Here is a 57,671-nt window from a genome sequence, read left to right on the forward strand (position 1 = left end):
TTTCATGGCGGACTACATCCCAAGTAGGTTCCAGCGGCAGCCCACAGAAGGCGCCCAAAAGCGGTTGAAACGAGCCATTATGACCGTGCCGACCGCCTGTTGCACGCCTTGGCGGCCTCCATGTTTCCTCCATCATTTGTGCAAGCTTGCGCAAGCTTGCCAGGGTTGAATGGTTCGCTTAATTGCCCGGCCTTCGCGGTCTGGCCTCCACGGTCAACACCGGCCAAGAACCGACTCCATTGCACGTGAAACCCTTGTTCTGCAAAACACTGCTGGCACTGGCACCTGCCGCTTTGCTGGCCGGTTGCATGACACCGCCGCAACCCCAGCTCCAACCCGACACCCCGGCCCAGTGGCGCCAGGCGGGCGGCAGCGCGCCCAATGCGCGCGCCGTCAAGGCCGCCGACCTGGCCGCCTGGTGGAAGTTGCTGGGCGACCCGGCCCTGGACAAGCTGGTGGAGCAGGCGCTGGCCCAGAACCTGGATCTGGCACAGGCGCAAGGGCGTCTCCAGGCCCAGCGCATTCTGCTGGGCACCGCCACCGCCGCCTACAAGCCCGAATTCACCGCCGGCGTGCGCACCCTGCAGGATGTGGCCGCACTTGACTCCTACTTCCATGCCAGCTTGGACATGAGCTGGAACCTGGGCCTGTTTGGCGCCTACGAATCCACCGAGCTCGATGGCCAGGGCCAGTTGCTCGATGCCCAGGCGCAGCTGCAGGCCGCCAGGATCCAGCTGGTCGCCAACGTGGTGCAGCGCTATCTGGATATCTGCGTGGCGCAGCAGCAACGCTTTGGGCTGGACCAGCAACTGCAGCTGGATACGCGCCGCCTGCAACTGCAGCAGGTGCGTGTGCAGCAGCGCATGGGCAGCGCCGAGCAAGTGCAGCAAGCCAGCCTGGAGCTCCACCGCAGCCGTGGCCAGGAGGCCGAACTGCTGCAGCACCAGGCACGCGCCGCACATGCGCTGGCCGCACTGCTCGGCCGCAGCGAACCGCAGGCAGCCTGGCTGGCCGCCTCCAGCAGCCCCCATATCCCCAGCGCCGCAGCGCTGAAGCTGCAGGTGCTGCCGGCCGATCTGCTGCGCAGCCGCCCCGCCATTCTGGCGGCCGAAGCCGCTGTGCAGCGCGCCGCAGCAGCAGCCGGCCTGTCGAACTCGGCGCTCTACCCCCGCTTTGCGCTGGGTGGTTCGCTGCTCTACTCCTACAACCTGACGCAGAACCGCCGCTCCAGCTCCAACCACGAGCCCATGCTTGGCCCGGTCATCGACATACCGCTGTTCGACTGGGGCCGCCGGCGCGCGCAGGCCGATACCGACGAACTGCTGATGGACAACGCCGTCAAGGCCTACCGCCAAAGCGTGCTCGACGGCGTGGCCGATGTCGAAACCGCGCTGGCCGGCCTGGGCGCGCAGCAGCAACGCCAGCAGTCGCTCGATGCCCAGACGCCGCTGTTGCGCAACCGCGCCCAACAGCTGCAGCGCCGCCAGCAGCTGGGCCTGGCCAGCGAGCTGGATACCCTGGAGCCGCGCCGCCAGCTGCTGCTGCATGAAAGCCAGCAAAGCGTAGCCCAAGCCGCGCAGGCGCTGGCCTTTGTGGCCCTGTTCCAGGCGCTGGGTGGCGCGCCGCTGCCACCGCAATTGCCCTCCGGCACGCCAGGAGCCACGCCATGATTGCCCTGGCGCGCAAAACCCTGGTCTATGAATGGCGCCGCTTTGTCCCCTCGATCTTCGCGGTGGGCTTTGCCGGTGTGCTGCTGGTCATGCAGGCTGCGCTGGTGCTGGGCATTTTCAGCTCGGCGGCGATCTACATCACCGCCAGCTCGGCCGATCTCTGGGTGGGCTACCCCGGCACCCAAAGCGTGAACTTTGGCCGCAACATCGGCCCCGATGTCGAAATGCGCATGCGCATGGACCCGGACATCCGCGCCGTCGAGCCCTTTGTCTGGGTCGATGGCGACTGGCGCTCCAGCCAGGGTGCGGCCCAGGCTGCCGGCGCCGTGTCGGTCTATCTCTCGGGCATCTCCACCGCCGGCACCGCGATGATGTTCGACCGGGTGATTGCGCCCTGGCAGCGCAAGCTGCTGCGCGAGCCCGGCGCCGTCATCGTCGACCGCGCCGATCTGGACAGCCTGGCCACCCATGAAGGCGGCACGGCCTGGATCAACAACCACCGCGTGCGTGTCGTGGCTGCCGTGGATGGCCTGCGCGGCCTGGGCGGCGTCAATGTGCTGGCATCGCTGGAGAGCGCGCACCAGATCGCCGGCAGCTCGCCCAGCCAGGGCAGCACCTACCTGCTGGCCCGCGTGCGCAAGGGCGTGGACAACCACGCCGTGCAGCAGCGCCTGAGCAGCGAGGCGCGCAGCTTTGGCCCGCACGAGGTCTGGACGGCCGATAGCTTTGCCCACCGCTCCCAGCGCTACTGGATGCTCGACACCGGCGCCGGTGCCGGCGTGCTGTTCATGGCCATCGTCGTCTGCCTCGTGGGCGCAGTCGTCACCAGCCAGTCGCTCAAGAGCGTGGTTGCCGGCTCGGTGCGGGAATACGCCGTGCTCAATGCGCTAGGCGTCAGCCGCGCAGCGCTGGGCCGGGTGGTGGTGGAACAGGCCTGCTGGATTGGCGCCGCCGGCCTGCTGCTGACCACCATCGCCAGCGTGGCCCTGGTCTCGGTGGCCCAGGTCTACCGGGTGCCGGTTGCGCTCAACCTGCAAGCGGTGCTGGCCTGCGCGGCACTGGTGGCCACCTTGGCGCTGTTGTCCGGCCTGGGCGCAATGCGCGTGCTGCTGCGCACCGACCCGGCCACCCTGCTGCGCTGAAGGACACCACCATGCCCAACAACACGCCCACCACACCCAGCCTGCAGGCCGTCGGATTGCGCAAGACCTATGTCTCGGGCTCCATCCGCATCCATGTGCTGCAGGATCTGTCGGTCGATTTGTACGCCGGCGAGCTGACCCTCATCTCCGGCCCCTCGGGCTGCGGCAAAAGCACCTTGCTGTCGCTGATGTCGGGCCTGCTCACCCCTGATGACGGCCAGACCATTGCACTAGGCCAGAACCTCACCACCATGCCCACCCGGGAGATGGAGCGCTTTCGGCTGCTGCACACCGGCTTTGTGTTCCAGGGCTTCAACCTGTTCCCGGCGCTGACGGCGCTGGAGCAGGTGCAACTGCCCCTGGGCTACCTGGGTATGCGGCGCGCCGAAACCTTGAAACGGGCGCAGGACGCGCTCGAAGAGGTCGGCCTGTCCCACCGCGCACATATGCGGCCGGCCGAGCTGTCGGGCGGCGAAAAGCAGCGCGTGGCCATTGCCCGGGCGCTGGCCAAGGCGCCCCAGCTGCTGTTTGCCGACGAGCCCACCAGCGCGCTGGATGCCGAAAGCGGACAGCGCGTGATCGACATCCTCCACCGCGTTGCACGCAGCCATGGCACCACGGTGCTCTGCGTCAGCCACGACCCGCGCCTGGTGGGGCATGCCGACCGTGTACTGAATATGGAAGACGGTGCCGTGTACAGCGACCGGCGCCAAAACACCATGATGGAGAACCCAACTTGACCAAGATCCACGCAACCCCTTTGCCCATGCCGCAGCCCTGGCAGGTACTGGGCCTGCTCTGCTTGGTGCTGGGCGGACTGGCAGGCTGCACACCGGCGGCTGACAGCCCGCCCGCCGCCAGCATCAGCCAGCAGCACCAAAACCCGGTGGCTGTGGCCCGGGGCAAGATCGAGGTCGACGGCGGCCTGCTGGATCTGGCCACCGCCATCGATGGCACCGTGCAGCAAATCGCCGTGCGCGAAGGCCAGCAGGTGCAGGCCGGCCAGCTGCTGCTCAAGGTCCATGACGAAGACCTGCGCGCCGAGCTGGCCGTGGCCCAGTCCTCCTACCAACTCGCCCAGGCCAAGCACAAGGCCCTGACCACCAAGCTGCCGCTGCTGCAGGCCCAGCTCAAGCGCCTGCAGGCCGCCGCCCGCGATGGCGCGGCCGATCTGCAGGAAGTGGACAACGCCCAGGCCGCGCTGCGCAATGCGCAGTCCGAGGCCGAGGTGGCCCAGGCCGAAGTGAAACTGGCCCAGAGCAAGACCCAGCAGCTGCGCGAGCGCCAGCGCCTGTATGCCCTGCATGCGCCAGAGGCTGCCACCGTGGTGCATCTGCGCGCCCAGACCGGCAGCCAGGTGCACACCAGCCAGGCAGCGGTGCGCCTGCTGCCGCTGCGCCCGCTGCGCATCCGCGCCGAGCTCAACGAGAGCTTTGCCGGCGCGGTGCAAAAGGGCATGCGCGCCAGCGTGGTGCTGGACAACGACAGCAGCAGCCCGCTGCCCGACGCCCGGGTGCTGCGCATCAACCCCATGTATGGGCCTTCGACCTTGCAGGACGACGCCCAGCGCGGCCCGCTACGCGTGGTCGAGTGCGTGCTCGAGTTCGAGACCGCACCCGGCAATGTGCGCGTGGGCCAGAACGTGAGAGTGAGCTTCCATGAATAAATACATGCTTGCGCAGGCGCCTGCCTGCCACAACACCAGCGGCTGGATGATCCAGTCCGACTTTGACGGCACGATCAGCCTGGTCGATGTCACCGACAGCCTGCTGCAGCGCTTTGGCCTGCCCGGCTGGACCGAGTTGGAGGACGCCTGGGAGCGCGGCGACATCGGCTCGCGCGCCTGCATGCAAGGCCAGGTCGCGCTGCTCGACATGGACCAGCAGGAGCTGGACGCCCACCTTGACGGCATTGCCATCGACCCCGGCTTTCCCGGCTTTGTGCAGGCGGCGCAGGCACTGGGCCTGCGGGTGCAGGTGGTCAGCGACGGTATCGACTATGCGATCCAGCGCGTGCTGGAGCAGCACGGCCTGGGCCACCTGGAGGTGATTGCCAACCGCCTGGTGCAGCAGGAAACGCGCCGCTGGGCGCTGGAATCCCCCTGGGCCAGCCCGCACTGCAAACGCGCCAGCGGCAACTGCAAGTGCGAGCGCCTGGCGACGCAGCAGGCGATTGCCGGACGCGTGCTCTATGTGGGCGACAGCACCTCCGATTTCTGCGTCTCGCACGAGGCCGACTATGTGCTGGCCAAGTACCGGCTGATCGAGCACTGCGAGCGCCATGGCATTGCCCATGCGCCCTTTGTCAGCTTCAGTGATGCGACGCCGTGGTTGCAGCATTTCATGCAACAGCAGGAGGCCCTCGCATGAATACCCATGACGCACTCGCCCAGCACCTGGCTGGCCAACCACAGGAAAGGGCCGCAGAAGCGGCCTTGCAGACCTTGTGCCTGACACCCAACGAATTCGTCATGCCCGGCTCCGGCGCCGCCGCACGCACCGGCGTGCTGCTGGTGCATGGCCTGACCGGCACCCCGGCCGAGATGCGCTTGCTGGCCAAGGGCCTCAACCGCGAAGGCTTTACCGTCTATGCCGTGCAACTGGCGGGCCACTGCGGCAGCATGCAGGACCTGGTCCAGACCCGATGGACCGACTGGCTCGCCAGCGTGCAATCGGCGCTGCTGCGCTTTGCACCCCATGTCGACCGCGTGGTGGTCGGCGGCCTGTCGATGGGCGCCTTGCTGTCGCTGGCGGTAGCCACCTCGCACCCGCGCCAGGTAGCCGGGGTGGCGGCGCTGTCCACCACCTTCCGCTATGACGGCTGGAGCATTCCCAGCTACACCAAGCTGGCCTTTTTGCTGCCGCTGTTTCGCCTGCTGGGCATCGGCCGGCAAAGGGTGTTCATGGAGGCGCCGCCCTACGGCATCAAGGACGAGGCCTTGCGCGCCCGGGTGGTCGCACAGATGCACAGCGGCGACAGCGCCGCCGCAGGCCTGCCCGGCAACCCCTGGTGGTCCATCATCGAGCTGCGCCGGCTCTCCGCCCATGTTCGCAGCCACTTGCGGGATTTGCGCGCGCCTTGCCTGGCCATCCATGCCAAGGAAGACGACATCTCCCACCGCTCCAATGCCGAGGACATCGCCACTGGCGCAGTCCACGCAAAGGTCGAAGTCGTGCTGCTCGACAACTGCTACCACATGATCACCATCGACCGCGAGCGCCGTACCGTGATCGCCAAGGTGCATGACTTTGTGGCCCGCATCGGCGGCGCGCCAGCACAGGCAGCGGCACATGGGCGCTGAGATCACTCCGCTGGTGATCAGCCTGTGGCTGATCAATATCCTGGTCGACAGCGGCGGTCAGCTGGCCTTCAAGGCCGCTGCCACACAAACCCCGAGCACGGCCACCGGCATGGACCACTGGCGCTACATGCTGGCGCGCCCCTGGATCTGGATCGGCGGCGCCTGCTATGTGATCGAGTTTGTCGCCTGGCTGGCCTTTTTGTCGCTGGTGCCGCTGTCCGATGGTGTGCTGCTGGGCAGCATCAACATCGTGGCCATCATGGTGGCCGGGCGCATTCTGTTCAAGGAAAAGCTTGCACCAATGCGAGTCCTGGGCATCGTGCTCGTCTCCATCGGCGTGGCCGTCGTGGGCCTCAAGGGCTGATCGCATGAAACGCTTTTACCTGGTCGGCTTTCTGGTGCTGATGGCCTTCGACACCCTGGCCCAACTGAGCTTTAAGAAAGCCGGCGATGCCGCGCTGCCGCTGGAGTTCAGCCCTTCCTGGCTCTGGCGCGTGTTTGCCCAGCCCTGGATCTATGGCGCCTTGATCGGCTATATCGGCGCCTTTTTCACCTGGATGCATCTGCTGCGGCGCGCACCGGTCGGCCCAGCTTTTGCCGCCTCGCACCTGGAGATCATCTCGGTACTGGCGCTGTCCCATTACCTGTTCCAGGAGACCATCGGCCTGCCCCAGATTCTGGGCTGCGCTTTCATCATTGCCGGCATTGCCTGCCTGGCCGTGAGCGAAGCCCAGGACCATGGCGCCACCGAGCCAGCAGAGGGCCCAGCGGACAACACCACCGGCGCCAGCGCGGCCGCCCGCTGATGGCGTCCCACAACCAAGCCCATAGCTGATGACAACGCGCCGCATCTCCGTCCCTCCTACTGCCGGCCTGGCGCTGCGCTGCGCCGATCTGCGCCCCTGGGGAGATAAGCATCTGGACCGGGCGCTGGCCGCCTGGCTGGGGGTGGACGAGGTGCTGCTGGAATGCTCCGGCACCTCCGCGCTGATGCTGGCATTGCGGACCTTGCAGCAGCTCGCCCCCGAGCGCTGCGAGGTGGTGGTGCCCGCCTACACCTGCCCTCTGGTGGCAATGGCCGTCGCGCAAAGCGGGCTGCAACTGCGGCTCTGTGATCTGTCGCCCGACCGCCTGGACATGGATGGCCAAGCGCTGGATACCGTGCTCAGCCACCGCACCCTGGCCGTGGTACCCACCCACCTGGGTGGCAGGGTGGCCGATGTCGCCAGCCTGCTGCCCCGCGCCCAGGCCTGTGGTGCCTATGTGATCGAAGACGCCGCCCAGGCCCTGGGCGCCCGCGTAGCGGGCGGCAGCGTGGGCCTGCAGGGCGACATCGCGCTGTTCAGCCTGGCGGTGGGCAAGGGCCTGACGACCTATGAAGGCGGCGTGCTGCTGGCCCGCGACCCGGCGCTGATGGCGGCGCTGCGCGCGCAGCACCAGGCATCGATACGCCCCCACCTCGCCTGGGAGCTGCGCCGCAGCCTGGAGCTGCTCGGCTATGCCGCAGCCTTCCGCCCTGCGCTGCTGGACCGGGTCTACGGCGCGCCGTTGCGGCGCAGCCTGGCGCGGGGCGACTGGGTGGAAGCGGCCGGCGATGATTTTGACAGCTATATCCCGCAGCACAGCCTGGGCGCTTGGCGCCGGCGCGTTGGCCGGCGCGCGTTGGCGCGGCTGCGCCCGCACTGGGAGCAGGCCGAGCAGCAGGCGCAGCGGCGCGTGGCCCAGCTGCGTGCCCTGCCCGGTGTAGAGGTGGTGGACGATGCCGCACCTCAGGCGCAGGGCATCTGGCCGGTGATTTTGCTGCGCTTGCCCAGCGCCGCCCAGCGCGATGCGCTGATGCAGGCGCACTGGGCCAGCGGCTGGGGCCTGTCGCTGCCGTTTAGCGAAGTGCTGCCCGACTATGCGCGCTATGCGCCCGTGCTGGGCGAGGCCTTGCAAGACCCGGTGCCGCAGGCCCGCGACTGGGCGCAGCGCTTGCTGGCCGTCAGCAACAGTGCCTGGCTCAGCGATGCGCTGTTTGCCCAGCTGCTGGATGCGTTGCGGCAGACAAAGCCGCCATCAGCCGCTGGTTGAGCGCATGTTGGCCCGCCTGGGCTGCGGCCAGTGCCTGTGCATCAATGGCGGTGTCCTGGCCATCACCGGCACTGAGCCAGCGCTTCCACCAGGTGCTGTACTGCCAGGATGAGACATCGCCGGTGATATCGCTGCCCACCAGTTGGCCGTCGAGCGCTGCAATGATGCCCATCGCCTGCGCCTCGCGCATCTGGCCCTGGTCCCAGTTCGTGGTGACTACGTCGGTGGCAAACACATCCTTGTCGATGCTGAGGTAGCTGCTTTGGCGCTCGCGTGCCAAGGTCGCCGTCAAGGCTTCTGTCAAGGCATCAAGACTGGGGAACGCGCGAAAGGCGGCCGACAGGCCCAGGCGCCGTGCCCAGCCGGTGTCCACGCCGCAGCTCCAGTAGCTGAGCTTGCCGGCACGCAGCGGGCCCAGGTAATTCTCCCAGGCATGGCCGGCGCCAATATCGGGCGAGGTGATGCCCGCCACATGCACATGCGATACGGCAGGGTGCATGGCAATGCGCCGCACCCAGGAGCCGCAGTGCACCCCCCAGGGAAAACGCATATTGTCCGGGTGGTTGTCCAGCACCACCACGCGCAGCGGGCGGGCCGCGGTGTAGCCCTGGCGGGCAATGCAGTGCTCGATCAGCAGCCAGGACAGGTGGTGAAAATCGCCACTGCCCATCCAGGCCGTGCCATGCTGCGCCGGCAGCAGTGACTGCACATGGCGGCGGAACTGCTGGTAGCGGCCCAGCGATGCGCCAAAGCGGATCGCCTCCTGCCAATCGCCCAGCGGCAGGCGCAGCTCCCCGGCCAGGGGGCCGACGGAGCCATCGACATCCAGCACCAAGGGAGTCATCGCTGTTCCTGCCATGCGCGGTCACTTTCAAAATGCCGGGAAAACCGCCGCCCCAAGGCCCGCAGCAGCGGGTTGCGGATGTAGACCGCATGCTGGGTGAAGGTGAAGCTGGCACCCAGCTGCGCCTTGACCTCGGGATCGGTCCAGCCAGCCACATAGTGTGACAGGCCGCATTCCAGCGCATATTCCAGGTTCACCATCCAGCTGACAAAGTACAGGTTGGTCTGGCGCGCACGCGGGTAGGACAGGCCGATGTATTTGTCGACAAGGCGCCCATCATGCGCAAAGCACAGGTTCCAGCCCAGCAAGGCGCCATCCTGCGCATCGCGGTACTCAAACACCAGGCCCTGGTTGCTGGCATCGCGCAGCACCGCGGCAAAAAAGCTGCGGCTGAGCTTGTCAAAATGCAACTCGCTTTGCGCATACACGGCTTCGAACAGCGCATAGTAGGCATCGACCAAGGCCTCGTCGGCAAAAGCCGGGCCGGTGGGAATGCGCCGGATCTGCAGCTGGCTGCGGCTCTTGAGCTTGCGGCGCAGGTCGGAGCGCCGGTTTTTGGACAGCCGCGCCAGGTAGGCATCGATGCTGTCGAAATCGATAGCCACATAGGCCAGCGCCTGGCCTTCCACCAGGATGAAGCCCTCATGCTGCAGCGCCTGCGCCAAGCGATGGGCATCGGCATTGTCGGCCGGCGGCAGCAGCGGCGAGTTTTGCGGCAGGTCCTTGACGATGGTCAGCATGCAGCGCCCGGCGTAGCTGCACAGCTGGCGGGCCAGCTTGTCCATCTCCACATCCGGGGGCAGTACCAGGTACTCGCTCAAGGTGGAGCCGACAAAATCGGTGCGCAGCCGCAAGCGCTGCGCCAGCCAGGCCCCGCCGGGCAGCTGCAGCACCCAGCGCTTGACGGCCTCGTCGGCCGTGGTCAGCAGGTCAAAAGGCGCACGAAAGGCCGGAAACGGCCGGTCCGAGAACACCGCAAAGCCCTCAGGCGGATGCGCGGCAAACTGCCGGATCAGCGCAGAGGGCTCCAACTGGTTGCGCGAAGGGCGCAAGGACTCGCTCAAGCTCAGGACCGCTTGGCCAGGGTGATCAGCTGGTCGAGCAGCACCAGCGCTTCATCGATCTCGCTGCGGCTGATCATCAGCGACGGCGCGAAGGTGATCACGTTCTTGTAGTAGCCGCCCACGTCCAGCACCAGGCCACGTTTTTGGCCCTGGTATTCGAGCTTGCCTTCCAGGCCCAGGTCGACCATCTTGTCGAGCAGCGCCTTGTTGGGGGTAAAGCCATCGGCCGTGCAGATCTCGGCACGCAGTGCCAGGCCCATGCCGTCCACATCGCCGATTTCCGGATGGCGCTTTTGCAGCTGTTGCAGGCCATCGAGGAAATAGGCACCCGACTCGCGCACCTGGCGGCCAAAGTCCATCTCGTGGGTCATCTTCATCACTTCCAGGCCCAGGGCCGTGCCCAGCGGGTTGGAGGCAAAGGTCGAGTGCGTCGAGCCTGGTGGGAACACCGTGGGGTTGATCAGCTCTTCACGGGCCCACAGGCCGGACAGTGCGTTCAGGCCATTGGTCAGCGCCTTGGCGAACACCAGCACATCGGGCTTGACGCCAAAGTTCTCCACCGACCACAGGGTGCCGGTGCGCCAGAAGCCCATCTGGATTTCATCGACCACCATCAGCACGCCATGGTCGTCCAGCACCTTCTTCAGGCCACGGAAGAAATTGGGCGGTGGCACCACATAACCACCGGTGCCCTGGATCGGCTCGACATAGAAAGCCGCGTACTCGCACTGCTGGGTCTTGGGGTCCCAGACGGCGTGGTATTCGTTCTCGAACTTGCGCGCAAACTCCTGCACGATGGAGTCCGCATACTCTTCCGAGGTCATGCCCTTGGGGCGGCGGAACGGATAAGGGAAAGGGATGAACTGTGCGCGGTCGCTGAAGTGGCCGAAGCGGCGGCGGTAGCGGTAGCTGGAGGTAATGCTCGATGCACCCAGGGTACGGCCGTGGTAGCCGCCTTCAAACGCAAACATCAGGCTTTTGCCATTGGTGGCATTGCGAACCACCTTGAGCGAGTCTTCAATCGCCTGGGCGCCGCCCACGTTGAAGTGCACACGGCCGGGCATGCCCCATTTCTTCTCGGCATCCTGCGCGATGAACTTGGCCAGCTCGATCTTGGTAGGGTGCAGGTACTGGCTGGCGACCTGGGGCAGCTCGCGCAGCTGCTCGATCATCTTGTCTTCCAGGCGCTTGTTCTTGTAGCCGAAGTTGACGGCCGAGTACCACATCTGCAGATCCAGGTAGGGCGTGCCTTCCTGGTCAACCATGTAGCTGCCCTCGCAGCCGCTGAAGATCTTGGGGGGATTGACGTAGTGAACGGTATCGCCAAAAGAGCAGTATTGGGCTTCGTCAGCCAGCAGTTGTTCGGTATTGAAAGTCACGGCGGAGGGCTCCAGTTTTGAGTGCCGCAAGTCTGGCCCTGCAATGTTGTGGCTCCGCCTACATTGTTTGTAGGATTGATGGAGATCTTGCCCGCTTGATGGAGCATGGCCGACGCCCGGTTTGGCGCTGGCGGATACAGCGTGTACCATGGTCAGCTACAGCGCAGCAGCACAGACGGCCCTTGCATTCGGGCTGTAGACATCACCTTCATGAATAGTCCACACAAACGTTTTTCGATGATTCGCGAGTTCCACCTCGCAGACTGGTTCACCCTGGGCAATGCCGTCTGCGGCGTCGGCGCGCTGTTCTCGGCGATGACCTTTCTGGAGACCTCGGACCGCCGGCACATCTACTTTGCCGCGGCGCTGGTGCTGGCCGCGCTGATCTTCGATATCTTTGATGGCCGCATTGCGCGCTGGCGGCAAAAATCATCGGCCATGGGCCGCGAGCTCGATTCGCTGGCCGATGTGATCTCCTTCGGTGTGGCGCCCGCCATCATTGCCTATGCCTGCGGCATGCAGGGAATGTGGGACCGCATTGTGCTGGGCTACTTTGTGGCCTGCGGCGTCTCGCGCCTGGCGCGCTACAACGTGACCGCCGAGGCGCTGTCCGATGGCGCATCGGGCAAGGTCAAGTACTTTGAAGGCACACCCATCCCGACCTCGATCGTGCTGGTCGCCTTGCTGGCATTGGCCGCCGCGATGAATGCGGTGCGGGCTGATCTGTGGTTTGGCAAGCTGCTGATCGGCGGCTTCACCCTGCACCCGCTGGTGCTGCTGTTTGCGGTGTCGGGCTCGCTGATGATCAGCCGCATCAAGATTCCCAAACTCTAAGCGAGCTTGGGCGCAAGGCCCAAGCCACCCTCACATCCCGCGAATATGCTCCACATGCGCCAGCAGTGAGCGCTTGGCCACCGGCCACAGACGCTCCGGCGTGTCGGCATAGGCAATCGCGACCCAATCCTCCGGTGTGCCATCAGGCGCTTGGGCCATGGCCTGGCGCACCTTGTCTTCGCGCGCCATGCGGTGGGCATGCAGCTTGGCAATCACCTGCAGCGGCTGGGCCAGCGCATAGCCGTGGGCCGGCAGGATGAAGTCGATCTGGTCTTGCTCGCAGGCCTGGGCCAGCTTGGCGAGCGAGGCCAGGTAGAGGCGCATATTGCCGTCTGGTGGGTCCACCACGGTGGTGCTGCCGTTCAGGATATGGTCGCCGCTGAACAGCAGGCCGTCTTCCTGCAGCACCAGACAGACATGGTTGGCGGCATGGCCGGGGGTGTGCAGCACCCGCAGGCTGTGGCTGCGCGCCGGGTCGCTGGGGTGGGCCAGCTGCAGCACCTGGCCGTCCTGCAGTGCCTGGTCCGGCGTGAACTGGCTGCCCGCGCGGGCGGTGCAGGCAGACGCCAGCCCCCAGATCAGCGGCTTGCTGCGGCCCGACTGCGCGACCAACGCCTGCAGCGGCGCTGCGCCTGGGGAATGGTCGGCATGCGAATGGGTGCAGACGATGGCGCGGATATCGCCACCGGTGGCAGCCAGAATGCGCGCCAGGTGCGGGTCGTCCTGCAGCTGCGGCTTGGGGCCGGGGTCGACCACGATGTAGCCGGTCTCGGCATCACCGACCAGGTAGGTGTTGGTGCCCGGGCCGGTCATCGTGCCGCCGTTGTCGGCCGTCAGGCGCTGCACGTTCTTCAGCAGCGGCACCGGCTGTTCGCTCTGCCAGCCCACGGTATGGTGCAGTTGGCCATCGGGGCAGACCAGGGCCAGCTCGCCGTAGGCGGTCTCGTGTTCCATAAAGCGGCGCACCTCGCCATCGACCATCGCGCCACGCGGCATCGACTGCCAAAGCCATTGGCCAGGCTGCACCTGCTGCAGCGCCTGCAGCACATCGAGCAGCGCCTGCACCGTCGGGTAGGCCGCCAGGCGCTCCAGCGTGACCCGGGTGGGGAACATCACCGTCATCTGCCCGTCGGCTGCGCGCTGCAAGGCCTGGGCGGGGTGCACCCACAGCGCCTCGAACTGTTCCGTGTCATCGGTCACCGCTTCCTGCCCCTCAGGCATGCGCGCCACCAAAAAGGGCACATCAAAGCGGATCGGTATCTCTTGCGCCGCCGTCCAGCGTGCCAGCGGCCACAGCATATCGGCCGCCAGGGTCAGGCCCAGCGCGCCACACTGGGGCAGCAGCGGCTGGCTGCGGTCCATGCTGGCCACCTCGGCCTGGCTGGCCCAGCGGCCATCGGCATGGCGGGCCAGCAGCACGCCCATTTCCTCCATGCTTTCGCGGATGGCGGCCTGGGCATAGGTCAGCTCCTCGCTGGTCTGCGCCGTGCGGCGCGCCAGCAGGTCGTGGTGCAGGGCATCGCCGGCATCCACCGCGCCACCGGGAAAGACATAGTGCCCGGCGGCAAAGCGGGCCTTGTCGGAGCGGCGCGACATCAGCACCTCCAGCCGGGTGGCGCCTGGTCCCGCCTGGGGGTCAGGCGCATCGCGCAAAAACAGGGCCGTGGCGGCTGCGCGGGCCGGTACGGGCTCGCGTTGCACATGGAGTAGCTGGCTGGTACGGGTCATAGGCCCATTATCAACACTTGCATGGCTGGGCCGTGTCACCCGCAGCGCGGGCGGGGCGTACCGCCCCAGACTGTCCGCATCTGCAACCTCGGGGCGGGCTGCAAGTAACAGCTTCTTACGCGCTCTGTCCCCCAGCGCATCCGGCCGGGCCCAAAAAGCGATAATGGGCGGATGGACATCCGATTTACCAAGATGCAAGGCGCCGGCAATGATTTTGTCGTGCTCGACGAGACCGCTGGCCCCCTGGGTTTGCGTGCCGACCAGTACCGCTTTCTGGCCGACCGCCATTTTGGCGTTGGTGCCGACCAGATCCTGACGGTACGGCCCTCACCCGCCCCAGGGATCGATTTTGAATACCTCATCCACAACGCCGATGGCGGCGAGGTGGAGCAATGCGGCAATGGCGCGCGCTGTTTTGCACGTTTTGTGTACGACAAGGGCCTGACCGACAAGCAGGCGATCCGGGTCCAGACCCAAAAAGGCGTGATCGCCCCCGAGCTGATGGCCGATGGCCGGGTCACCGTGAACATGGGCCAGCCCCGCCTGGTGCCGGAAGACGTCCCCTTCAACACCAGCGGCCTTACGCCAGTGGCTCAGCACCACACGCAGAAATGGCCGCTGGCCTTGCAGGTGCCGACCGACCCGAGCACCGTGTTCATCGTGCCGGTGTCCATGGGCAACCCGCATGCCGTCATGCTGGTCGATGATGTGGATAGCGCACCGGTCGAATCCCAAGGCCCCGTGCTGGAGTCGCATCCCCGCTTTCCCGAGCGCGTGAATGTCGGCTTTCTGCAGGTACAAACCGCGCAGCAGGTGCGGCTGCGGGTGTTCGAGCGCGGCACTGGCGAGACCCTGGCCTGCGGCACCGGCGCCTGCGCGGCCGTGGTGGCTGGCATCGAGCTGGGCCTGCTGCAAAGCCCGGTGGATGTGCAGACCCGGGGCGGCATGCTGACCATCGTCTGGAGCGGCCAGGCCACTGATCCAGTGATGATGACCGGCCCGGCCACGACCGTGTTCGAAGGGCAGATCAGCATTCCGGACTAGGCACGGCGCAGCACCTTGCGGCTACCGATTGAGGAGACGGCGAACAGCCGATACGAGAGAGACCGATGAGCGCAAACAACAACCAGGTTCCCCCCATTACCGAAGAAGACATCGCCGAGTTTCTGGTGCAGACACCGGATTTCTTCGAGCGCCAGGCCCAGGTGCTGACCGGCGTGCACATGGTCAGCCCTTACGGCAACCGCACCGTCAGCCTTCAGGAGCGCCAGGCCGAGATGCTGCGCGACAAGATCAAGGGCCTGGAGCACCGAATCATGGACATGATGCGCAACGGCAGCCAGAACCACCACACTATCGACCGCATCCACCATTGGACCTGCGATGTCGTCAAGACCCGCAACCCGCTGCAGCTGCCCGAGGTGATTGCCGAGAGCCTGATGCAGCACTTCGAGGTGCCCCAGGTCGCGCTGCGGCTCTGGGATGTGGCCGAAACCTACCTGAACGAACCCTTCGCCCAGGGCGTGAGCGCCGATGCCCGCAGCTTTGCGAGCTCGCTCTCCACGCCCTACTGCGGCCCCAATGTCGGTGTCGAGCCGGCCGGCTGGCTGCCCGACAGCGCCCAGGTGCAGTCGGTGGTGCTGCTGCCGCTGCGCGACGGCGCCATCTTGGGTGACACCCCCGCCTGGGGCCTGCTGGTGCTGGGCTCGCCCGATCCGGCCCGCTTCCAGGCCGACATGGACACCGACCTGCTCGAGCGCATTGGCGAGATTGCCGCCAGCGTGCTCTGCCGCCTGCGCTAGGCCCTATGGACACCGCCGCGCTCAGCGCCCCCATGCTCCAGTACCTGGAGCATGTGCGCGTGCAAAAGCGGCTGGCACCACGCACGCACACGCTCTACACGCTGGATTTGCAGCGCCTGTCGGCCATGGCGGCCGAGGCCCAGACCGAGGTGCTGCAGCTGGGCCCCCAGCACATCCGCCGCTTTGTTGCGCAGATGCATGCCGCAGGCCGCAGTGGCCGCGGCATTGCGCTGATCCTGAGTGGCTGGCGCGGCTTTTTTACCTGGGCCGGCCGCGAAGGCCTGGTCGAGCGCAACCCGGTGCAGGATGTGCGCGCCCCCAAATCCCCCAAGCCACTGCCCAAGGCCTTGTCGGTCGACGATGCGGTGCGCTTTTCCGAAGCCAGCCATGCCCAGGGCGACCCCTGGGTGCAGACCCGCGACAGCGCCATGGTCGAGCTGCTCTATGGCAGCGGCCTGCGCGTGGGCGAGCTGGTGGGCCTGGATACCGCTGCCAGCGTGCAGGCGCTGGGCTGGATCGATATGGAAGCGGCCGAGGCCCATGTGCTGGGCAAGGGCAGCAAGCGCCGCGTGGTGCCGGTGGGCAAGGCGGCCCTGGTGGCCCTGCAGGCCTGGCTGACCGTGCGTGACCAGGTGGCGCCCTGCGATGCGGCCCTGTTCATCGGCGTGCGCGGCGCCCGCCTGTCGGCCGCCAGCGTCTGGCAACGCCTGCGCGAGCGCAGCCTCGTCGCCGGCATGACCACGCCGGTGCATCCGCACATGCTGCGCCATTCCTTTGCCAGCCATGTGCTGCAATCCAGCCAGGATTTGCGCGCCGTGCAGGAGCTGCTGGGCCATGCCAGCATCACCACCACCCAGGTCTACACCCGGCTGGATTTTCAGCACCTGGCCCAGGTCTACGACCAGGCCCATCCCCGTGCCCGCAAAAAGGACTGAGTCCATCGCTCAAAAAGACAAAACGGCCACCGAAGTAGATCAGTGGCCGTTTTCTCCATTATCAAAGTGTGAAGTCTGCCGATAAGCCGGATTCTGTGCACCTGGGTTGCCCCAGGCGTGACCGCCATTACTCTGGGCCGGGTGTCACCACCACGGCTCGACGCTACCTACCCGCCAACTCTGCGGAACCACATCAACGCTGGCCTACTTGGTATTGCTGCGCGTAGAGATTGCCCGTTTCACCCCGGGTGGTTTACCTTGCGGTACGCCCCCCGGACTCGTCTCTGTTGCTCTGATCCTCACCTCACGGTGGGCAGCCGTTAGCTGCTACGCTGTCCTGTGCAGTCCGGACGTTCCTCCAGTGCGGCCTTTCGGCACTAGCACCAGCGGCGGTCTGGCAGGCTTCACAGGCGTGATTATTCCACCGAATGGCAGCCGCCCGCGCCAGCTGCGCAAAAACTGCATGCCGCTGCCGGGGTAAACCACATCTTGCCGCCCTATTCCGCCACCGCGCTGCTGAACTCGCGCCGGAACTGCTCGGGCGGCATGCCCGCTGCGCGCTGGAACATCGCGATAAAGGCCGAGGCCGTGCTGTAGCCCAGGTCAAAGGCGATCTCCTGCACCGTCTGGCCCTGGCCCAGCGCATCCACCGCGCAGAGGTGGCGCAGGCGCTGGCGCCATTCGGCCAGGCCCATACCCAGCTCCTGGTGGCAGTGGCGCGCCAGGGTGCGCTCGGTCATGTGTACTGATGCCGCCCAATCGGCCATGGTGCGGCGGCTGCCGGGCTCGGCCTTGAGGGCATCGAGCACCGCCAGCAGCGCCTTGGACTGGGCCGATGGCAGAAAACTGTGCTCGGGCGGCGCCAGCCGCAGCTGGTCCACCATCACCTCGGCCAGACGCAGGTCTTCGGGCGTTGCGGGCCGGCGTATGTCGCGCTGGGCCAGATCGGCCAGGATGCTGCGCGCAATGGCGCTGATGCGGATGATGCAGGCATGCTGCGGCAGGCCCGTGCACAGCGCCGGCTGCACATAGAACGAGCGGTAGACCGCTGCCTGCGGCACATAGCAGTTGTGCTCCACCGCCGGCGGAATCCAGATGCCGTACTGCGGCGGCGCCACCAGGCTGCGCCCCTGGGTGACGATGGTCATCGTGCCATGCGATGTGTAGTTCAGATGCCCGGGCCGGTGGCTGTGCGCATCGGCAAAACTGCCGGCGGCAAACTCGTCATAGCGCACCAGATAGGGCGCCGTCTCGGCATCCACGTCGTAAATCTTCAGTGCCTGGCCTGTCGCCATCCTGGCCTCCTTGCCTGCCGCACCGCGCAATATGTCTGGCTTGGTGCTTTAAATGTCTGATTGCAGCTATAGGCTTTAAACCTGCCACAGCGATGATAGCAGCCAGATGTTTTTGAGTTCTTGAGCTATGCAATACCTGTATCCGCTGCTGGCGGTCTTGATCTGGTCCGGCAACACGGTGGTCAGCAAACAAGCTGCTGGCGCCATCGCACCCATTGAAATCGGCTTTCTGCGCTGGGTGCTGGCGGTGCTGCTGGTCACCCCCGTGCTGCTTCCGGCGGTCTGGCGCAACCGCGAGGCCATCCGGGGCCATGCCGGCCAGATCCTGGTGCTGGGCGTGCTGGGCATGGTGGTCTACCAAAGCTGTGCCTACTTTGCCGCCGCCTACACCACGGCCACGCACATGGGCATCATCCTGACCCTGTCGCCGCTGGTGGTGCTGGGCATCTGCGTGGGCCTGCTGGGCCAGGTGCTGACGGCCGGTGGCGCCATCGGCTCGGTGCTGGCCTTTGCCGGCGTGGTGCTGGTGATCAGCGAGGGGCATCCCGTCTCCCTGCTGGAACAGGGTATCAACCGCGGCGATCTGCTGATGCTGCTGGCCTGCCTGGCCTATGCGGCCTACAACATCCTGCTCAAGCGCTGGGCCATGCCGCGCGTGCCCAGCTGGCAGCTGCTGTACCTGCAGATGGTGGTGGCCATGTTTGCGCAGTTGCCCTTCTACCTGGCCTCGCCCAAGGTCGGCCTCAATGCGGACAACTGGTACCTGGTCGCCTATGCCGGCACCATGGCCTCCATCGTGGCAACCTGGATGTGGATGACGGCCGTCGCCAAGCTCGGGCCGAGTCGCTCGATCATGTTCTTCAACCTGACCCCGCTGCTGACCGCGCTGATCGCCTCGGCCTGGGCCAAGGAGCAGCTGCACAGCTACCTCTGGATGGGCGGCGCAATGACCATTTTTGGCGTGCTGCTGGCCGAGCTGTGGAAAACGCCGCTGCGCCGTGCCAGGGATGCCGCCGGCCGGGCTGCCTGAGCGTTCATCCCATCGCCAGCAGGTCGTAGATGATCCTGGCCATCAGCGCCAGCAGGCCGCCAATGGACAGCAGCATCAGCCAGGGCGCCCAGACCTTGTCGCGCCAGGAAAAGCCCAGCAACAGGCTGACGCAGCAGATACCCAGCAAAACCAGGGTGGTGTTGAAACTCAGCAAACGGCCTCCTTGCACAGCGGTGTGGTTCAGTGCCCATCTTCGGCCGGTGGGCTGCTGGCGGTATTGACGGCCATCAAGAAAGGCCGATGGGCGGGTGGCTGTAGTCCCATTTCGTTAAGAACATCCTGGACATATTGATATTCCAGACGGAATGATCAACTGCGTCACAATGGTTCGGCAATTTCCACCCCCTTTTTTATCCCGATCCGCTGGAGGCTCCATGAAAGTTGAGAATATTCTGCACACCATTGGCAACACGCCGGTGGTCCATATCAACCGTTTGTTCGGCGCTGGCGCCCAGGTCTGGATCAAGTCCGAGCGCAGCAATCCCGGCGGCTCCATCAAGGACCGCATCGCGCTGGCGATGATCGAAGATGCCGAAAAGACCGGCGCGCTCAAGCCCGGCGGCACCATCATCGAGCCCACCAGCGGCAATACCGGCGTGGGCCTGGCCCTGGTCGCAGCGGTCAAGGGCTACAAGCTCATCCTGGTGATGCCCGAGAGCATGTCCATCGAACGCCGCCGCCTGATGCTGGCCTATGGCGCCAGCTTTGACCTGACGCCCAAGGAAAAGGGCATGAAGGGCGCGATCGCCCGTGCCGAAGAGCTGGCCGCGCAAACCCCCGGCTCCTGGATTCCGCAGCAGTTCGAGAACCCCGCCAATACCGCCGTGCATGAACGCACCACCGCACAGGAAGTGCTGGCCGATTTCCCCGATGGCCTGGATGTGCTGATCACCGGCGTGGGCACCGGCGGCCACCTCTCCGGCGTGGCCCATGTGCTCAAGGCCAAGTTCCCGCAGCTCAAGGTCTATGCGGTCGAGCCCACCGCCTCGCCCGTCATTTCGGGCGGCCAGCCTGCTCCGCACCCCATCCAGGGCATTGGCGCCGGCTTTATCCCGCGCAACCTCGACACCAGCGTGCTCGACGGCGTGATCCAGGTCGATGCCGAGCCCGCCCGTGAATACGCCCGCCGCGCCGCGCGCGAGGAAGGCCTGCTGGTCGGCATCTCCTCGGGCGCCACCCTGGCCGCCATCGCGCAAAAGCTGCCCGAGCTGCCACCGAACGCCAAGGTGCTGGGATTTGCCTACGACACCGGCGAGCGCTACCTGTCGGTGGACGGCTTCCTGCCCGCCTGATAGCCCTCCTCGCCCCCTTCGCTCAGCCCCTGGCCGCACAGCCAGGGGCTTTCTTATTACCTATCGTCACATCAATATCGATAACCACCATTAATCAAAAGCGCCAGCCGTGCCATATTGCAGGCCGGGCGGGTTTTCAAGTCGCACCCGCCTGTTCACCACCAAGCAATCCCAACATATGGAGGAACCGTGATGCAATTTTCCTGGAACGATCCCACGGCGATCATGTTCGCCATCTACCTGGTGGCCATGCTGGCCATCGGCTGGCTCGGCTACCTGGGCACCAAGAACCTGTCCGACTACATCCTGGGCGGCCGCAGCCTGGGCAGCTTTGTCACCGCGCTGTCGGCCGGTGCCTCGGACATGAGCGGCTGGCTGCTGATGGGCTTGCCAGGCGCCATTTACGCCACCGGTCTGTCCGAATCCTGGATTGCGGTGGGCCTGGTCTTTGGCGCCTACCTCAACTGGTTCTTTGTGGCCGGGCGCCTGCGCCTCTACACCGAGCGCGCCGGCAATGCGTTGACCCTGCCCGACTACCTGGCCAACCGCTTTGAAGACCGCAGCAATGTGCTGCGCATCGTCACCGCGCTGGTGATCCTGGTGTTCTTCACCCTGTACTGCGCCTCCGGTGTCGTCGCTGGCGCACGCCTGTTTGAGAACATGTTCGGCATGCCCTATACCACCGCGCTGTGGGTGGGTGCAGCCTGCACCATCGCCTATGTGCTGATTGGCGGCTTTCTGGCCGTGAGCTGGACCGACACCATCCAGGCCTCGCTGATGATCACCGCCTTGCTGCTGGCACCGGTGATCGCCTGGCTGGCGGTGCAAGGCCAGCTGCAGCCCGGCCAGGACCTGCATGCCATCGTCAGCGCCGAGAAGTTCGATCTGCTGCGCGGCGCCAGCGTGGCGGGCATTGTCTCCTTGCTGGCCTGGGGCCTGGGCTACTTTGGCCAGCCGCATATCCTTGTGCGTTTCATGGCGGCCTCGTCGGTGCAGACCATTCCTGCAGCGCGCCGCATCAGCATGACCTGGATGGTGCTGTGCCTGGGCGGTGCGGTGGCCGTGGGCTTTATCGGCATTCCGTATTTCGCCGCCCATCCTGAAGGCGCTGCGGCAGTGAACGCCAATGCCGAGACTGTGTTCATGGAGATCACCAAACAGCTGTTCAACCCCTGGATCGCCGGCGCCTTGCTGGCCGCCATTCTGGCTGCGGTGATGAGCACCTTGTCCTGCCAGTTGCTGGTTTGCTCCAGCGCGCTGACCGAAGACATCTACCGGGTGTTTCTGCGCAAGCAGGCCAGCCAGACCGAGCTAGTCTGGGTGGGCCGGGCGATGGTGCTGCTGGTAGCGCTGATTGCCATTGCTATCGCCAGCAACCCCGAGGCCAAGGTGCTGGGCATGGTGAGCTATGCCTGGGCGGGCTTTGGTGCCGCTTTTGGCCCGGTCATCATCCTGTCGCTGTTCTGGGGCCGTATGACGCGTGGCGGCGCGCTGGCCGGCATCATCGTCGGTGCCGTCACCGTACTGGTCTGGAAGCAGCTTGGCTGGCTGGGTCTGTACGAGATCATTCCCGGCTTTGTGTTTGCCTGGATCGCTGCGGTGGTCGTGAGCCGCATGGGGCCGCCGCCATCTGCCACGATGCAGCAGGCCCATGCGGAGGTTGCGCAGGAGTTCGCCCGCCTGCAGCGCTGATCGTCGCCTGTCCAAAAGCAAAAGCCGCTCCGAGGAGCGGCTTTTGCTTGGGGCGGCGAGGCTTACTTGGCCACCACCACGCCAGCGTCCGAGGTCTCTTGCGCGATGGCCTCTGCCACCTTGCTCACGCTGGAGCGCTTGCGCCAGGCCGACCAGGTCACAGCAGCCAGCAGGAACAGGCTGATGCAGACAAAGGTCGCGCTGATGGGGCGCTGCATGAAGACCATCATGTCACCACGGGACAGCAGCAGCGCACGGCGGAAGTTTTCTTCCATCATCGGGCCGAGCACAAAGCCCAGCATGATCGGCGCGACCGAGAAATCCAGCACCATCAGGATGGCACCGATGATGCCGAAGGCCAGCACCTCCCAGATGTGGAACAGGCTGTTTTGCGTGGTGAACACACCGACCGCAATGAAGAACATCGCCGACGGGAACAGGTACTTGTAAGGCACGGCCAGCATCTTGACCCAGACGCCGATCAGCGGCACGTTCAGAATCATCAGGATCACGTTACCGATCCAGAAGCTGGCGATCAGGCCCCAGAAAATGTCCGGATGCTCGGTGATCAACTGAGGACCAGGCTGAATGCCCTGGATCAGCAGCGCGCCCAGCAGCAGCGCCATCACGGCGTCACCGGGGATGCCCAGACTCATGGTCGGAATGAAGTCCACCTGGGTCTTCGAGTGCGCGGAGGCCTCGGGGGCGGCCACGCCAGCGATCATGCCGGTACCAAAACGGCTCGGATCCTTGGCCACCTTTTGCTCCAGCGCATAGGCGATGAAGGTGGTGATGGTCGGGCCCGTGCCGGGCATCGCGCCAAACAGGGTGCCCACGGCCGTGCCGCGCACCATCGGCCAGAAGGCTTCCTTCAGCTCACCCATCGAGGGGCGCATGTCACGGATGCGCATCTTGGTGTTGCTGGTGATCGCCTTCATCTTGTTGACGTTGAGCAGGAAGTCGGCAATACCGAACAAGCCCATCGCCACGGCCACCATTTCCAGGCCATCGCTCAGGTCCGGGATGTCGAAGGCAAAGCGGAAGGTACCGCTGTTCACGTCGGTGCCGACGATGCCGCAGAGCAGACCGAACAAGGTCATGGCCACGCCCTTGAGCGGCGAGCCGCGCGACATGGTCGAGCCTGCGAGCAGGCCCAGCAGCATGATGGAGAACAGCTCGGCCGGGCCAAACTTGAACGCGATCGTGGTCAGCAGTGGCGAGGCGAAGATCATCACGATGATGCCGACCGAAGCGGCAAAGAACGAGCAGATCATCGTGATACCGAGCGCGGTTCCGCCCTTGCCCTTCTTGGTCATCGGGTAGCCGTCCAGGCAAGTCACTGCATGGGGCGGGTGCGATGGCAGGTTCAGCAAGATGGCGCCAATGGCGCCGCCGTACTGGGAACCGTAGAAGATACCAGCCAGCATCAGGATGGCAGGCACCGGATGCATGGTGTAGGTCAGTGGCAGCAGAATGGAGATCGCCGACAGCGCGCCCATGCCCGGCAACACGCCGATCAGGTTGCCCACCAGGACGCCGAAAAACGACCACATCAGGTTATGGCCCTGGAAGGCGATGCCAAAGCCGTACCAAAGGTCTTGCAGTGCTTGTCCCATGGCTTACATCCCCCACCTGACCAGCGGCATCTGCACCTGCAGCGCCCACCAGAAAATCACCACGGCGACAATCATCATCGACATGGCCAGCACAAAGCAGGCCATGACGCTGTTGCTGCGGTCACCCAAAGCGCAGATAAACACGATGGCAAAGGTCGCCGGCAGCAGGCCCAGGTATTCGCCACAGAAGTAGAAGGCAATGGTGCCCAGAATGATGCAGGCTGCACCCCGGAAATCGGGAATGTCATGCTTGTGGCCCACCAGCGCCGCTTCGTCGCCGGGGCCTTTTTTCTTGGCACTCAGCGCAATCAGCACGCCCGTCAGCGCCAGCAAAATGCCGACCGCAAATGGGAAGTAGCCTGGTCCCATGTGGGCCAGCGAGCCGATGTTGTAGCTTTGTGCCGCGTAGGCAGCGCTGCCACCGAGCAGGATCATCAGCGCGCCGCCGTAGTAATCCTTGTTGTAGCTCTTGCCGCCGGCGCTCATGGCCGCTCCTTGGCGGGCGCCCGGCGCCCATGCGCACCCGCGAGGGTGGACCTGTGTTGACTCATGTTCGTCTCCTTTTCTTACAACTTGCGCGGAAAGTCTAGAAAACGAAGCTGCCAAACAGCTGCCAAACGTCGGACCGGGCCTCAAAATACGTAAATCTACTTAGCGAAAACAGTCTCTTAAAGGACAGCGCGCTCAGCAGTGATCAGTGGCCAGCGGCAGGCGCACCAGGGCAGTCAGCCCCCGGCCTGCAGCGCCATCGCTGGCATCGCCATCCTGCAGCAGCAAGTCGCCATGGAAGCGCTGCACATAGGCCCGGGCAATGGCCAGTCCCAGGCCCGATCCGCCCGGTGCCAGCGCCGCATCAGCCTGCAAGCGGCTGAAGCGCGCAAAGGCACGCTCGCGGTCCTCGGGCGCAATGCCGGGGCCGTTGTCCTGCACGCGGATCTCCACCCAGGCGCCCTCGCGCTGCACCGACACATTGATACGTCCCTCGGCAGGGGTGTAGGCAATCGCGTTGTGCACCAGGTTGGCCAGCAGCTCATAGACGGCGGTGGCCGCGGCCTGCACCGGTGCGGCCATCGCAGCGCCCGGGTCCGCCTCGCCCTCCACGTCGCCGTCAAAATCCTGGCCGCGCACATCGGTCCACCCCAGGTCCTGCTGCTTGTCCAGCGCCAGCGGCAGGTAGGCCAGCACCACCTCGCGCGCCACCGCATTGGCATCGCAGACCTCGCTCTCCAGCGCCTGCTGGGCGGTGGGCTGGCTGGCATGGGCCAGCGCCAGCAGCTGCTCGGACACGCGGCGGCCGCGCTGCAGCTGCTGCAGCATGCTGCGCAAGGTGGCCTGCACGGCCTCGGGGTCGGTCTCGCGCAGCGCATAGCCGGTCTGCGTGCTCAGAATGGCCAAGGGCGTGCGCAGCTGGTGCGAGGCATCGGCCAGAAACTGGCGCTGCTGGGCCAGCGCATCGCGCTGCTGCGCCAGGTGCAGGTTCATCGCATCGACCAGGGGCCGCACCTCGCCGGGCACTGCCTCGGTGGCCAGCGGCTGCAGGTCATCGCTGCGGCGCTGCTGCACGGCCCGGCGCAAGGCCTTGAGCGGGCGCAGGCCCCAGGCCACGCCCAGCCACACCACCAGCACCAGGACCAGCAGGGTGCGGCCATCGCGCAGCAGGCTGTCCCACATCAGGCTGCGCACCGTGCGTTCAATGCCGGCGCTGGTCTGCGCGGTCTGGATCAGCACACGCCATTCCTGCCCCGACTGGTCATGCAGCACCCGCAGCAGCGCCAGCACCCGCACTGGCTGGTGGTCCACCTCGGCGGCGTAGGGCACGCGGGTGCCATCGTCGGCTGCGCGGAAGGGGCGGCTGGGGTCGGCCGGGTCATACGCGGGCTCGGGGAACTCGCTCGCACCCAGCAGCAGGCGCTGCTGCGCGCCATCGGGCGTCTGCAGCTGCACGCGCAAAAATTTGCGCCGGCTGCTCAGCACCTCGAACATCGAGATGATGTGCAAGGGCTCATCCAGGCTCAGCTGGCCTTCCGCATCCCAGCGCAGGTTGTCCGACAGCGCTTGGGCCGGCTCCAGCAGGCTCTGGTCATAGGCGCGCTCCAGCTCGCGCGCCAGGCTGACGCTGTCACGCCAGCTGTCGAGCACCAGCAGGCCCATCAGCACGGGCACCAGCACCCAGAGCAGGCGCAGACGCAGGCCGTTGGAGGAGCGCAGGCGCCAGCGCATGGTGTTCAGGCAGAAAGCATGCTGCCCGGGCTCTTGGGCACCAGGGTTTCGAGCATATAGCCCAGGCCGCGCACGGTCACGATATGCACATCGCCACCAGCCAGCTTGCGCCGCACCCGGTGCAGCACCTGCTCGATGGCATCGGGGCTGACGGTGCTGTCCTGCGGAAAGACCTTGGCCGTCAGCTTGGACTTGCCCACCGGCGCACCGGTGCGCGCCATCAGCGCTTCCAGCGCCGCATGCTCGCGCGGGGTCAGCGCCAGCATCTGGTCAGCCAGCCAGAAGGTGCGGTGGTTGCTGTCATAGCGCAGCGAGCCGCATTGCTGCATGGCCTGCACCCGCCCCTGGCTGCGCCGGTGCAGCGCGGCCAGGCGCGCCTCCAGCTCGGCCACATCAAAGGGTTTGGTCAGGTAGTCATCGGCGCCCCGGTGCAGGCCTTCAACCCGGTCCTGCACCGCGCCTTGCGCGGTCAGCACCAGCACCGGTTCGCGCCGGCCCTGGCCGCGCATGGCCGAGAGCCAGTCAAAGCCATGCTGGTCGGGCAGTTGCAGATCGAGCACCACCACATCAAAACGGCCATCAGGCAGCAGGCGCGTGGCCATCGCTGCTTGGGCGGCATGTACCGCCTCGATGTTCGATTGCTTGAGCGCGCGCACCAGCCAGGCGGCCATCTCCAGCTCGTCTTCAATCAGCAATATGCGCATGGTGGCTCGCCAGGTGTCAGGGGCTCAGAAAACCGCGATCATACGCCGCCGGACCGCGGTATCCAGGCCCTTTGGGCACTACTCCTGAATCGGCGAGGGAATGCCGGGCGTAGGCACCGGCGGTGGTTGCAGCGGGGCGGGGTCTTTCACAGGCGGGGCTTCCGGGTGCCGGGGGTCAATATGCATCAAGGGCTCCTTGCAGATGGTTCTGCGATTGTGCCCAGGCCTGGCAGGGCGCGCTGTCAGCAAACGCCCTGCCCTGGCGGCCCACTACCGGCTCAGCGCGCCAGCACGGGCGCCAGCGCCTTGCCGGTATGCGTGCCCGCCTGCACCAGGTCTTCCGGCGTACCGGCAGCCACAATGCGGCCGCCGGCGTTGCCGCCTTCGGGGCCCAGGTCGATCACCCAGTCGGCTTCGGCGATGACATCTAGGTCATGCTCGATCACGACCACGCTGTGGCCAGCGTCCACCAGGCGATGCAGCACATGGATCAGCTTGTCCACATCGGCCATGTGCAAGCCCACAGTGGGCTCATCGAGCACATACAAGGTATGGGGCGCCTTGTTGCCACGGCGCGTGATGTCATCGCGCACCTTGGTCAGCTCGGTCACCAGCTTGATGCGCTGCGCCTCGCCGCCCGACAAGGTGGGCGAAGGCTGGCCCAGGGTCAGATAACCCAGGCCCACATCCTGCAGCAGCTGCAGCGGATGGGCGATGCTCGGCATGCTGGCGAAGAAGGCCACGGCCTCGTCCACCTCCATCTGCAGCACCTCCCCAATGCTCTTGCCGCGCCAGGTCACCGCCAAGGTTTCGGCATTGAAGCGCGCGCCATGGCAGACCTCGCAAGGCACCTTCACATCGGGCAGAAAGCTCATCTCGATGGTGCGCATGCCCTGGCCCTCACAGGCAGGGCAGCGGCCCTCGCCAGTGTTGAAGGAGAAGCGCCCGGCCGCATAGCCACGCGCCTTGGCCTCCAGGGTTTCGGCAAACAGCTTGCGGATCGTGTCCCAGAAACCGATGTAGGTCGCAGGGCAGGAGCGCGGCGTCTTGCCAATCGGGGTCTGGTCCACTTCCAGCACCCGGTCAATGCCCTCAAAGCCCTGCAGGCCCTTGCAACCCACCAGCGCCGGGGCCTTGCCGGCGTCCATGTCGTCGCGCCCGGCCTTGGTGGCGCGCTGGCCCACCCAGGCCGCCACATTGCTCAGCAGCACATCGCGCGCCAGGGTCGATTTGCCCGAGCCCGACACGCCGGTCACCGCCACCAGGCGCTTGAGCGGTACGCGCACATCCACGTTCTGCAGGTTGTGCAGGTTGGCACCCAGCACGGACAGCCAGTGCAGCGGCGCCATCGCATCGGCCCGGGCCGGTGCGGCCAGCGCGGCATTGGCCTCGGCGCTGTCGGCCGCCAGCGCGGCAGCCGCATCGGCGGCGATCTGTTTCTTGGTGCGCTTCTTGGCGACGGGCTTGGCGTCCTCCACCGGCGCGGCCACCGCATCTGCCACACCATGCACCAGGCGGCGCGGCTGGAAGGGGTGGCGCATCGCATGCAGCAGGTAGCGGCCGGTCTGCGAATCGGCGGCATCCATCACATCCTGCGTCGTGCCCTGGGCCACCAGGCGGCCGCCGCGCTTGCCGGCGCTGGGGCCGATGTCGATCACATGGTCGGCGCGGCGGATGGTGTCCTCGTCATGCTCCACCACCACCAGGGTGTTGCCCTTGGCGCCCAGCTTGTGCAGTGCATTGAGCAGGATGTGGTTGTCGCGCGCATGCAGGCCAATCGTGGGCTCGTCGAGCACATAGCAGACGCCTTGCAGATTGCTGCCCAGCTGCGCGGCCAGGCGGATGCGCTGCGCCTCGCCGCCCGACAAGGTGGGCGCGCCCCGGTCCAGGGTCAGATAGCCCAGGCCCACTTCTTCCAGAAAGGCCAGGCGGCTGTGGATCTCGGGCACCAGGTCGCGGGCAATATCGCTTTCGCGGCCCGACAGCTGCAGCCCCTCGATCCAGAGCCGCACATCGGTGACCGACAGGCGTGCGATCGACGAGATCGCCTGGCCATGGAACAGCACCGCACGCGCAGTGGCATTGAGGCGCGTGCCCTGGCAGGTCGGGCAGGTGGTTTCGCCCACGTCCTCGGCTTCGGGCTCCTCAAAGCTTTGCTCGCGGCCCCGGTTGTCCTGGGTCATCACCGAGTCGTCGTAGACCTTGCGCTGGTCCTTGGTCAGCTTGACACCGGTGCCCACGCAATCGGGGCACCAGCCATGTTTGCTGTTGTACGAGAACAGGCGCGGGTCCAGCTCGGCATAGCTGGTGGCGCAGACCGGGCAGGCGCGCTTGGTGGAAAACACCTGCAGCTGGCCGATGGCCGCCGTGTCGCTGCCCGCCAGCATCGCTGCTTCCAGGCTGTCGATGGCCGAGAGCACATGCAGCACGCCCTTGCCCAGCTCCAGCGCCGTGGCCAGCTTGTCGCGCAGCAGGGCTTCGTTCTCGGGCTTGATCTCGATGCTGGCCACCGGCAGTTCAACCGTGTGTTCCTTGAAACGGTCCAGGCGCGGAAAGCCGGTGGTCGGCAGGAACTGGCCATCGACGCGCAGATGCGTGTAGCCACGCGGCCGCGCCCAGTCCGCCAGCTCGGTGTAGACACCCTTGCGGGCGACCACCAGCGGCGCCATGAGGCCAATCAGCTGGCCCCGGTACTGCGTCATCAGCTGCGCGGCAATGCTCTCGGGCGTTTGCGGCTGCACGGCCGCACCATCCTTGGTGCAGTGCTGCACGCCCAACTTCACATAGAGCAGGCGCAGAAAATGCCAGACCTCGGTGGTGGTGCCCACCGTGGATTTGCGACCACCGCGCGAGAGGCGCTGCTCGATCGCCACCGTCGGCGGAATGCCGTAGACCGCATCGACCTCGGGCCGGCCTGCCGGCTGCACGATGGAGCGCGCATAGGCGTTCAGCGATTCCAGGTAGCGGCGCTGGCCTTCGTTGAAAAGAATGTCGAAGGCCAGGGTCGATTTGCCCGAGCCCGATACGCCGGTCACCACGTTGAACTTGCCGCGTGGAATATCCACGCTCAGGTTCTTCAGGTTGTGTTCCTTGGCATTGATGATCTGGATGCTGTCGCTGGGCGCCACGGCTGCGGTGGCCGGCGTGCTGCGCTCCAGCGCATAGCCGGCACGCGGCTCGCGCACCTCATGGGGCTGGCCATCAGTGCGCCCACCCAGCATCGCCACTTCGTAGTCACGCAGCGCCTGCGCGGTGTAGGAGCGGCCAGACTTGCGCACCTCTTCGGGCGTGCCCTCTTCCACCACCTTGCCGCCGTCTTCGCCGGCATCGGGCCCCAGGTCGATCAGCCAGTCGCTGGCGCGGATCACATCGAGGTTGTGCTCGATGACGATCAGCGAATGGCCGGCTTCCAGCAGCTTGCGCAGCGCGCGCATCAGCTTGGCAATGTCTTCAAAATGCAGGCCGGTGGTGGGCTCGTCAAACAGGAACAAGGTGCCTTTGCGCGCCAGGCTCTGCTTGGATTTGGAGGCGCTTTTGGCAGCCTCGGCCAAAAAGCCAGCCAGCTTCAGGCGCTGGGCCTCGCCACCCGACAAGGTGGGCACCGGCTGGCCCAGCTTCACATACTCCAGCCCCACATCCACAATGGGCTGCAGCGCGCGGATCACCTCGCGGTCCTTGGCGAACAAGCCAGCGGCTTCGCTGACGGTCAGCTCCAGCACATCGGCCACGTTCATCAAACGGCCATCGCGTTCGATGCGCACTTCCAGAATCTCGGCGCGGTAGCGCTTGCCATCGCAATCGGGGCAGCGCAGGTAGACGTCGGAGAGGAACTGCATCTCCACATGCTCAAAGCCCGAACCGCCACAGGTGGGGCAGCGGCCATCGCCGCTGTTGAAGCTGAACTTGCCAGCGGTATACCCGCGCTGCAATGACAGCGGTGCCGTCGCAAACAGCTCGCGGATGGCATCCCAGGCGCCCACATAGCTGACCGGGTTGGAGCGCGCGGTCTTGCCAATTGGCGATTGGTCAACAAAGACGACATCGGAGAGATGGTCGGCCCCCAGCAGGCGCTGGTGCGCACCAGCCAGCTCGGTCGGCTTGCCAAAATGGCGCATCAAGGCCGGTGCCAGCACATCCTGGATCAGGGTGGACTTGCCCGAGCCGGACACGCCGGTCACCACCACCATGCGCTGCAGCGGGAAATCCACCGACACGTTCTGCAGGTTGTGCTCGGTCGCGCCTTCCAGAATCAGCCTTGGCGTGCTCTCGGTCACCATGCGCTTGGCGCCCATGCCCACCTGCTTGCGGCCGCCCAGGTAGGCGCCGGTCAGGGTGTCGGCATGGCGCAGCTCGGCCGTGGTGCCGTCAAACACGATCTGGCCGCCCTTCTCGCCCGGGCCGGGGCCCATGTCGATCATGCGGTCGGCGGCAAACATCACCGCCGGGTCGTGCTCGACCACCACCAGGGTGTTGCCGGCATCGCGCAGCCGCTTCATCGCAACGGTGATGCGCTCCATATCGCGGGGGTGCAGGCCGATCGAGGGCTCGTCGAGCACAAACAAGGTGTTAACCAGCGAGGTGCCCAAGGCCGTAGTCAGGTTGATGCGCTGCACCTCACCGCCGCTCAGGGTGCGGCTCTGGCGGTCCAAGGTCAGGTAGCCAATGCCGACATCGCAGAGGTACTGCAGGCGGTTGCTGATCTCCTCATGCAGGAGCCGCAGCGCCTGCGCATCGCCGTCGTTGCTGCGGCGGATGTCCATGCTGGCAAAGAACACCCGCAAGCGGGAGATCGGCAGCAGCATCAGGTCATGCAGGCTCAGGCCTGGCAGGGCCTCCAGCTGCTCACGGCTCCAGGCCACACCGCGCGGCATGAAGCGCTGCGCCGGCGGCAGGGCCGCATCAGCATCGGCCTTGGAGCCCACGCGCCACAGCAGGCTCTCGGTCTTCAGGCGTGCACCGCCACAGACCGGGCAAGGCGTGTAGCTGCGGTACTTGGACAGCAAGACGCGGATGTGCATCTTGTAGGACTTGGTTTCCAGGTACTCGAAATAGCGGCGGATGCCATACCACTGGCGGCTCCAGTTGCCGTCCTTGTAGCCCTCTTCGCCGTTGATGACCCAGTCCTTTTGCGCCTCGGTCAGCTTGGCCCAGGCGGTATCGCGGGGAATGCCTTGCGCCTCGGCATGGCGCATCAAATCATCCTGAATCTCTTTCCAGGCCGGCGTCTGGATCGGCTTGATCACGCCGGTGCGCAAGGTCAGTTTGTCGTTGGGGATCACCAGACCCCAGTCCACACCAATGACCCGGCCAAAGCCCCGGCAGGCCTCGCAGGCACCCACAGCCGAGTTGAAGGAGAACATCGACGGCGTCGGCTCGCGGTAGCGCAGACCGCTTTCCGGGCAGTGCAGGCCGGACGAGAACTTCCACAGCGCGGGCTCGGCGGTGTGGCCTTCGGCATCGGCCTCGGCAATGGCGTACACCGTCATATGGCCGCTGCCGCGCTTCAAGGCCACCTCGATGGCTTCAATCACGCGCGCTTTCTCGGCCTTGCTGAGGCGGAAGCGGTCGGCCACCACATCGAGCAGCTTGACCCGCTGGGGCGCCTCTGCCGCGGCCTGCTTGCCGGCCTTGGGTTTTTTCTTGCTGCTGTCCACCGCAGCGGCGTGGCGCACGGCATCCACCTCGCGCTCGGCCTGCACCTTGGTAAAGCCGCTGGCCGACAGCCATTGCTCGACCTGCTCGGCACTGGTGTTGGCTGGCAGCTCGACCGGGAAGGTCACCACGATGCGCGGGTCATCTGCCTGGGTGCGCTGCAGCAGCTGCTCGTAAATGCTCTCGGGCGTGTCATGCTGCACCGGCAAGGCGGTCTGCTGGTCAAACAGATGGCCGGCGCGTGCCACCAGCAGCTTCAGGTGGTCGTTCAGCTCGGTCATCGTGCCCACCGTGGAGCGCGAGCTGCGCACCGGATTGGTCTGGTCAATCGCAATCGCCGGCGGCACGCCTTCTACCTTGTCGACCGCAGGCTTGTCCATGCGGTCGAGGAACTGGCGCGCATAGGCGCTGAAGGTCTCGACATAGCGGCGCTGCCCTTCGGCATACAGGGTGTCGAACACCAGGCTGGACTTGCCCGAGCCGCTGGGCCCGGTCACCACCGTCAACTCCCCCGTGCGGATATCCAGATCCAGATTCTTGAGGTTGTGCTGACGCGCACCACGGATGCGAATGTTTTCCTGAGACATACCGATGAGCTATCCAGTAATTCGTTGGCGCAGTCCAGCAACCAAATAAGCAAGGCCCAGGCAGGAAGCCCGGGATGCCAGGTTTGGAAGGCTGACACGACTGCGTGGGGGAGCAAAATGATCGTGAACAACCATTCTAGGGAGTTCGCCTGGCGCGCAACGCAGCTTGCGGCAAAGCCCTGCAAACCACTGTACAAATTTACAGATATTAGCAAATCAGCGATCGGCAGGGATCGCATGCCAGACGCGCATAAAAAAAACCCGCATCCTCTCGAATGCGGGTTCTGAAGCGGAAGGCGCGCTGGGCGCCCGAAGCTTGCTTAGAAGTTGTGGCGGATACCAGCAGCGAAGGTGCTGAAGTCGGCGCCGGAAATGCCGGTGGCGTAGCTGGCGTTGGCCTTGTTGTCGACCTTGGTGTAGCCAGCGTACAGCTTGGAGCGCTTGCTCAGGTTGTAGTTGTAGCCCAGGATCAGCTGGCGTGCGCCGCTGTTGCTGACGTCGTCCCACTTGCCAGCCCAGCCGAAGCCAGCGACAAACTCGGAAGCACCCATGGTGTACATACCGGTCACGCGGGCTGCGTTGCGCTTGCCGCGCAGCTCTTCGTCAGAGCGTTGGTAGTAGGCACCGACCTGGAAGGCGTTGATGGTGTAGTGCGCGCGCAGACCCAGTTGCTTGTCGCCACCCACCTTGCTGAAGCCAGCACCCAGGGCCAGAGGGCCGCTTTCCCAGTTGGCAGCCAGGTCGTAGCCGTGCTTGTCGTTGGTGCCGGCAGCCTTTTCGTGGAACGATGCAGCGCCTTCGATGGTCAGGCCGCCCAGGAACACGGGGGTGCGGTAGGCGATCTTGTTCGAGTCGCGCATCACGTAGCTGTACAGCGCATCCGACAGCGAACCGGTATCGTGGTTAGGCTGGTCCAGCACGCCGTAGTCGGCCACTGCGTAGTAGGACTCGGAAGTGAAGGTGCCCAGACGCAGCATACCGAAGTTGCCAGCCAGGTTCACTTCGCTTTGGCGGCGGAAGGTCAGACCACCAGCAGAACCGGTGCCCGAGCCGTCATCCGAGTTGAAACCCGATTCCAGCACGAAGCCAGCCTTCAGGCCACCACCCAGGTCTTCCGTGCCACGGAAGCCGATACGCGATGCGTTGTTGAACAGGCCGGTAGTGGACACGTCGCCTACCTTTTGGCGTTCCACCGAGGTGTTCACACGGCCATAAACCTGCACGCTGCTTTGCGCCAGTGCAGCGGTAGAGCCAGCAATGGCCAAGGTGGCAATCATCAAACGATTCAGTGAACGCATAGTGTCCTCGGGGATGGAGTAATTAAAAATGGTTGGACGGTGCTGAGTCGGTTTGCACAGAGACATATTCAGCCCGTCACATATTGTTAATTCTAGGCGGCAGACCCCATTTAGCGCTCTGAATATCGTGCAGTTTTTGAGAGAGTGACGCATCGCTACCACACTTTGATGACAGACCCTGGTAGTAACCATGAGAGTTAGAAATGCCGCAAAAAAAACAGCACCCGAAGGTGCTGTTGGGAGGTGAAGGCCTCGGGTATCTGACGCTGCCAATATCCGCGGCCTGCTCGCAGTTGCGTGGTTAGTCGTCGGCGTAGATGTCGATATCCTTGGTTTCGCGAACGAACAAGGTACCGATCACGAAGGTGATGCCGGCGATGATGATCGGGTACCAGAGACCGTTGTACATATTGCCGGTCTGGGCCACGATCGCGAAGGCCGTCGTGGGCAGCAGACCACCAAACCAGCCATTGCCGATGTGATAGGGCAGCGACATGGAGGTGTAGCGGATACGGGTGGGGAACATTTCCACCAGCATCGCGGCGATGGGCCCGTAGACCATGGTCACCAGCAGCACCAGGTAGGTCAGCAGCACCACCGTCAGCACCTTGTTCATCTTCGATGGATCGGCCTTGGTCGGGTAGCCGTCCTTGGCCAGCGTTTCCGCCACAGCCTTCTTGAAGGCCCCATCCTTGGCCTTCAGATCGTCGCCACTCAGGCCCACAGCCGCATAGCTGGGGATGGTGTCGTTGCCGATCTTGATGACCGCCGTCGTGCCGGCAGGTGCTGCCTCGGTTTCATAGCTCACCGAATTGGCAGCCAGCAGTTGCTTGGCCACGTCACAGGAGCTGGTGAACTTGGAGGTACCCGTCGGGTTGAACTGGAAGGAGCACTCGGCCGGGTTGGCCACGACCACCACCTTGTTCTTGGCTTGCGCCGCTGCCAAATCGGGGTTGGCCGCCTCGGTCAGCATCTTGAACACGGGGAAGTAGGTCAGCACGGCCAGCAGGCAGCCCGCCATGATGATGGGCTTGCGGCCGATCTTGTCGGACAAGGTACCAAAGATCACGAAGAACGGGGTGGCGATCAGCAGGGCCACGGCAATCATCAGATTGGCGGTCACCGCATCGACCTTGAGCTGCTGCGTCAGGAAGAACAGCGAGTAGAACTGGCCGGTGTACCAAACCACAGCCTGACCAGCGGTCAAACCCACCAGCGCCAGGATCACGATCTTCAGGTTCTTCCACTGGCCAAAGGATTCCTTCAGCGGGGCCTTGGAGGTCTTGCCTTCAGCTTTCATGCGCTGGAACGCCGGCGATTCGGACAAGGTCATGCGGATCCACACCGACACGCCCAGCAGAATGATCGACACCAGGAACGGAATGCGCCAGCCCCAGTCATTGAAGGCAGGCTCGCCCATGAGGGTACGCGTGCCCAGAATCACCAACAGCGACAGGAACAGGCCCAGGGTCGCCGTGGTCTGGATCCAGGAGGTGTAGGCACCGCGCTTGCCGTGCGGTGCATGCTCGGCCACGTAGGTGGCCGCACCACCGTATTCACCACCCAGCGCCAGACCTTGCAGCATGCGCAGCACGATCAGGATGATGGGCGCTGCCACGCCAATGCTGGCGTAGTTGGGCAGGATACCGACGATGAAGGTCGATGCGCCCATCAGCAAGATGGTGACCAGGAAGGTGTACTTGCGCCCGATCATGTCGCCCAGGCGGCCAAACACCAGTGCGCCAAAGGGGCGCACGATGAAGCCGGCCGCGAAGGCCAGCAAGGCGAAGATGAAGGCGGAGGTTGGGTCCAGTCCGGAGAAGAACTGTTTGGCGATGATGGCCGCCAGCGAACCGTAGAGATAGAAGTCGTACCACTCAAAAACGGTACCGAGTGACGAGGCAAAGATGACCTTGCGCTCCTCCTTTGTCATCGGCCGTGCTGCTGCACTGGTTGCCATGCTGTTGTCTCCTTGTAGTGTTGCCGCTCTTTTGTTTGGCGGACACTGCATTCTTCAAGCAAGCGCTGACCCAAGTCTGACGGTTTTCCAACACTAGCTTGCAAGCTGCTGACAATTCGCTGACAAAATCCAGCGCAACCCGCAGAAACCGTTTTGCCATGTGGAAAATCGCTGCACTGCAGCAGCAACCAAGGGAAAGTCCCAGGGCTGGCAAAACCGCTGGGAAAGGTGTTTTCAACGGCGCAGAAGCCGGAAATCAGCGCATATCAGCGCTTGGCCAAGCCGGAGGGGCGGTCGGCTGCCGCATCCCATTGGCCATCGGCAAACCAGGCATCGCCGTTCAGGTAGGCGCTCAGCATCGGCAGGCCATCCAGGCCCCAGAACAGCTTGTCGTCCAGCAGCATGCTGGGCACGCCAAACACGCCGGCAGCCACCGCCGCATCGGTATTGCTGCGCAAGGCCTGCTTGGCTGCCTGTTCGGCCGCATCGCCATGGCGCAGCTGCTCGGCAAGCGTTTGCTCCAAGGCCTGCAGGCGCTGCGCATCCAGCGCATCGGCGCCACCCAGCCAGACATGGCGAAAGATGGCATCGGCCGTGAAGCGGTTGATGCAGCCGCCCTGGCCGGTGCGCAAGGCCAGGCGCAGCAAGGGCAAGGGGTTGAAGGGATGCTGGGCGGGCATTTGCAGACCGCAGCCCAGGCTGTGGCCCAGCCAGCTGGCATGGCGGTAGGTCCATTCGCGCTTGCCGGCAATGCCGGCTGGGCCGGGGTTGGCATGCTGCTGCAGCAGCGCCCCCAGCAAGACGGGCCGGTAGCGCACATGCACGCTATGGCCTTGCAGCGCCTGTGGCAACGCATGGAAGGCCAGCCAGGCATAGGGAGAGACAAAGTCCAGGTAGAAATCGATGCTTTTCATACCCGGCTCCTGTCAGACCGTCGGCAGCAGCGGCCGGCCATTAGTGCCCAGGCCCGCACGGCCCAGCGCCTGCAGCCAGATCTGCTGGCGTTCAGCGGTATCGGCCTTGGACCAGGCGCGGATCTCGTCAATCGAGCGGTAGCAGCCGATGCAGTGGCTGCGGTCGGCATTCATCTTGCACAGCGACACACAGGGCGATGGCACGATATCGGCGTAATCGGCCGCAAAGGCACCGGTCACCCGCACCTGCTTGGTGCGGGCTGCCAGCGGTGCGGGCGAGGCCACCGGCAACTCCACCGGCTTGTCCACTTGTTCTGTCATGCCGCCTCCTTGACCACATCGGCCACCGGCGCGCCGGTCAGGGCTTCCAGATCGGCCGGCGCCAGCGCAAACACGCCGTTCGGGTGGCCTGCAGCGGCCCAAATCTGTTCGAAGCGGAACAGCTCGCGGTCGATCAGGGTAACGGGCTTGGTCACATGGCCAACCGGCGACACACCGCCAATCGCAAAGCCGGTGCGGGTTTTGACAAAATCCGCATCCGCGCGACCTACCGGGCCGACCAGCGCAGCCACCTTGGTCTCGTCCACGCGGCAGTCGCCCGAGGTGATGACCAGCACGCAGGCATCGTCGATCTTACGGCGAAAAATAATGCTCTTGGCGATCTGGCCCAGCGCAATGCCCAGCGCATCTGCCGCCTCCTGGGCCGTGCGCGCTGAGACCTCCAGCATCTGCGGCCCATGCGGATGGCCCTTGTCCTGCAGCACCCTGGCTACCCGCTGCACCCCTTCGGGCAGGCTCAGCAACTCCGCTCCACACATGGTTTGACTCCTGATTAAGCCATGATTGTGCCGACTTGCGCCGGCGGCTGCAGCACCCCGGGCATTCGCAACCCCGCCTCGGCCCCTCAGCCAGCGCGCTTGTTCATCAGCGCCACGGCCACGCGCGAGTTGGGCTTGCGCTGCAAAAAGTCGCTGATATAGATGCCCGCATCGACCAGCTTGTCCAGGTCAATGCCGGTCTCGATGCCCATGCCATGCAGCATGTAGACCAGGTCTTCGGTAGCGACATTGCCGGTCGCGCCCTTGGCATAGGGGCAGCCGCCCAGGCCGGCGATGGAGGACTGGAAGTTCCAGATGCCCAACTCCAGCGACGCGAGCGTATTGGGCAGCGCCTGGCCATAGGTGTCGTGGAAATGGCCGCTCACCTGGTCGACGCTGAAATACTGCAAGGTCGCTTCCAGCGCCTTTTGCACCTTGATCGGCGTGCCCACGCCAATGGTGTCGGCCACGTCCACGCGCTCCACGCCAATGCCCTTCATCAGCTCGGCCAGGTAGGCCACGCGCGAAGGCGCAATCTCGCCTTCGTAAGGGCAGCCCACGGTGCAGCTCATCGCGCCACGCACGGCAATGCCGGCAGCCTTGGCCGCTGCCACCACGGGGGCAAAGCGCTCGATGCTCTCGGCAATCGAGCAGTTGATATTGCGCTGGCTGAAGGCCTCGCTGGCCGCGCCAAACACCACGATCTCATCGGGCTGGGAGGCCACGGCCGCTTCATAGCCCTTCATGTTCGGGGTCAGCACCGAATAGCGCACATCGGCCTTGCGCGCCAGCCCCGCCATCACCTCGGCGTTGTCGCCCATCTGCGGCACCCACTTGGGGCTGACAAAGCTGGTCACCTCGATCTCGGTCAGGCCCGCATCCTGCAGGCGGTGGGTCAGCTCGATCTTGACGGCCGCCGGCACCGGAGATTTCTCGTTCTGCAGGCCATCACGCGGGCCGACATCAATCAATTGGACACGTTGGGGGTAGCGGGCCATGGGGCGTCTCCTGGGGTATTTCTTAAAAACGGGGGGCGGAATCAGTATCCGCGATCGGCATAGACCATGCCGCCAGGCTTCTCTCCGGTGGCAAAGGCCCGGAGCTTGTGCAGGATCTGCTGCAAGGTCTCTTCGGGCAAGGTGCGGGCGGAGCTGTGCGGCGTGATGCGGATCTGCGGCTGCTGCCAGAACGGGTGCCCGGCGGGCAGTGGCTCGGTGCGGAACACATCCAGTGTGGCGCCTGCGACCTGGCCGCTGTCCAGCGCAGCCAACAGGTCGGCATCGACCAGGTGCGCGCCGCGCGCCACATTGATCACATAGGCGCCCGGCTGCAGCTGTGCCAGCAGGCCGGCGTCGATGATGTTCTCGGTCTGCGGGGTCAGCGGCAGCAGGTTGACGAGGATGCGCGTGGCCTGCAAAAAGGCCGGCAGCTGCGCGCTGCCTGCATAGCAGTCCACACCGGCGATCTGCTTGGGCGAGCGGCTCCAGCCGCGCACCGGAAAATCAAACTGCGCCACCGCCTGGGCCACGCGCTCGCCCAGCACACCCAGGCCCATCACGCCGACGGGAAAGTCGCTGCGCGAGCGCAAGGGCTGCTGCGCCCAGACGCCGGCGCTTTGCTGCGCCCGGTAAGGCGCCAGATCGCGGAAATGGTCGATGACCGCATGGCAGACATACTCGGCCATCTGCACGGCCATGCCGGCGTCTTCCAGCCGCAGCACCGGCACACCGGGCGGCAGCTGGCGGGCAAACAGCGCGTCCACACCCGCGCCCATGTTGAAGATCGCCTTGAGGCCGGCGCCCTGCTCGTCCAACAGCTGCTGCGGCGGCTTCCAGACCAGTGCGTAGTCGGCCTGGGCCATGCCGGGTGTCCAGCCGCTGGCTTGGGCCTGGGGAAGGTGCAGGCGAATCGCATCCAGCCAGGGCTGGAGCTCATCGCTGTCGGTGTAGACGAGAATTTTCATGGCCGGCATTTCAGCACAGAAAGCAGCGCCGCGCCGTCACAGACAGCGCAGCCGCACACTTCAGGACGCAGCGACCTGCAGCTTGAGCAGTTCGGCGCCTTCGCTCACCTGGTCGCCGGGTGCAAACAGCAGCTCCAGCACCTCGCCATCGGCCGGGGCGGCAATCGTGTGCTCCATCTTCATCGCCTCCATCACCGCCAGCGGCTGGCCCTTGCTGACCTTGTCACCGGCCTTGACCGCAAACGACACCACCTTGCCCGGCATCGGGGCTGTCAGGCGCCCGCCTTCGCTGCCAGCGTCGCCGGCATGGGCCAGCGCGTCGATGGCGGTGATCTCGGCCGCGCCACGTGGGGCGAACACATGCACCACCTCGCCCTGCTGCCAGGTCTGCACCTGGTCGCGCTGGCCGTTGAACTGCAGCTCCACCAGCTCGCCGTTGGCGCTGAACTGCAGCGGGCCGGTGGCATCGCCCACCGTCAGCACCAGGCCACCGGCCTCGTAGCGCAGCGCGGCCTGCAGCTTGTCGCCGCCAAACTCAAAGTCAAAACGGCGCTCGGTCACGCCATGCGATTGCCAGCCATCGCGGCGGCTGAAGGGGTCGTTGCTCTCGGTAGCGCGCTCCTGCAACAGCTCGGCCACCACGGCAGCGGCCGCAGCGGTATCCAGCCCCAGCCCGCGCTGCTTGAAGAGCAGTGCCTCTTCGCGCTGGATCAGTGCCGTATCGAGCTTGGCCTGGCCAAACGAGGGCGTGGCCAGGATATGGCGCAGAAACTGCACATTGGTCTGCAAGCCGACAATGCGCACGGCCGCCAGCGCTGCATCCAGCCGCGCCAGCGCCTGGGCGCGGTCGGCGCCATGAACGATGAGCTTGGCGATCATGCTGTCGTAGAAGGGGCTGATGGCATCGCCTTCGCGCACGCCATCGTCAATGCGCACATCGCTGATCGCAAAGCTGCTGCAATCGGGCTTGCGGTAGACATGCAAGGTGCCGGTGGCGGGCAGGAAGTTGTTGTCCGGGTTCTCGGCGCAGATGCGCGCTTCGATCGCGTGGCCGCTGATCTTCAACTCGGCCTGCTGCTTTGGCAGCGGCTGGCCATTGGCCACCAGCAGCTGCCACTGCACCAGGTCTTCGCCGGTGATGGCCTCGGTCACCGGGTGTTCCACCTGCAGGCGCGTGTTCATTTCCATGAAGTAGAACTTCATCGCCTCGGGCTGGTCGTAGCCGCCGGGCTGCTCGACGATGAATTCCACCGTGCCCGCCCCCACATAGCCCACGGCCTTGGCCGCTGCTACCGCCGCCTCGCCCATCTGCTGGCGCAGTGCGGCCGTCATGCCGGGCGCAGGAGCCTCTTCCAGCACCTTCTGGTGGCGGCGCTGCACCGAGCAGTCGCGCTCGAACAGGTAGACGCAGTTGCCCTGGCTGTCGCCAAACACCTGGATCTCGATATGGCGGGGGCGCAGCACGTATTTCTCGATCAGCACCGCATCATTGCTGAAGCTGTTGATGGCCTCGCGCTTGCAGGACTCCAGCGCGGCGGCAAAGTCCTCGCTCTTTTCGACCAGGCGCATGCCCTTGCCACCGCCGCCAGCGCTGGCCTTGATCAGCACCGGGTAGCCGATGCGGTCGGCCTCCGCATGCAGCATGGCCGGGTCCTGCCCGGCGCCATGGTAGCCAGGCACCAGCGGCACGCCGGCCTTTTCCATCAGCTGCTTGGATTCGGCCTTCAGGCCCATCGCACGGATGGCGCTGGCAGGCGGGCCGATGAAGACCAGGCCAGCAGCGGCGCAGGCCACGGCAAAGTCTTCGTTCTCGCTCAGAAAGCCGTAGCCGGGGTGGATGGCTTGCGCACCGGTGGCCTTGGCGGCCTCGATGATGCGTTCCCAGCGCAGGTAGCTGTCCTTGGGCGCGCTGCCACCGATGTGCACGGACTCGTCGCAGGCGGCCACATGCTTGGCATGGGCGTCGGCGTCGGAGTAGACGGCCACGGTCTTGACGCCCATGCGGCGGGCGGTAGCGGCGACGCGGCAGGCAATCTCACCACGGTTGGCGATCAAAATTTTCGAGAACATAGAACAATCTCCTCAGTCTTCTTCCCTGACCCCGGCCCGCCTTTGCAAGCCCTCGGTCAATATCGTTGGTGATCCGCGCCCGTGGCGGCCAAGGCCACCGGCTCTTCATGGCCCAGCCACCGGCGAATCCGGCGCACCACGGCCCGCAAAAACTTCCACAACACCCAGGTCATCACCCACATCAGCACCAGCACCACGGCAAGCGCCACCGCAAACACCAGCGGGTGGTTGATGGCCAGCCACACCGCACCGATCGAGACCCCGTCCTCCATCAGGCTGGCGCCCCAGTTGGAGAAAGGCTCCGGGCTGGTGTTGATCGCCGCGCGTGTCGTGGTCTTGGCCACCTGGCTGCTCAGCGCCAGGGTGCCGCCCATCAGGGCTGCCGCCGTGGCCATCGTCGCGTTGTCGGTGCCAAACACGCTGGCCGCCAAGGCCGCACCCGCCGGCACACGCACTACGCTCTGCACCGCATCCCAGACCGAATCCACGCCAGGAATCTTGTCGGCAAAGAACTCGACAAACAGCAACGCGCCGCTGATGAACAGGATCACCGGCTGCTGCAGCACCGTCAGCCCACCGGGCAGGTGCAGGACGCCGGTGGCGCCCAGCATGCCCGTCACAAACACCACCGCGTAAAGCCGAAAGCCGCTGGCCCAGCCCAGCGCAGCCGCCAAGGCCATCAGCTGGCCCCAGTCCCACTGCGCCATGGCCTGGCCCATCTGGCCAGCCACCTGGCCGACCTGGTCGGCCGCCTGCCCCACCGTTTGCGCGGTGTCCTTGTCCAGATGCAGGCCGATGCCGTGCAGCCAGTTGACGATGGTGTTCCAGATATCCATGGTGGGTGCTCCTCAGTGCCAGTCAGCAAACACGCTGTTTAAACGCGCTGTTTATAGCGCCAATGCCTGCTTGCTGTCTGCCATCCAAGGCCGCGTTATAGGTACATCAGCTGCCCAGCCAGCTGGGTTTGCGTTTGTTCAAGAATGCCTGCACGCCTTCCTTGCCTTCGGCGCTGGCGCGGATATCGGCAATGCCGGCCACCGTCTCGGCGATCAGCGCCTCGTCCACCTCGCGGCCAGCCACATCCAGCACCAGCTTTTTGCAGGCCTGCACCGCGGCCGGGCTGGCGCTCAGCAGGTGCTTGAGCAGGCCGTCGACGGCGCTGTCCAGCGCCTCGGCCTCCACCACCTGGTGCACAAAGCCGGTGCGCAGCGCTTCGGCGGCGTCAAAGCGCTCACCGGTCAGAAAGTAGCGGTGCGCCGCACGCGGGCCCATCGCGCGGATCACATAGGGGCTGATGGTGGCCGGGATCAGGCCGATCTTCACCTCGCTGAGGCAAAAACCAGCGTGGCTGGCCGCCACCGCCATGTCGCAGCAGGCCACCAGGCCCATGCCACCGGCGTAGACGTCGCCCTGCACCCGCGCAATCGTCGGCTTGGGGCAGGTGTAGATCACGCGCAGCATTTCGGCGAGCTTGCCGGCATCGACCAGGTTTTCCTCGCGGCTGTAGTCAGCCATTGCGCGCATCCAGTTCAGGTTGGCGCCCGCGCAAAAGGCCGGGCCTTCGGCAGCCAGCACCACGGCGCGGACCTGGGCCTGCGCACCCACCCAGCTAAAGGCGCGGGTGATGTCGGCAATCACCTCGTCGCTGAAGGCATTGCGCACATCGGGCTGGGTCAGGGTGATGGTGGCTACCGGGCCGGTGGCTTCAACGGTCAAGAATGTGCTTTTCATGGTGTCCTCTCTGTCTCAGGGCCTTACATGCGGAAGACGCCGAACTTGGTGTCCTCGATCGGTGCATTGCGGGTGGCTGCCAGGCCCAGCGCCAGCACGCGGCGGGTGTCTGCCGGGTCGATGACGCCGTCATCCCACAGGCGTGCCGAGGCGTAGTAAGGGTGGCCCTGGTCCTCGTACTGCTGGCGGATGGGCGCCTTGAAGGCCTCTTCCTCTTCCGCCGTCCAGGCGCCGCCCCGGCCTTCGATGCCATCGCGCTTGACCGTGGCCAGCACGCTGGCCGCCTGCTCGCCGCCCATCACGCTGATGCGTGCGTTTGGCCACATCCACAGGAAGCGCGGGCTGTAGGCCCGGCCGCACATGCCGTAGTTGCCGGCGCCAAAGCTGCCGCCGATGATGATGGTGAACTTGGGTACGCTGGCCGTGGCCACTGCCGTCACCAGCTTGGCGCCGTGGCGGGCAATGCCCTCGTTCTCGTACTTGCGGCCCACCATGAAGCCGGTGATGTTCTGCAGGAACACCAGCGGAATCTTGCGCTGGCAGCACAGCTCAATAAAGTGCGCGCCCTTGACGGCCGACTCGCTGAACAGAATGCCGTTGTTGGCGATGATGCCCACTTCCATGCCCTCGACACGGGCAAAGCCGCAGACCAGGGTGGCGCCAAAACGGGCCTTGAACTCGTCAAAATCACTGCCATCGACAATGCGGGCGATGATTTCGCGCACATCGAAAGGCTTGCGCGTATCGACCGGGATCACGCCATACAGCTCATCGGCCGGGTAGGCCGGTGCCTGTGGTGCCTTGTCGCCGGCATTGGGCTGCTTGGACTTGTTCAGGTGGCTCACGGCCTTGCGGGCCAGCGCCAGCGCATGGGTGTCGTTGTCGGCCAGGTGGTCGGCCACACCGGACAGGCGGGTGTGCACATCGCCACCGCCCAGGTCTTCGGCACTCACCACCTCGCCGGTTGCGGCCTTCACCAGCGGAGGGCCACCCAGAAAGATCGTGCCCTGGTTCTTCACGATGATGGACTCATCGCTCATCGCCGGCACATAGGCGCCGCCAGCAGTGCAGGAGCCCATGACCACGGCGATCTGCGCAATGCCCTGGGCCGACATATTGGCCTGGTTGTAGAAGATGCGGCCAAAGTGCTCGCGGTCGGGGAAGACCTCGTCCTGGTTGGGCAGGTTGGCGCCGCCAGAATCGACCAGGTAAATGCAGGGCAGGCGGTTTTGCGCCGCCACTTCCTGGGCGCGCAAATGTTTTTTTACCGTCATCGGGTAGTAGGTACCGCCTTTGACCGTGGCATCATTGCACACGATCATGCAGTCCACGCCACTGACCCGGCCCACGCCGGCGATCAAGCCCGCACCCGGTGCATCGTTGTTGTACATGTTCAGCGCAGCCAGTGGCGCCAGCTCCAAAAAGGGCGTGCCGGGGTCCAGCAGCATCTGCACGCGGTCACGCGGCAGCAGTTTGCCCCGGCCCAGGTGCTTGGCACGTGCGGCTTCACCACCGCCTTGCGCCACCTTGGCAGACTGGGCCCGCAGGTCCTCCACAATGCTGCGCATGGCTTGCGCATTGGTCTGAAAATCTGCCGACCGGGCATTCAGCTGGGTTGCGAGTTTGCTCATGCTTGTCCTCTTCAATGTTCTAGCGTTCCGTTCAGAAACGCGTTTTCTTTAAAAATAGTCTGCTGCCAAACGAATCCGCACCATGCACACCGTCGAAACCGTCCTGCTCGTACTGATGATCGGTGCCGTCACCGGCATCATTGCGCGCTACATCCGGGCCATTCCGCTGCCCCTGATCCAGATCATGCTGGGCGCTGCGCTGTCCTGGCCGCAAAAAGGCCTGCATATCGATTTCGACCCCGGCCTGTTCATGCTGCTGTTCATTCCGCCGCTGCTGTTTGCCGACGGTTGGCGCATTCCCAAGCGCGAGTTCTTTGCGCTGTACCGCCCTATACTGCGGCTGGCCTTCGGCCTGGTGCTGTTTACCGTGATTGGCCTGGGCTACCTGATCCACTGGATGATTCCGGAGATCCCGCTGACCGTGGCCTTTGCGCTGGCCGCCGTGATATCGCCCACCGACGCGGTGGCCGTCTCGGCCATCACGCGCAACCTGGGCATGCCGGCCCACACCATGCATGTGCTCGAAGGCGAATCGCTGCTCAATGATGCATCGGGCCTGGTGGCGCTGAAATTCGCCATCGCCGCCACCTTGACCGGCCTGTTCTCCTGGACCCAGGTCACGCAGGAGTTTCTGTGGATCGCACTGGGCGGCCTGGGCGTGGGCGCTGCGGTGGGCTGGGGCTTCAGCTACCTGCGCGATACCGTCACCCGCCGCCTGGGCGATGTGGCTGCCACCCAGATGGTGCTGCTGCTGGTGCTGCTGCCCTTTGCGGCCTACCTGCTGGGCGAAAAGATTGGCGTCTCCGGCATTCTGGCGGCCGTGGCCGCCGGCGTGGCCACCAATTTTGGCGACCTGAACCGCGCCGACTACATCTCCGAGCGCATGCAGACCGCCGGTACCTGGGCCATGGTCGAATCGGCCTTCAATGGCGCGATCTTCCTGCTGCTGGGTCTGCAGCTGCCCTCGATCATTGGCGTGACCTTGCGCGATGCCGGCCATGACTGGTGGATTCTGGTGGGCTATGTGGCCATCATCTCGATCGCGCTGCTGGCGCTGCGCTGGATCTGGCTGATGCTGGGCGTCAGCCGCAGCCTGCACAAGGCCCACCAGGCCGGCAAGCTGGTCAAAAAGCCTGATCTCTGGCTGAACCTGGCCACGACCCTGGCGGGTATCCGTGGCGCGGTCACCCTGGCCGGTGCGCTGTCCGTGCCGCTGCTGCTGAACAACGGCCAGCCGTTTCCGGCAAGGGACATGCTGATCTTTCTGGCGACCGGCACGATCTTGTTCACCCTGGTGATCGGCAGCATCGGCCTGCCGCTGGTGCTGCGCCGCGTGCAGGCGGTGAGCGAGCCCGAATCGGTGCGCGAAGAGCGCCAGGCGCGCATTGCAGCCTGCCGCGCTGCGATCAACAGCCTGGCGATGAGCGATGACGATGCCGCCCAGCAGCCCACCGAATGGCAGGCCCAGCAGCATGAAATCGAAGGCCGGATTGCGCGCGAGTACCGCAACCGTATCGACCTGCTCGACGAAGAGCGCACGCCCGAAACCGCCGAGGTGCAGGACCTGGCCACGCCGGACGCCGTGCAGGAGCGGCGCCTGCGCTATGTGGCCGAGCTGGAGATGCGGCTCAACTGCATCAAGGTCGAGCGCCACACCATCTACGCAGAGCGGCACAACAACCGCATCAACGACGAATCGCTGCGCAGCCTGGTCCAGGAGCTGGACCTGAGCGAGATCACCTTGCGCAAGCGCCTGGAAGTCGCCCGCCGCGCCGCGGCCAAGCAAGCTGCCAAGCTGGAAGGGCATTGATCGTTCGGGCGGGTGCTGCATGGCGGCGCTCTGCCGGTCTCAGGCGGTCTTGCTCACATCCAGCTTCAGCGATTCAATCATCGCCTCGCGGATCTTGAACTTCTGGATCTTGCCGGTCACCGTCATCGGGAAGGCTTCGACAAATTCGATATAGCGCGGCACCTTGTAATGGGCGACGCGGCCCTTGCAGTAGCTGCGCAGCGCCTCGGCATCCAGGCTTTGGCCGGCCTTGACGATGACCCAGGCGCAGAGCTCTTCGCCAAAGCGGCTGTCGGGCACGCCCACCACCTGCACATCCTGCACCTGCGGGTGGGTGTAGAGGAACTCCTCGATCTCGCGCGGGTAGATGTTCTCGCCGCCCCGGATCACCATGTCCTTGATGCGGCCGACGATGTTCACATAGCCTTCGGCATCCATCGTGGCCAGGTCGCCGGTGTGCATCCAGCCATCGCCATCGATGGCCTCGCGCGTCTTGGCCTCGTCGCCCCAGTAGCCATGCATGACCGAGTAGCCGCGCGTGCAGAGCTCGCCGGATTGGCCGGGGGCCACGGTCTCGCCCGTCTCGGGGCTGACGATCTTGACCTCCAGGTACGGATGCACCTTGCCGACGGTGGAGACGCGCTTGTCCAGCGGCGTGTCGGTCGAGCTTTGGCAGCTGACCGGGCTGGTCTCGGTCATGCCGTAGGCGATGGTGATCTCGGACAGATGCATCTGGCTGACCACGCGCTTCATCACCTCGATCGGGCAGGGCGAGCCGGCCATGATGCCGGTGCGCAGGCTCGACAGGTCGAACTCGGCAAAGCGCGGGTGGTCCAGCTCGGCGATGAACATCGTGGGCACGCCATGCAGGCCGGTGCAGCGCTCGGCCTGCACGGTCTCCAGCACGGTCAGCGCATCAAAACCATCATTGGGGTAGACCATGGCCGAGCCATGCGTCATGCAGGCCATATTGCCCAGCACCATGCCAAAGCAGTGGTAGAGCGGCACGGGGATGCAGAGCCGGTCTTCTTCGGTCAGCCGCATCGCCTCGCCAATGAAATAGCCGTTGTTGACGATATTGCGGTGGGTCAGCGTGGCGCCCTTGGGAAAGCCGGTGGTGCCACTGGTGAACTGGATATTGATCGGGTCGTAAGGCGTCAAGCTAGCGCCGATCTGCGCGACCTGCGGGTCGGCCGCATCACCGCCGGCGATAAAGCGCGAGAAGCGCTGCATGCCCGCCTGCTCCTGGCCCTGGCCTGCGACATCGATCCAGACCACCAGGCGCAGATCGGGCAGGGCCTCGATCTGCAGCGCAGCGCTGGCTTGTGTTTCCAGCTCAGGCGCCAGCGTGCGCACCATGCCCAGGTAGTCGCTGGTCTTGAAGCGCTCCATCACGAACAGCGCCTTGCACTGCACCTTGTTGAGCGCATAGGCCAGCTCGGAGGTGCGATAGGCCGGGTTGATGTTGACCAGGATGATGCCCACATGGGCGGTGGCCAGCTGCAGCAGCACCCATTCCACATTGTTGTGCGACCAGATGCCGACCCGGTCGCCCTTGGCGATGCCGGCACGCAGCAAGGCGCTGGCCAGTTGCTGCGATTGCTCCAGCAGCTGCTGGTAGCTCAGGCGCAGGCCCTGGTGGCGGCTGATGAGCGCATCACGCGCGCCAAAGCGGGCCGCCGTCTCGCTCAGTTGCTGGCCGATGGTCTTGTTCAGCAGGCGCGGCTCGCTGGCGCCCCGTGCATAGCTGCTGGTCAATCTGGTCTCGCTCATGGTGTCTCCTGTCCGCCGCGCCAGCCGTCTGGTTGGCGGCCCTTTTCCTAGCTATTCAGGATACGCGAGCGTGCCGCGCAAATGATGGCAGGATGGTTGCAAATGTCGCCAGTACAATGGCCCTGCTTGGCGCTATTTAAACCCCACCCTCCATGCCCAAACCCCTGCCCTCCTCTGCCGTCGTGCACCACCCCGCAGTCACGCCCATGGCCTTTGTCCGGGCGATCGCCCGTGCCTACCAGCACCGGGGACTGAGTGCGGATCGTGCGCTGCAATTGGCGCAAATCGATCCCTTGGCGGTCGAAAAAGATGGCCCCGGCATCACCGCCTTGCAGTTCGAGACCCTCTCCGATGCGGCCATGCAGGAGCTGGACGACGAGGCCCTGGGCTGGTTCAGCCGCCGCCTGCCCTGGGGCAGCTACGGCATGCTGGCGCGCGCCTCGCTCACCAGCCCCAACCTGGGGGTGGCGCTCAAGCGCTGGTGCCGCCACCATGGCCTGCTCACCGATGACCTGGCGCTCAGCCTGCAGGTGCAGGGCGAGACGGCCACGGTGGAGATCATTGAGCACACCGGCCTGGGCGAACTGCGCGAGTTCTGCCTGGTGTCCATGCTGCGCAATATGCACGGGCTGTCGAGCTGGTTTGTCGATTCGTCGCTGCCGCTGTTCAAGGTGAGCTTTCCGTTCGAGGCGCCCGCCCATGCCGATGTCTATGCGCTGCTCTTCCCCGGCGATGTGCAGTTTGGCGCGCCGGTCACCCGCATGCAGTTTGACGCGCGCTACCTGGCCTTGCCGATTGCCCGCGATGAGGCGGCCTTGCAGCGCATGCTGCAGCGCGCGCTACCACTGACCGTGCGCCCCTACCGGCGCGACCGGCTGATGGTGCAGCGCGTGCGCCAGCTGCTGGCGGCCGACCCCTCAGCCATGCACAGCGCCGACAGCCTCTCGGCCAAGCTGCACCTGTCGCTGCGCACCCTGCATCGCCAGCTCAAGGACGAGGGCGCATCGCTGCAGGCCCTGAAGGACGAGGTGCGGCGCGAACGCTCGCTGACCCTGCTGCACCGCAGCAACAGGCCCATCAAGCAGATCGCGCAGCTGGCCGGTTTCAGCAACGACAAGAGCTTTATCCGCGCCTTCCGCACCTGGATGGGCATGTCCCCGGCCGAATACCGCAAGAGCACCCGCCCGCCGGCCTGAGGCGCAGCGGATGTCGGACTGAGGCCGGCCCGATTTGCAACCTGGCTGACACCTGCAGGGCAGCCGCACGCGTCCATTCGTGCCAAGATGGCGGCACAACATCGGATGGAGACTTGCTGTGATCGAGCTGTACCACTGTGTGAGCGCGCGCTCGTTCCGCGCGCTATGGATGCTGGAAGAGCTGGGCCTGCCCTACCGGCTGCAGATGCTGCCCTTTCCGCCCCGCGCACTGGCCAAGCACTATCTGGCACTCAACCCACTGGGCACCGTGCCGCTGCTGATTGACGGCGACACGCGCATGACCGAGTCCGCCGCCATCTGCCAGTACCTGGCAAGCCGCGACCCCGCCCAGCGCCTGGACGTACAGCCCAGCGACCCCGCCTATGGCAGCTACCTTAACTGGCTGCACATGTCCGATGCGACCCTGACCTTTCCGCAGACCCTGGTGCTGCGTTACCACTTCTTTGAGCCGGCCGTGCGGCGCCAGCCCCAGGTGGCCGAAGACTATGAGCGCTGGTTTCTGGGCCGGCTGCGCGCGCTGGAGACCGCCGCCCAGGCCATGCCGGCTGATCAGCCCTACCTCTGCGCAGGCCGTTTCACGGCCGCCGATGTGGCCGTGGGCTATGCGCTGATGCTGTCGGACTACCTGGGCATGTCCTCGCAATGGGGGCCGGCCACCCAGCACTACTGGATGCACCTGCAGCAGCGTGCCGCCTTTCTGCGCAGCCTGGAGGCCGAAAAGCAGGCCGCGCTGGACCAGCAGATCGACCCCATTCCGTCGCCGTTGATCCGGCCCTGACCTTGCCTGGAAGCCCCTCGACATGATCGCCATCACCGACCAGACCACCATTGGCCAGGCACTGCAGGCCGCCATTGCGCGCTACCCCGACAACAGCCTGCTGGCGGTGCCGGCCAACCCCAAGCGCAGCTACCTGCCCGAGGGCTGCGAGTTCAGCTACACCCAGGCCGGCGCCCATATTGCGCGGCTGCAGGCCTGCTACCAGGCGGCCGGCTATGGCGTGGGCCACCGCGTCGGGCTGTTTCTGGAAAGCCGGCCCGAGCACCTCTGGCACAAGCTGGCGATGAACAGCCTGGGCATCTGCTGTGTGCCCATCAACCCCGACTACAAGCGCCGCGAGCTGAACTACCTGATCGACCATGCGCAGCTGGACCTGGTCGTCTGCCTGCCCGAGCGGCTGGAGGCGCTGCAGCAGTCGCTGCAGGACACGCGCAACCAGCCGGCCCTGGTCTGCACCGATCCACAAGATGGCAGCGCCATCACGCTGCCACCGGCACGCTCGCAGCCCTCGGGCAGCCTGAGCGCCGACACGCCGGCAAGCATCCTCTACACCTCGGGCACCACCGGCCAGCCCAAGGGCTGTGTGCTGTCGCATGCCTATGAGCTGGCCGCTGGCAAGTGGTATGCGTCCCACCCCGGCCATGTGTCGATCCAGGAAGGCCGCGAGCGCCTGTTCAACCCGCTGCCGCTGTTCCATGTCAACGCCTCCATCCTGTCGTTCTACTGCATGCTGCTGAGCGGCGGCTGCCAGATCCAGACCGACCGCTTTCAGCCCAGCCGCTGGTGGGAAGAGGTGGCCCGCAGCCGCGCCACCATCGTCCACTACCTGGGCGTGATCATTCCGCTGCTGCTCAAGCAGCCGCCGTCCGACTGGGAAAAACAGCACTGTGTGCGCTTTGGCTATGGCGCCGGGGTGGAGCCGCAACTGCATGCCGCTTTCGAGCAGCGTTTCGGCTTTCCGCTGATCGAGCTCTGGGGCATGACCGAGGTGGTGCGCACCATCTCCGACCATGGCGACGACCGCCAGGTGGGCACACGCTCCTTTGGCCGTGGTGCCCCCGGGTTGGAGGTGCTGGTGGCCGATGAGAGCGGCCAGCCGGTGCCGCCCGGCACCCCCGGCGAGATGCTGGTGCGCTACTCGGCCGAGACACCGCGCAAGCATTTTTTCAGCGAGTACCTGGACAACCCCGAGGCCACCGCCAAGGCCTGGGAAGGCGGCTGGTTCCACACCGGCGATGTGGTGCTGCAGGACCCCGATGGCTTGCTGCACTTCATGGACCGGCGCAAGAACATCATCCGCCGCTCTGGCGAGAACATTGCGGCCGCCGAGGTGGAGGCCGTGCTGCTGTCCCACCCCAAGGTGCACCAGGTGGCCGTGCTGGCCGCGCCCGATGACATCCGCGAAGAAGAGGTGCTGGCCAGCATTGTGCTGACGGACGGCGTGGCGCCCGGCACCGCCATCTGCCAGGAGCTGTTTGCGTTCTGCCAGCAGGAGATGGCCTATTACAAAGTGCCAGGCTGGTGGTGGTTCACCAATGAGATCCCCACCACGGGCACGCAGAAGATCCAGAAGCACCGGATCTTGGCGGCAGGCCAGGATGTGCGCAGCCTGCCCCAGGTGCTGGACATGCGGGCGCACAAAAAGCGCTGACGGCGCTGGGCCCGCTGCTGCACTGCAAGCTGGGCCAGCTGTCTAGCCTGCGCGGCGCAGCAGGTCCGCACCCTTTTCGCCAATCATCATCGTGGCCGCACAGGTGTTGGCCGAGGTGATCTCGGGCATCACCGAGGCATCGATCACCCGCAGCCCCTCAAGGCCATGCACGCGCAGCTGGGCATCGACGACGGCACCGGCCTCAGGCCGGGGGCCCATGCGCGCCGTGCCGTTGAGGTGGTAGGACGAGACACCGTAGCGGTAGATAAAGTCCAGGATCTCGTCATCGGACTGCACCTGCGGCCCGGGCATGACCTCGTCCACCCGGTACGGCGCCAACGCCTGGCTCTGCAGCAAGGCGCGGGCCTGGCGCACACCGCGAATAAGGGTCTGGCGGTCGCCCTCTTCCGCCAGATAGCGCGGCTGCACGACTGGGTCGGCCAGCGGATCAGCCGATGCTAGCTGCACCGTGCCCATGCTCTGCGGCCGGTGCTGCCAGACGCCGCAGGTCATGCCCGGAAACACATCGAGCTGGCCCACATAGCCTTCACGGTAGCTGGCCGGGGAGAACACGCCTTGCAGATCGGGCCGCTCCAGCCCCGGCTGCGAGGCCGCAAACCAGTGCACCACCGAGGGGCTGAGCTGCAGGATATTGGGCTTGCCGCGCAGCCATTGCCAGGCCTGGCCCCAGAGGCGTGGCACACGCGCCAGTTCGTTGATCGTGGTGGCGTTCTTTACCGATGCGACCAGCCGCACCGAGAAATGGTCCTTGAGGTGCTGGCCCACACCGGGCAGGTGCACCTGGGTGGCAATGCCCAAAGCACGCAGCCGCTCGCCATCGCCAATGCCCGACAGCTGCAGCAGCTTGGGCGTGTTGATGGCGCCGGCGCTGACGACCACCTCGCGCCGCGCCATCACCTGGCGCCGCACGCCGTCCTGCAGGTACTCCACACCACAGGCGCGGCCGCCCTCGACCAGAATGCGCAGCGCCTGCGCGTGGGTCCGCACATCCAGGTTGCCGCGCCGCACAGCCGGGCGCAGAAAGCAGCCCGCCGTGCTCATGCGCCAGCCGTTGTGGATGCTGCGCTGGAAATAGCCCACGCCTTGCTGGTAGGCGCCGTTGTAGTCCGGGTTGCGCGCCAGGCCCTGCTCGGCGGCGCCGTCCAGAAAGGCCTCGCAAATCGGGTGCGGCCAGTGTGGCAGGCTGACCTTGAGCGGCCCGTTGTGGCCGCGCAGTGCCGGATCGCCGCCATCGACAAAATGCTCGCTGCGCTGGAAATACGGCAGCACCTCGTCATAGGACCAACCGGCATTGCCCTGCGCCGCCCAGCCGTCGAAATCCTCGCGCTGGCCCCGGTTGTAGACCAGGCCATTGATGGAGGTGGAGCCGCCCAAGGTCTTGCCCTGGGGCAGCGGAATGCGCCGGCCGCCGGTGCGCTCGGTCGGCTCGGAGCTGAACTGCCAGGCCACCGCCGGGTTGAAGATCACCTTGATGAAGCCGGCCGGCAGCTTGAGGTAGGGCCGGTGGTCGGGCGGGCCGGCTTCGAGCACGCAGATGCGCAGCGCCGGGTCCTCGCCCAAACGGGCGGCCACGATGGCACCGGCCGCACCGCTGCCGACCACCACATAGTCAAAACTGTCGGCTGCCGGCGCGCTCATGCATGGGCTCCCAGGTAGGCGGCACGCACCTTGGGGTCGCGCCGCAGATCGGCAGCCGCACCCTGCAGGGTGAAGTGGCCGGTCTCCAGCACATAGGCCCGGTCGGCCACCGCCAGCGCCTGGTTGGCCATCTGCTCGACCAGCAAGATGGTCACCCCTTGTGCCTTGAGCTGGCGCACGATCGCAAAGATCTCCTTGACGATCAGCGGCGCCAGGCCCAGCGAGGGCTCATCGAGCAGCAGCAGCTTGGGCCGCGACATCAGGGCGCGCGCAATGGCCAGCATTTGCTGCTCGCCGCCGGACATGGTGCCAGCCATCTGCGCGCGGCGCTCCCGCAGCCGGGGGAAGGTGTTGAACTGCTGCTCCACATCGGCAGCAATCGCGGCGGCGCCATCCTTGCGGTGGTAGGCGCCCAGCAGCAGGTTGTCATGCACGCTCTGGTCGGCAAACACCTGGCGGCCTTCGGGCGACTGGGCAATGCCAAAGGGCACGCGCAGGTGGCCGGGCATGCGGGTGATGTCCTGGCCCAGAAACTCGATGCGGCCCGCCGCTGTGGGCTCCAGGCCCGAGATGGCCTTCATCAAGGTGCTCTTGCCCGCGCCATTGCCACCGATGATGGTGACCACCTCACCGGCATGCACCTGCAGCGACACCCCTTTGAGCGCCTGCACGGCACCGTAGTGCAGCTCCAGCGCCTCGACACGCAGCAATGGTGTTTGCTCAGGCATGCTTGCCTCCGTTCATCGCTTCGTCCTCGGTTTCATCGTCGCTGCCTAGGTAGGCGGCTATCACGCGCGGATTGCTTTGCACCTGCTGGGGCGTGCCCTCGGCAATCTTCTGACCATAGTCGAGCACGATCACGTGGTCGGACACGGCCATCACCAGGTCCATGTGGTGCTCGATCAGCAGCACGGTGATGCCCAGATCGCGGATGCGCGCAATCACCTGGATCAGTTCCTGCGTCTCCTGCGGGTTGAGGCCGGCGGCCGGCTCATCGAGCAGCAGCAAACGCGGGTGGGTGGCCAGCGCGCGCGCCAGCTCCAGCCGGCGCTGCAAGCCATAGGGCAGGCTGCCTGCGGTGTGCAGCGCCTTGTCGCGCAGATGCAGGCGGTCGAGGATCTGCAAGGCTTCATCCCGCGCAGCCAGCTCGGCGCGCCGGGCCTTGCCCACACCTATCAGGCTGGCAAAGAAGCCCGCCTGGATATGCGCATGCAGGCCCACCTTGACGTTGTCGAGCACCGTCATATCGCTGAACAGCCGCAGGTTCTGGAAGGTGCGGCCCAGGCCCATGCGGGCGATCCGGTTGGGTGAGACACCCACAATGCTCTGGCCCGCAAACTGGATGGAGCCGCGCTCGGGCACCACAATGCCCGACAGGATATTGAGCAAGGTGGTCTTGCCCGCGCCATTGGGCCCGATCAGCGAATGCACATGGCCGGGCTTGATGCAGAGATCTACCTCATTGGTAGGCACCACGCCACCATAGGCCTTGTAGATGCCGCGACCGTCCAGCAAACCCTCGGCGCCGGTGCTGGCCAGCGGCGCGGCCGATTTGAGCTGCCAGGCCGGCAGATCCTGCGGCAACTGCGGCGTGGGCAGCAAGCCAGGCGCATATTTGCGCGCCAGGCTGCGCAAGGTGCCAGCCAGGCCATTGGGCATGGCGTACAGCGCAAACAGCAGCAGCGCACCATAGGTGAAATGCTGCACGCCCGGCCAGCGCGACAGCAGCGAATCGAGCAAGGTCAGCACCACCGCGCCCAGCAGCGGCCCGTAGACGGAGTTACCGCCAAACAGCACCACCAGCAGGAAGAACACCGACAGGTTGAAGGTGATGAAGTCGGAGTTGATGTACTGGTTCTGCTGCGTGATCAGCGCGCCGGCAATGCCGCAGGTAAAGGCGCTGATGACAAAGGCCAGCACCTTGAACTTGTAGACGCTGACGCCCACGCTCTCGGCCGCCACCTCGGCGGTGTTGACGGCCATGAAGGCGCGGCCAAAACGGCCCGCCAGCAGGTGGCGGAACATGATATGCAGCACCACGCAGAGGGCCAGCACAAACCAGACCCAGTGCGAGGACGCAAACATCTGATCGCCCAGCTTCAAAGGCACCACGCCATAGATGCCCTGCTGACCGGCAAACACATCCTGCCATTCCGAGACCACCTTCTCGACGACGATGCCAAAGCCAATGGTCACCATGGCCAGCGCCGGGCCCTTGACCCGCAGCGCCGGCAGCGCAATCACCACGCCAAACAGGCCGGCCAGCACACCGGCCATCGCAAACGCGGCCCAGGGGTTCCAGCCCCAGCGGGTGGTGAGCAGGGCCACCGCATAGGCGCCCACGGCAAACAGGCCGGCATGGCCCAGCGATTTCTGGCCGGTGTAGTTCACCAGCACATTCAGCCCGGAGGCAGCGATGTAGTTCACCCCGATCAGAAAGACGATGCGCAGGTAGAAGTCATTGCTGGTCATCAGCGGGATGGCGGCCACCAGCGCCGCCACCAGGGCCAGCCAGCCGTAGTGCTTGATCTCGCTGTTCATCAGACTTTCTCCACGATCTTCTGGCCCAGCAGGCCCTGGGGCCGCACCACCAGCACCACGATGATCAGCAAGAAGATGCTGATCTCGCGCATCTCCGCCTGCCACAGGCCCACCAGCGCTTCAATCAGGCCCAGCACAAAGCCGCCCAGCATGCAGCCGCGTGGGCTGGTCAGCCCACCCAGAATCGCGGACGAGAAGGCCTTGAGCGCCAGGCTCATGCCCATGAAGACCGATGCCGTGGTGATGGGCGCAATCAGCAAACCGGCCAGGCCCGCCAGGCTGGAGCTGATGACAAAGGCCAGCACGACGATGGCCGTCACATTGATGCCCATCAAGGTAGCGGCGCTGCCGCTTTGCGCCACGGCGCGCACGGCCTTGCCGATACGGGTGTGGCGCATCACATAATCGAGCGCCAACAACACAGCCACGCTGCAGACCAGCACCAGCACCTCTTGCGGCAGCACACCGGCATTGCCGATGCGCAGCACCTCGCTGCCCAACGGCGAGGGCATGACCAGCGGCGCAGGGCCCCAGATGGCCAGCGCCGTGTTCTGGATGATGATGCCAAAGCCGATGGTGCTCATCACCCAGGCCATGCCGCCGCGCCCAACAAAGGGCCGCACGGCCGCGTAGTACAGCAGCAGGCCCAGCAGCGCCAGAACGGCCATCGTGCCCAGCAGGCTGAGCACATAGCGCCACAGGCTGACATCGGCGGGCACCAGGCTGTCGGTGATGTTCTTGCCGGCAAGCAGCAGCAGCACCGACACCGCGACAAACGCGCCCGCGACCAGGAACTCGCCCTGGCCAAAATTCAAGGTCTTGGTGGTGTTGAAGGTGATGTTGAAGCCCACCGCCACCAAGGCATAAATACTTCCCAAGGCCAGCCCGCTAAAGACCGCCTGCAGTATCGAATCCAGCATACGCACCCCAGACACATTGCCGCTAAAAAAACCAGGCCTGCGGACCGCATGGGGCGGGCGCAGGCCTGACGAGTCGA

At 65.4% G+C, this 57,671-nt stretch carries 48 protein-coding genes and 1 other RNA gene (1 of these 49 running past the window's edge); 20 read left to right on the top strand and 29 right to left on the bottom strand.

Going from position 1 to position 57,671, the window contains the following annotated elements:
* Positions 1-6, bottom strand: the 5' end (the start) of a protein-coding gene (locus EDF71_RS12840; RefSeq protein WP_133856974.1) for a response regulator. Its footprint begins 720 nt before the window's first position; the window shows 6 of its 726 coding nt (coding positions 1-6); its start codon is at positions 4-6; the stop codon falls past the left edge of the window.
* 239 nt (positions 7-245) lie between these two features.
* Here EDF71_RS12840 and EDF71_RS12845 point away from each other — a divergent pair, with 239 nt between their 5' ends.
* The 9 genes from EDF71_RS12845 (at position 246) to EDF71_RS12885 (ending at position 8,186) form a co-directional block, all read left to right on the top strand.
* Positions 246-1,670 carry a TolC family protein gene (locus tag EDF71_RS12845; protein WP_243854286.1) on the top strand — a complete coding sequence of 475 codons (1,425 nt, stop codon included), beginning with the start codon at positions 246-248 and terminating at the stop codon, positions 1,668-1,670.
* Complete coding sequence (locus EDF71_RS12850) at positions 1,667-2,812, top strand: FtsX-like permease family protein (protein WP_133856975.1); 1,146 nt, start codon at positions 1,667-1,669, stop codon at positions 2,810-2,812. Before EDF71_RS12845 ends, EDF71_RS12850 begins: the two co-directional genes overlap by 4 nt.
* 11 nt (positions 2,813-2,823) lie before the next feature.
* Entirely contained in the window at positions 2,824-3,552 is a 729-nt protein-coding gene (locus EDF71_RS12855) for an ABC transporter ATP-binding protein (RefSeq protein ID WP_133856976.1), read from the top strand.
* A complete protein-coding gene (locus EDF71_RS12860; protein ID WP_243854287.1) occupies positions 3,549-4,478 on the top strand; it encodes an HlyD family efflux transporter periplasmic adaptor subunit in 930 nt (309 codons plus the stop codon). The genes EDF71_RS12855 and EDF71_RS12860 overlap by 4 nt, the downstream gene beginning before the upstream one ends.
* The gene (locus EDF71_RS12865; RefSeq protein ID WP_243854288.1) at positions 4,471-5,181 is read left to right on the top strand and encodes an MtnX-like HAD-IB family phosphatase; all 711 of its coding nucleotides are present in this window, start codon (positions 4,471-4,473) and stop codon (positions 5,179-5,181) included. The genes EDF71_RS12860 and EDF71_RS12865 overlap by 8 nt, the downstream gene beginning before the upstream one ends.
* A 101-nt stretch (positions 5,182-5,282) precedes the next feature.
* Positions 5,283-6,113, top strand: a complete 831-nt coding sequence (locus EDF71_RS12870) for an alpha/beta fold hydrolase (protein WP_243854293.1) — start codon at positions 5,283-5,285, stop codon at positions 6,111-6,113.
* Positions 6,103-6,477, top strand: a complete 375-nt coding sequence (locus tag EDF71_RS12875; RefSeq protein ID WP_133856978.1) for an EamA family transporter — start codon at positions 6,103-6,105, stop codon at positions 6,475-6,477. Before EDF71_RS12870 ends, EDF71_RS12875 begins: the two co-directional genes overlap by 11 nt.
* A gap of 4 nt (positions 6,478-6,481) precedes the next feature.
* A complete protein-coding gene (locus EDF71_RS12880; protein WP_133856979.1) occupies positions 6,482-6,919 on the top strand; it encodes an EamA family transporter in 438 nt (145 codons plus the stop codon).
* 28 nt (positions 6,920-6,947) lie between these two features.
* A complete protein-coding gene (locus EDF71_RS12885; RefSeq protein WP_133856980.1) occupies positions 6,948-8,186 on the top strand; it encodes a DegT/DnrJ/EryC1/StrS family aminotransferase in 1,239 nt (412 codons plus the stop codon).
* On the opposite strand, the gene EDF71_RS12890 is transcribed toward EDF71_RS12885, so the two are convergent.
* Genes EDF71_RS12890 through EDF71_RS12900 form a run of 3 tightly spaced genes read right to left on the bottom strand, consistent with a single transcriptional unit; the run spans position 8,116 to position 11,473 of the window.
* On the bottom strand, positions 8,116-9,030 hold the full coding sequence (locus tag EDF71_RS12890; RefSeq protein WP_243854289.1) for a hypothetical protein: 915 nt from the start codon (positions 9,028-9,030) through the stop codon (positions 8,116-8,118). The two genes, EDF71_RS12885 and EDF71_RS12890, sit on opposite strands and share 71 nt — an antisense overlap.
* The gene (locus EDF71_RS12895; protein ID WP_243854290.1) at positions 9,027-10,094 is read right to left on the bottom strand and encodes a GNAT family N-acetyltransferase; all 1,068 of its coding nucleotides are present in this window, start codon (positions 10,092-10,094) and stop codon (positions 9,027-9,029) included. The genes EDF71_RS12890 and EDF71_RS12895 overlap by 4 nt, the downstream gene beginning before the upstream one ends.
* 2 nt (positions 10,095-10,096) lie before the next feature.
* Complete coding sequence (locus EDF71_RS12900) at positions 10,097-11,473, bottom strand: aminotransferase class III-fold pyridoxal phosphate-dependent enzyme (RefSeq protein ID WP_133856982.1); 1,377 nt, start codon at positions 11,471-11,473, stop codon at positions 10,097-10,099.
* 210 nt (positions 11,474-11,683) lie between these two features.
* Between EDF71_RS12900 and pssA the strand changes: the two genes are divergently transcribed.
* Entirely contained in the window at positions 11,684-12,307 is a 624-nt protein-coding gene (gene pssA / locus EDF71_RS12905; RefSeq protein ID WP_133856983.1) for a CDP-diacylglycerol--serine O-phosphatidyltransferase, read from the top strand.
* A 30-nt stretch (positions 12,308-12,337) separates the two neighbouring features.
* Here pssA and EDF71_RS12910 read toward each other — a convergent pair whose 3' ends face one another.
* Positions 12,338-14,035: an MBL fold metallo-hydrolase gene (locus tag EDF71_RS12910; RefSeq protein ID WP_133856984.1), complete on the bottom strand. Its 1,698-nt coding sequence runs from the start codon at positions 14,033-14,035 to the stop codon at positions 12,338-12,340.
* Between the two features lie 171 nt (positions 14,036-14,206).
* Here EDF71_RS12910 and dapF point away from each other — a divergent pair, with 171 nt between their 5' ends.
* From dapF to EDF71_RS12925, 3 genes are all read left to right on the top strand, one after another.
* Complete coding sequence (gene dapF, locus EDF71_RS12915; RefSeq protein WP_133856985.1) at positions 14,207-15,079, top strand: diaminopimelate epimerase; 873 nt, start codon at positions 14,207-14,209, stop codon at positions 15,077-15,079.
* Positions 15,080-15,144: 65 nt separating this feature from the next.
* Entirely contained in the window at positions 15,145-15,837 is a 693-nt protein-coding gene (locus tag EDF71_RS12920) for a DUF484 family protein (RefSeq protein WP_133856986.1), read from the top strand.
* Between the two features lie 5 nt (positions 15,838-15,842).
* The gene (locus EDF71_RS12925; protein WP_133856987.1) at positions 15,843-16,772 is read left to right on the top strand and encodes a tyrosine recombinase XerC; all 930 of its coding nucleotides are present in this window, start codon (positions 15,843-15,845) and stop codon (positions 16,770-16,772) included.
* 66 nt (positions 16,773-16,838) lie between these two features.
* On the opposite strand, the gene rnpB is transcribed toward EDF71_RS12925, so the two are convergent.
* Together rnpB and EDF71_RS12935 are read right to left on the bottom strand one after the other, a co-directional pair.
* An RNA gene (gene rnpB / locus EDF71_RS12930) (RNase P RNA component class A) lies at positions 16,839-17,178 on the bottom strand.
* Between the two features lie 91 nt (positions 17,179-17,269).
* Positions 17,270-18,067: a helix-turn-helix transcriptional regulator gene (locus EDF71_RS12935; protein WP_133856988.1), complete on the bottom strand. Its 798-nt coding sequence runs from the start codon at positions 18,065-18,067 to the stop codon at positions 17,270-17,272.
* Positions 18,068-18,194: 127 nt separating this feature from the next.
* On the opposite strand from EDF71_RS12935, the gene EDF71_RS12940 reads away from it, so the two are divergent.
* Positions 18,195-19,097, top strand: coding sequence for a DMT family transporter (locus EDF71_RS12940; protein WP_133856989.1), 903 nt, complete (start codon positions 18,195-18,197; stop codon positions 19,095-19,097).
* A gap of 4 nt (positions 19,098-19,101) precedes the next feature.
* Here the strand turns inward: EDF71_RS12940 and EDF71_RS12945 are convergent, their stop codons facing one another.
* Complete coding sequence (locus EDF71_RS12945) at positions 19,102-19,272, bottom strand: hypothetical protein (protein ID WP_230770413.1); 171 nt, start codon at positions 19,270-19,272, stop codon at positions 19,102-19,104.
* 220 nt (positions 19,273-19,492) lie between these two features.
* On the opposite strand from EDF71_RS12945, the gene cysK reads away from it, so the two are divergent.
* Positions 19,493-20,410 (top strand): cysteine synthase A, encoded by a 918-nt coding sequence (gene cysK, locus EDF71_RS12950; protein ID WP_133856991.1) that lies wholly within the window; start codon positions 19,493-19,495, stop codon positions 20,408-20,410.
* 192 nt (positions 20,411-20,602) lie between these two features.
* Positions 20,603-22,102, top strand: a complete 1,500-nt coding sequence (gene putP / locus EDF71_RS12955) for a sodium/proline symporter PutP (protein WP_133856992.1) — start codon at positions 20,603-20,605, stop codon at positions 22,100-22,102.
* Positions 22,103-22,164: 62 nt separating this feature from the next.
* Here putP and EDF71_RS12960 read toward each other — a convergent pair whose 3' ends face one another.
* The 16 genes from EDF71_RS12960 to EDF71_RS13035 form a co-directional block, all read right to left on the bottom strand.
* A complete protein-coding gene (locus tag EDF71_RS12960) occupies positions 22,165-23,718 on the bottom strand; it encodes a tripartite tricarboxylate transporter permease (protein WP_133856993.1) in 1,554 nt (517 codons plus the stop codon).
* A 3-nt stretch (positions 23,719-23,721) separates the two neighbouring features.
* Positions 23,722-24,204, bottom strand: coding sequence for a tripartite tricarboxylate transporter TctB family protein (locus tag EDF71_RS12965; protein ID WP_243854291.1), 483 nt, complete (start codon positions 24,202-24,204; stop codon positions 23,722-23,724).
* 198 nt (positions 24,205-24,402) lie between these two features.
* Positions 24,403-25,938, bottom strand: coding sequence for a sensor histidine kinase (locus EDF71_RS12970; RefSeq protein WP_133856994.1), 1,536 nt, complete (start codon positions 25,936-25,938; stop codon positions 24,403-24,405).
* Positions 25,939-25,943: 5 nt separating this feature from the next.
* A complete protein-coding gene (locus tag EDF71_RS12975) occupies positions 25,944-26,642 on the bottom strand; it encodes a response regulator (protein ID WP_133856995.1) in 699 nt (232 codons plus the stop codon).
* 278 nt (positions 26,643-26,920) lie between these two features.
* Positions 26,921-32,881: an excinuclease ABC subunit UvrA gene (gene uvrA, locus EDF71_RS12980; protein WP_133856996.1), complete on the bottom strand. Its 5,961-nt coding sequence runs from the start codon at positions 32,879-32,881 to the stop codon at positions 26,921-26,923.
* 320 nt (positions 32,882-33,201) lie between these two features.
* Complete coding sequence (locus tag EDF71_RS12985; protein ID WP_133856997.1) at positions 33,202-34,179, bottom strand: porin; 978 nt, start codon at positions 34,177-34,179, stop codon at positions 33,202-33,204.
* A gap of 301 nt (positions 34,180-34,480) precedes the next feature.
* Positions 34,481-36,139 carry an MFS transporter gene (locus EDF71_RS12990; protein ID WP_133856998.1) on the bottom strand — a complete coding sequence of 553 codons (1,659 nt, stop codon included), beginning with the start codon at positions 36,137-36,139 and terminating at the stop codon, positions 34,481-34,483.
* Between the two features lie 266 nt (positions 36,140-36,405).
* Positions 36,406-37,053: a 2-hydroxychromene-2-carboxylate isomerase gene (locus tag EDF71_RS12995; RefSeq protein WP_133856999.1), complete on the bottom strand. Its 648-nt coding sequence runs from the start codon at positions 37,051-37,053 to the stop codon at positions 36,406-36,408.
* 12 nt (positions 37,054-37,065) lie between these two features.
* Positions 37,066-37,374, bottom strand: coding sequence for a DUF1289 domain-containing protein (locus EDF71_RS13000; RefSeq protein WP_133857000.1), 309 nt, complete (start codon positions 37,372-37,374; stop codon positions 37,066-37,068).
* A complete protein-coding gene (locus EDF71_RS13005) occupies positions 37,371-37,871 on the bottom strand; it encodes a YbaK/EbsC family protein (RefSeq protein ID WP_133857001.1) in 501 nt (166 codons plus the stop codon). Before EDF71_RS13005 ends, EDF71_RS13000 begins: the two co-directional genes overlap by 4 nt.
* A gap of 86 nt (positions 37,872-37,957) precedes the next feature.
* Entirely contained in the window at positions 37,958-38,869 is a 912-nt protein-coding gene (locus EDF71_RS13010) for a hydroxymethylglutaryl-CoA lyase (protein WP_133857002.1), read from the bottom strand.
* A 41-nt stretch (positions 38,870-38,910) separates the two neighbouring features.
* Entirely contained in the window at positions 38,911-39,834 is a 924-nt protein-coding gene (locus EDF71_RS13015; RefSeq protein ID WP_133857003.1) for a glyoxylate/hydroxypyruvate reductase A, read from the bottom strand.
* A gap of 60 nt (positions 39,835-39,894) precedes the next feature.
* Entirely contained in the window at positions 39,895-41,904 is a 2,010-nt protein-coding gene (locus EDF71_RS13020) for an acetyl/propionyl/methylcrotonyl-CoA carboxylase subunit alpha (RefSeq protein WP_133857004.1), read from the bottom strand.
* A 56-nt stretch (positions 41,905-41,960) separates the two neighbouring features.
* Entirely contained in the window at positions 41,961-42,740 is a 780-nt protein-coding gene (locus tag EDF71_RS13025; RefSeq protein ID WP_133857005.1) for a DUF4126 domain-containing protein, read from the bottom strand.
* Positions 42,741-42,846: 106 nt separating this feature from the next.
* Entirely contained in the window at positions 42,847-43,635 is a 789-nt protein-coding gene (locus EDF71_RS13030; RefSeq protein WP_133857006.1) for an enoyl-CoA hydratase/isomerase family protein, read from the bottom strand.
* A 23-nt stretch (positions 43,636-43,658) separates the two neighbouring features.
* Positions 43,659-45,266 carry a carboxyl transferase domain-containing protein gene (locus tag EDF71_RS13035; RefSeq protein ID WP_133857007.1) on the bottom strand — a complete coding sequence of 536 codons (1,608 nt, stop codon included), beginning with the start codon at positions 45,264-45,266 and terminating at the stop codon, positions 43,659-43,661.
* Positions 45,267-45,348: 82 nt separating this feature from the next.
* Between EDF71_RS13035 and EDF71_RS13040 the strand changes: the two genes are divergently transcribed.
* Complete coding sequence (locus EDF71_RS13040) at positions 45,349-47,076, top strand: Na+/H+ antiporter (protein ID WP_021024800.1); 1,728 nt, start codon at positions 45,349-45,351, stop codon at positions 47,074-47,076.
* 39 nt (positions 47,077-47,115) lie between these two features.
* Here EDF71_RS13040 and EDF71_RS13045 read toward each other — a convergent pair whose 3' ends face one another.
* Positions 47,116-48,828 (bottom strand): AMP-binding protein, encoded by a 1,713-nt coding sequence (locus tag EDF71_RS13045; RefSeq protein ID WP_133857008.1) that lies wholly within the window; start codon positions 48,826-48,828, stop codon positions 47,116-47,118.
* A gap of 152 nt (positions 48,829-48,980) precedes the next feature.
* Between EDF71_RS13045 and EDF71_RS13050 the strand changes: the two genes are divergently transcribed.
* The 3 genes from EDF71_RS13050 to EDF71_RS13060 all read left to right on the top strand — a co-directional run bounded on the left by EDF71_RS13050 (position 48,981) and on the right by EDF71_RS13060 (position 52,474).
* Positions 48,981-50,024 carry an AraC family transcriptional regulator gene (locus tag EDF71_RS13050; RefSeq protein WP_230770387.1) on the top strand — a complete coding sequence of 348 codons (1,044 nt, stop codon included), beginning with the start codon at positions 48,981-48,983 and terminating at the stop codon, positions 50,022-50,024.
* Positions 50,025-50,142: 118 nt separating this feature from the next.
* Positions 50,143-50,823 carry a glutathione S-transferase gene (locus EDF71_RS13055; RefSeq protein WP_133857009.1) on the top strand — a complete coding sequence of 227 codons (681 nt, stop codon included), beginning with the start codon at positions 50,143-50,145 and terminating at the stop codon, positions 50,821-50,823.
* A gap of 22 nt (positions 50,824-50,845) precedes the next feature.
* Positions 50,846-52,474 (top strand): AMP-binding protein, encoded by a 1,629-nt coding sequence (locus tag EDF71_RS13060; protein WP_133857010.1) that lies wholly within the window; start codon positions 50,846-50,848, stop codon positions 52,472-52,474.
* 42 nt (positions 52,475-52,516) lie between these two features.
* Here the strand turns inward: EDF71_RS13060 and EDF71_RS13065 are convergent, their stop codons facing one another.
* Genes EDF71_RS13065 through EDF71_RS13080 form a run of 4 tightly spaced genes read right to left on the bottom strand, consistent with a single transcriptional unit; the run spans position 52,517 to position 57,594 of the window.
* Positions 52,517-54,133, bottom strand: coding sequence for a GMC family oxidoreductase N-terminal domain-containing protein (locus EDF71_RS13065; RefSeq protein WP_133857011.1), 1,617 nt, complete (start codon positions 54,131-54,133; stop codon positions 52,517-52,519).
* On the bottom strand, positions 54,130-54,861 hold the full coding sequence (locus tag EDF71_RS13070; RefSeq protein WP_043338144.1) for an ABC transporter ATP-binding protein: 732 nt from the start codon (positions 54,859-54,861) through the stop codon (positions 54,130-54,132). Before EDF71_RS13070 ends, EDF71_RS13065 begins: the two co-directional genes overlap by 4 nt.
* Positions 54,854-56,674 carry a branched-chain amino acid ABC transporter ATP-binding protein/permease gene (locus EDF71_RS13075; RefSeq protein WP_133857012.1) on the bottom strand — a complete coding sequence of 607 codons (1,821 nt, stop codon included), beginning with the start codon at positions 56,672-56,674 and terminating at the stop codon, positions 54,854-54,856. The genes EDF71_RS13070 and EDF71_RS13075 overlap by 8 nt, the downstream gene beginning before the upstream one ends.
* Complete coding sequence (locus tag EDF71_RS13080) at positions 56,674-57,594, bottom strand: branched-chain amino acid ABC transporter permease (protein ID WP_133857013.1); 921 nt, start codon at positions 57,592-57,594, stop codon at positions 56,674-56,676. The genes EDF71_RS13075 and EDF71_RS13080 overlap by 1 nt, the downstream gene beginning before the upstream one ends.
* Positions 57,595-57,671 lie beyond the last annotated feature (77 nt).

This window comes from Comamonas sp. JUb58, assembly GCF_004364775.1.
In the GTDB taxonomy this organism is placed as follows: domain Bacteria; phylum Pseudomonadota; class Gammaproteobacteria; order Burkholderiales; family Burkholderiaceae_C; genus Comamonas.

Bases quoted from the DNA above. Each gene is read 5' to 3' on its own strand.
- EDF71_RS13070 (WP_043338144.1), bottom strand. From the start codon at position 54,861: ATGCCTGAGCAAACACCATTGCTGCGTGTCGAGGCGCTGGAGCTGCAC.
- pssA (WP_133856983.1), top strand. From the start codon at position 11,684: ATGAATAGTCCACACAAACGTTTTTCGATGATTCGCGAGTTCCACCTC.
- EDF71_RS12985 (WP_133856997.1), bottom strand. From the start codon at position 34,179: ATGCGTTCACTGAATCGTTTGATGATTGCCACCTTGGCCATTGCTGGC.
- uvrA (WP_133856996.1), bottom strand. From the start codon at position 32,881: ATGTCTCAGGAAAACATTCGCATCCGTGGTGCGCGTCAGCACAACCTC.
- EDF71_RS12855 (WP_133856976.1), top strand. From the start codon at position 2,824: ATGCCCAACAACACGCCCACCACACCCAGCCTGCAGGCCGTCGGATTG.
- EDF71_RS13005 (WP_133857001.1), bottom strand. From the start codon at position 37,871: ATGTGTGGAGCGGAGTTGCTGAGCCTGCCCGAAGGGGTGCAGCGGGTA.
- EDF71_RS12885 (WP_133856980.1), top strand. From the start codon at position 6,948: ATGACAACGCGCCGCATCTCCGTCCCTCCTACTGCCGGCCTGGCGCTG.
- EDF71_RS13000 (WP_133857000.1), bottom strand. From the start codon at position 37,374: ATGACAGAACAAGTGGACAAGCCGGTGGAGTTGCCGGTGGCCTCGCCC.
- EDF71_RS12910 (WP_133856984.1), bottom strand. From the start codon at position 14,035: ATGACCCGTACCAGCCAGCTACTCCATGTGCAACGCGAGCCCGTACCG.
- EDF71_RS13075 (WP_133857012.1), bottom strand. From the start codon at position 56,674: ATGAACAGCGAGATCAAGCACTACGGCTGGCTGGCCCTGGTGGCGGCG.
- EDF71_RS12935 (WP_133856988.1), bottom strand. From the start codon at position 18,067: ATGGCGACAGGCCAGGCACTGAAGATTTACGACGTGGATGCCGAGACG.
- EDF71_RS12920 (WP_133856986.1), top strand. From the start codon at position 15,145: ATGAGCGCAAACAACAACCAGGTTCCCCCCATTACCGAAGAAGACATC.
- EDF71_RS12995 (WP_133856999.1), bottom strand. From the start codon at position 37,053: ATGAAAAGCATCGATTTCTACCTGGACTTTGTCTCTCCCTATGCCTGG.
- EDF71_RS13010 (WP_133857002.1), bottom strand. From the start codon at position 38,869: ATGGCCCGCTACCCCCAACGTGTCCAATTGATTGATGTCGGCCCGCGT.
- EDF71_RS12890 (WP_243854289.1), bottom strand. From the start codon at position 9,030: ATGACTCCCTTGGTGCTGGATGTCGATGGCTCCGTCGGCCCCCTGGCC.
- EDF71_RS13065 (WP_133857011.1), bottom strand. From the start codon at position 54,133: ATGAGCGCGCCGGCAGCCGACAGTTTTGACTATGTGGTGGTCGGCAGC.
- EDF71_RS13035 (WP_133857007.1), bottom strand. From the start codon at position 45,266: ATGAGCAAACTCGCAACCCAGCTGAATGCCCGGTCGGCAGATTTTCAG.
- EDF71_RS12925 (WP_133856987.1), top strand. From the start codon at position 15,843: ATGGACACCGCCGCGCTCAGCGCCCCCATGCTCCAGTACCTGGAGCAT.
- EDF71_RS13025 (WP_133857005.1), bottom strand. From the start codon at position 42,740: ATGGATATCTGGAACACCATCGTCAACTGGCTGCACGGCATCGGCCTG.
- EDF71_RS12850 (WP_133856975.1), top strand. From the start codon at position 1,667: ATGATTGCCCTGGCGCGCAAAACCCTGGTCTATGAATGGCGCCGCTTT.
- EDF71_RS12865 (WP_243854288.1), top strand. From the start codon at position 4,471: ATGAATAAATACATGCTTGCGCAGGCGCCTGCCTGCCACAACACCAGC.
- putP (WP_133856992.1), top strand. From the start codon at position 20,603: ATGCAATTTTCCTGGAACGATCCCACGGCGATCATGTTCGCCATCTAC.
- EDF71_RS13050 (WP_230770387.1), top strand. From the start codon at position 48,981: ATGCCCAAACCCCTGCCCTCCTCTGCCGTCGTGCACCACCCCGCAGTC.
- EDF71_RS12965 (WP_243854291.1), bottom strand. From the start codon at position 24,204: ATGAGCGCCGGCGGCAAGAGCTACAACAAGGATTACTACGGCGGCGCG.
- EDF71_RS13020 (WP_133857004.1), bottom strand. From the start codon at position 41,904: ATGTTCTCGAAAATTTTGATCGCCAACCGTGGTGAGATTGCCTGCCGC.
- EDF71_RS12975 (WP_133856995.1), bottom strand. From the start codon at position 26,642: ATGCGCATATTGCTGATTGAAGACGAGCTGGAGATGGCCGCCTGGCTG.
- EDF71_RS12875 (WP_133856978.1), top strand. From the start codon at position 6,103: ATGGGCGCTGAGATCACTCCGCTGGTGATCAGCCTGTGGCTGATCAAT.
- EDF71_RS13080 (WP_133857013.1), bottom strand. From the start codon at position 57,594: ATGCTGGATTCGATACTGCAGGCGGTCTTTAGCGGGCTGGCCTTGGGA.
- cysK (WP_133856991.1), top strand. From the start codon at position 19,493: ATGAAAGTTGAGAATATTCTGCACACCATTGGCAACACGCCGGTGGTC.
- EDF71_RS12940 (WP_133856989.1), top strand. From the start codon at position 18,195: ATGCAATACCTGTATCCGCTGCTGGCGGTCTTGATCTGGTCCGGCAAC.
- EDF71_RS12990 (WP_133856998.1), bottom strand. From the start codon at position 36,139: ATGGCAACCAGTGCAGCAGCACGGCCGATGACAAAGGAGGAGCGCAAG.
- EDF71_RS12970 (WP_133856994.1), bottom strand. From the start codon at position 25,938: ATGCGCTGGCGCCTGCGCTCCTCCAACGGCCTGCGTCTGCGCCTGCTC.
- EDF71_RS12960 (WP_133856993.1), bottom strand. From the start codon at position 23,718: ATGGGACAAGCACTGCAAGACCTTTGGTACGGCTTTGGCATCGCCTTC.
- EDF71_RS13060 (WP_133857010.1), top strand. From the start codon at position 50,846: ATGATCGCCATCACCGACCAGACCACCATTGGCCAGGCACTGCAGGCC.
- EDF71_RS13045 (WP_133857008.1), bottom strand. From the start codon at position 48,828: ATGAGCGAGACCAGATTGACCAGCAGCTATGCACGGGGCGCCAGCGAG.
- EDF71_RS13040 (WP_021024800.1), top strand. From the start codon at position 45,349: ATGCACACCGTCGAAACCGTCCTGCTCGTACTGATGATCGGTGCCGTC.
- EDF71_RS12880 (WP_133856979.1), top strand. From the start codon at position 6,482: ATGAAACGCTTTTACCTGGTCGGCTTTCTGGTGCTGATGGCCTTCGAC.
- EDF71_RS12870 (WP_243854293.1), top strand. From the start codon at position 5,283: ATGCCCGGCTCCGGCGCCGCCGCACGCACCGGCGTGCTGCTGGTGCAT.
- dapF (WP_133856985.1), top strand. From the start codon at position 14,207: ATGGACATCCGATTTACCAAGATGCAAGGCGCCGGCAATGATTTTGTC.
- EDF71_RS13030 (WP_133857006.1), bottom strand. From the start codon at position 43,635: ATGAAAAGCACATTCTTGACCGTTGAAGCCACCGGCCCGGTAGCCACC.
- EDF71_RS13015 (WP_133857003.1), bottom strand. From the start codon at position 39,834: ATGAAAATTCTCGTCTACACCGACAGCGATGAGCTCCAGCCCTGGCTG.